Source organism: Microbacterium sp. UMB0228 (assembly GCF_002871415.1).
Taxonomy (GTDB): Bacteria; Actinomycetota; Actinomycetes; order Actinomycetales; family Microbacteriaceae; genus Microbacterium.
Window position 1 is genome coordinate 416,560 of record NZ_PNFU01000002.1, and the last position, 56,602, is coordinate 473,161.

Here is a 56,602-nt window from a genome sequence, read left to right on the forward strand (position 1 = left end):
CATCGGGCCGATGGCGAGGCCGCGGTACCAGGCGAAGAATCCGAGGAACATGCTGACCGCGGCCAGGTAGGCGAATGCGAGCCACGCGGTCGGGCTGGCGACGGGCGGGGCGGCGACCCCGGCGGCCACGGCCACCGCGAGCATGACCGGAGCTGCGAGCACCAGGGCCCAGGAGATCGTCTGCCAGGCCCCGAGTTCGCGGGCGAGCAGGCCACCCTCCGCGTAGCCGACGGCCGCCGCGATCACGGCGCCGAACAGCTGGAGGTCGGCGGGGCGGAGGGCGCCGGGCGTGCCGTTCTGCACCGTCGCGAAGACGAGGGCCGCCGCGGACCCGAGAAGCGCGAACACCCAGAACGAGGCGGACGGGCGCTCGCGGGTGCGCAGCACGACGGCCACGGCGGTCGCGGCGGGGAGGAGGCCGATCACGACCGCGCCGTGACTCGCCGGCGTCGTGGTCATCGCGAACGACGTCAGCAGCGGGAAGCCGGCGACCACTCCGAGGGCGACGATCGCGAGTCGTGCCCACTGGACCGGGCTCGGCGGCTGCTGACGGGTGGCGAGGAGGACGACCGCGGCGAGCACGGCGGCGACGACCGCGCGCGCGGAGCCGATGAACAGCGCCGAGAGTCCGCCGCCGAGGGCGATCCGCGTGAACGGGAGCGTGAACGAGAAGGCGACGACGCCCAGCAGCCCCCAACCGGGACCGGCGGCGCGGGATAGCAGTGTTCCGTTCGGACGGATAACGCTACTGTGTTCTTTCATGAGTCAGGATAGCACCGCGCGGATCGTGGCCGGCCTGCGGGCGTGGATCGCTACGGCCGCCCCCGGAGCCCGCCTCCCCTCCAACCGCGCGCTGACGGCCGAGTACGCCGCGAGCCCCGTGACCGTGCAGAAGGCTGTGCAGCAGCTCGTCCGCCTCGGGCTCGTGGACGCGCGACCCGGCGTCGGCACGTTCGTCCGCGCCGCGCGCACGGTCCTGCCGGCGGACTACGGCTGGCAGTCCGGAGCCCTGGGGGCCGCCGCCGTGCGCCTGGACGGCCTCTCCTCGGCGCAGCGCCCGACCTCGCCGGACGCGATCGGGCTGCACTCCGGGTATCCGGCTCCGGACCTCCTCCCCGAGCGGCTCGTCCGGCAGGCCCTCGTCCGCGCCTCCCGGACCGCGTCCGCCCTCACCCGCTCGCCCGCGGCCGGCGAGCCCGGGCTGCAGGAGTGGTTCGCGGCGGAGCTGGCCGCGGCGGCCCCGGCGGGGATCACGGTGCCGACCGCCCGCGACGCCGTCGTCATCTCCGGAAGCCAGAGCGGACTGAGCTCGATCTTCCGGGCGGTCGTCGGCGTCGGCCGGCCGCTGCTCATCGAGTCGCCGACCTACTGGGGCGCCCTGCTCGCGGCGGAGCAGGCGGGGGTCGTGCTCGTTCCCGTCCCCTCCGGGCCGCAGGGCCCGGATCCGGACGCGGTCGACAGGGCGCTCGCCGAGACCGGAGCCCGGGCGTTCTACGCGCAGCCCACGTTCGCGAACCCCACCGGCGCGCAGTGGCCGGCGGCGACCGGGGAGGCCGTGCTCGACGCGGTCCGTCGCCACGGTGCCTTCCTCATCGAGGACGACTGGGCGCACGACCTCGGCATCGACGCCGACCCGCGCCCCGTGGCCGCCTCCGACCACGACGGCCATGTGGTGTACCTGCGCTCGCTGACGAAGAGCGTGTCGCCGTCCCTGCGGGTGGCGGCGGTGATCGCGCGCGGTCCCGCCCGGGATCGCATCCTCGCCGATCGTGCGGCGGAGTCGATGTACGTCAGCGGCCTGCTGCAGGCCGCCGCCCTCGACGTGGTGACGCAGCCGGCCTGGCGCACACACCTCCGCGGCTTCCGGGAGCAGCTGCGCTCGCGGCGCGACCTCCTGCTGTCGTGCCTGACCGCCCAGGCGCCGACCGCGCTGGTGGAGGCCGTGCCGGTGGGCGGGCTGAACCTCTGGCTCCGGCTGCCCGACGGCACCGACGCCGCAGCCGTCGTCCGGGAGTGCGCGGCGCGCGGCCTCGTCATCGCGCCGGGGAGCGAGTGGTTCCCCGCGGAGCCCTCCGGTTCCTACGTGCGGCTCAACTACGCGAGCGCCGACCCGTCCCGCTTCCCCGAGGCCGCGACGATCCTCGGCGCGGTCCTCGCCGGCTCCTGAGCGCCGCCGTCAGGACTCGGACGGCGGCCCGGCGGGGCGGTGCGCCCGGCGTCCGGCCACCACGACCGGCCGCCCCGCCCGCTCCTGACCGGGCAGCGGACGGGAGCGCCGGCCGTAGATGAGTTCGGACGAGTCGAGCAGCCACGGCACCAGGGTGATCGACACCCCGTGCACGAGCATGAGCTGGTTCGCGAGGCGGCGGGCGCGCCGGTTGTGCAGGAAGCTCTCCCACCAGTGCCCCACGATGTACTGCGGCAGGTAGACCGTGACGACGGAGGAGCCGTGCTTCTCGCGGTACTGCCGGATGAACTGGGTCACGGGCTGCGCGAACGAGCGGTACGGCGACTCGACGATCACGAGCGGCACCGGCACGAGGTGGTCGGTCCACTCTTGCTGCAGGCGCGCGGCGTCGTCCTGAGACACGGCCACGTGCACGGCGAGGGTCTTGTCGTGCTTGGCGGCGATCGCGTAGTCGATGGCCTTCATCACCGGCTTCTGCAGGTGGTTCACGAGGACGATCGCCACGTCGCCGGAGGCGCCGAAGCGGGTGGTGTCGTCGATGGCGATCTCGTGCTCGACGTCCCGGTAGTACCGCTTGACGCCGATCATGAGGAACGCGAGCACCGGGATGGCGAAGAACACGAGGTAGGCGCCGTGCGTGAACTTCGTGATCGTCACGATGACCAGTACGAGCACGGTCAGCGTCGCCCCGGCGGAGTTGATGATCAGCCCCATGCGCGCGGAACGCCGATCCGCGGCGCCGTCGCCGCTCGGCGGGGCGGGTGCCCGGAGCAGCCGTCGCCAGTGCCGCACCATGCCGATCTGGCCGAGGGAGAACGACACGAACACGCCGATGATGTAGAGCTGGATCAGCGTCGTCAGCCGGGCCTGGAACACCACGAGCACCGCGATCGCGGCGATCCCGAGGAGGATCATGCCGTTGGAGAACACGAGCCGGTCGCCGCGGGTGTTCAGCGACTTCGGGGCGTAGCCGTCGCGGGCGAGCACGGCCCCGAGCAGGGGGAAGCCGTTGAAGGCGGTGTTCGCCGCGAGGAGCAGCACGCAGGCCGTGGCCGCCTGCACGATGAAGAACGGGATGCTGCCGCCGCCGAACGTCGCCGCGGCGATCTGCGCCATGAGGCTCGGCTGGGGGGTCGTGCAGTCGAAGCCGATGAGGTCGCAGGGGTTCTCGGCGTAGTGCACGCCGGCGATGAGGGCGAGGGCGGTGAGTCCGGAGAACAGGCAGATCGCGATGGTCCCCATGAGCACGAGGGTCGACTGGGCGTTGCGCACCTTCGGGGCCCGGAACGCGGGCACGCCGTTCGACACGGCCTCCACCCCGGTCAGCGCGGAGCAGCCGCTGGAGAACGCCCGGAGGATGAGCAGCAGCACGGCCGCCTGGCTGAGGCTCTCGGCCTGCACGGCGAACTCCGCGCTGGACGCGATCGGGGCGTCGCCGAGTGCCGTCCGGACGAGCCCGGTGACGATCATGATGCCGACCGAGCCGATGAACACGTACGTGGGGATCGCGAACACGAGCGACGCCTCGCGTACGCCGCGGAGGTTCACGATGATGATGAGCACGACGAAGCCGACCGCGAGCTCCACGCGGAGCGGGTCGAGCACCGGCAGCGCCGAGATGATGTTGTCCACCCCGGACGCGACCGACACGGCCACCGTGAGCACGTAGTCGACGAGGAGGGCCGCGGCCACGATCACCCCGGGGATCTCGCCGAGGTTCTTGGACGCGACCTCGTAGTCGCCGCCGCCGGAGGGGTACGCCTTGATGAGCTGCCGGTAGCTGAGCACCACCACGAGCAGCAGCACGACGACGGCCGCGGCGACGAGCGGGGTGAACGACAGGAACGTGAGGCCGCCGATGAGCAGGATCATCACGAGCTCCTGCGGGGCGTAGGCCACCGAGCTCAGCGCGTCCGAGGCGAAGATCGGCAGCGCCATGCGCTTGGGGAGGAGCTGCTCGTCGACCTGGGCGCTCGTCAGCGGGTCGCCGAGCAGGATGCGCTTGGCGCGCGGCGGCGCGTCCGGGGTCGGCCTCGTTTGTTCTGACACGTCCGGCGACACTACGCCGACCGGAGGCGCCCTCACGCGATCCTCACGGAATCCCTACGGCCCGGTGGCGCTCCCTCACGGAATCCTCACGGCCTCCCGGTATCCTTGCGTCAGTGGGGGATCAGGTCGTTCTGGGGGTCATCGCCGTGGCGATCGGCCTGGCCGCGGGCGTCGTCCTCTTCGTGCCCTTCGTCGCGATCAGCTACCGCCGCCGCGGACGCCTCTCGCTCGGCCGCACGCTGCTCTGGCTCGCGGCGCTCGTCTACTTCTGGGCCATCTGGACGTACACGCTGCTGCCGCTGCCCGATCCGGACGCCATCCGCTGCGTGGGGGCGATCACCGACCCGATGTCGGTCGTGCGCGACGTGCAGAAGGCGTTCGCGGCGCCGAGCAACCCGCTGCGCCAGCCCGCCCTGCTCCAGCTCGTGTTCAACGTGCTGCTGTTCGTCCCGCTCGGGGCGTTCCTCCGCGTGCTGGGCGGACGCGGCCTCCCGACCGCGCTCCTCGCCGGCTTCGGGCTCTCGCTGCTCGTGGAGACCACGCAGCTCACCGGTGTCTGGGGTCTGTACCCGTGCGCCTACCGCTTCTTCGACGTCGGCGACCTGATGACGAACACGACCGGAGCCGTGCTCGGCTCGGTGCTCGCTCTCGTGGTGCCCCGGTCGCTGCGCGGCCTGCAGGCGCGGGCGGATGCCGACGAGCCGCGCCCGGTCACCCGGGGTCGCCGCGCGCTGGCGATGCTGTGCGACGGACTCGCGAACGGGTTCGTCGTGCTCGCCGGGGGCGTCGCGGTGCAGCTCTGGCTCGAGTATGTCGTGCAGGACCGTCAGGCCGTGCTCGACGGCACCCTCGCCGGCACGGTGAGCACGGCGGCCGCCTGTGCGCTGTGGCTCGTGGTCATCCTCGTCACCGGCCGCTCGGTGGGAGACCTCGCCGTGCAGCTGCGCTACACCGGGTCGCCGCTGCCGGCCGCGCTCGCCCGGCTGCTGCGCTGGGCGGGCGGCATCGGCGGACTCACGGCTCTCGGGATGCTCGGCGGGGTGTTCGACGCGCTGTCCTCGGTGCTGATCCTCGTCGCGATCGTGCTGCTGTTCACCACCCGCCAGGGGCGCGGCCTCCCCGGTCTACTCTCCGGCCAGCACCTCGAGGACGCCCGCGTCGCGCTCTCGAATCCACAGGGGTTTCCGATCACGGATCGATAACGTCGTCCTCATGAGCGTGATCCCGGTCGACGAGCACCTGATCTCCGAGGCGAAAGAGCTCCGCGACCAGCTGCAGCGCTTCCTCCGCGAGTACGAGTTCGGGATGCGCGAGGTGGAGACGAAGATCTCGATCCTCCGCGACGAGTTCACCCACGATCACGCGTACAACCCCATCGAGCACGTGAAGAGCCGGCTGAAGTCGCCGGACAGCATCGTCGAGAAGATCGCCAGGAAGGGCATCGACGACCCCGACTTCGACCGCATCCGTGCCGAGATCACCGACATCGCCGGAGTGCGGGTGACGTGCAGCTTCGTCGCGGACGTCTACCGGCTGTTCGATCTGCTGACCGCGCAGGACGACGTGACCGTCCGCACGGTGAAGGACTACATCGCGAACCCGAAGCCGAACGGGTACAAGAGCCTGCACGCCATCATCGAGGTCCCCGTCTTCCTCTCGACGGGCGCGCTGTCCGTGCCGGTCGAGGTGCAGTTCCGCACCATCGCGATGGACTTCTGGGCGAGCCTGGAGCACAAGATCTACTACAAGTTCTCCAACCAGGTGCCCGCGCACCTCGTCGACAGCCTCAGCGACGCCGCCGACGCCGCTGCCGAACTCGACACCCGCATGGAGCGGCTGCACCGCGAGGCGCACGGTGTGCCGCAGCGGCAGCTCGCGCCGCCGCCTCCGCCCGCGCCGGGGATCGTCGAGGTCTGAGCAGCCCGACCCGCGTCAGGCGAGGAACTCGCGGGCGGCGGCGGACATCGCCGTGACCCCGACCTCGATCGTCGGATGGATCTCCGGCGCGAAGAACGGCGAGTGGTTCGTGGGGATGTCCTTCGCCACGGTGCCCGCGGCGACGGCCTCGGCGAACCGGGCGGGGTCGACGCCGCCCCAGAACCAGAACACGAGCGGGACCTCGGCGTCGCGGGCGAACCACGAGACGTCCTCGCTGCCGGTGAACATGCCGGGGTCGACGACGGCCGACTCCCCGAGCGCCCGACGCAGCGCCGCCGAGACCCGCGCCGTGGCCTCCTCGTCGTTGATCGTGGCGGGCAGGGTGTGCTGCGTGTGGATCTCGGGTTCGCGCTCCGCGCCGGAGGCCATCGCCTCGGCGCGCACGATCCGCTCGACGCTCGTCAGCACCTTCTCCCGCACGTCCTCGTTCGGGTAGCGGAGGCTGAGCTCCAGCTTCGCCTCCGCCGGGATGATGTTGTTCTTGAGTCCGGCGTGGATCGAGCCGACCGTCACCACGGCCACGCCCTGCGGGTCGATCTCGCGCGAGGCGATCGTCTGCAGGCGCATCACGGTCGCGGCCGCCATCACGACCGGGTCGATCGTGGCGTGCGGGCGGGAGCCGTGGCCGCCACGGCCGTGCAGGGTGACGGTGAGACCGTCCGACGCCGCCATCTGGGTGCCGCTGCGAACGCCGACGATCCCGGCGGGGAGCGGGGTGACGTGCTGACCGAGCACCACGTCGGGCTTCGGGTAGCGGGCGAGCAGGCCGTCGTCGAGCATCGCCCTGGCACCGGCGCCGTACTCCTCGGCAGGCTGGATGAGCACGACGAGGGTGCCCGACCACTCCGCGCGCGTGGCCACGAGCTTCTCGACCGCGCCGATCATCGCGGTGACGTGCATGTCGTGGCCGCACGCGTGCATCACCGGCACGGTCGTGCCGGCCGGGTCGACGCCCTTCGCGGTGCTCGCGTACGCCAGCCCCGTCTGCTCCTCGACCGGGAGGGCGTCCATGTCGGCACGCACCCACACCACCGGCCGCGGGAATTCCTCACCCACCTGGGTCCCTGAGCCTGTCGAAGGGCCGCCCTGGGTCCCTGTATCGCCGCCCTGGGTCCCTGCATCGCCGCCCTGGGTCCCTGAGCCTGTCGAAGGGCCTGAGCCCGTCGAAGGGTTCCGCAGCACCCCGACCACGCCGGTCACGCCGACCCCCTCCTCGACGTCGAGCCCGAGGTCGCGCAGGTGCTGGGCGGCGATGCCCGCCGTCCTGGTCTCCTGGAACGACAGCTCCGGGTGCTGGTGCAGATCGATGTAGAGCGCTTCGAGGTCGATGGCCATGCGCCCGAGCCTAGCCGGGAGGATTCTCGAACCGGGGGGAACGGCGTGCCCTCGACGGCGATCCCGCTCGGATCGGTGAGGATGTGAGACCCCCCACCCGCCCGACGGAAACGCGACATGACGACCACTGCACTGCCCTATCAGGACCCCGACCTCACCATCCCCGAACGCGTTGCCGACCTCCTTGCCCGGATGACCGTGGAGGAGAAGGTCGGACAGATGCTCCAGCTCGACGCCCGCGACGACATCGACGACCACGTGCTCCGGCGGCACGCGGGATCGATCCTGCACGCCTCGGACGAGCGTCTGCGTCGCGCTGCCGCCCTGGTCGCGCAGACCCGGCTCGGCATCCCGCTGCTCGTGGGCGAGGACTGCATCCACGGCCACTCGTTCTGGCCCGGTGCCACCATCTACCCGACGCAGCTCGGCATGGCGGCGTCCTGGGACCCGGCGCTCGTCGAGCGCGTGGCGCGGGCGACGGCCGAGGAGGTCGCCGTGACCGGCATCCACTGGACGTTCTCGCCCGTGCTGTGCATCGCCCGCGACCTGCGCTGGGGACGGGTGGGGGAGACGTTCGGAGAGGACCCGTTCCTCATCGGGGAGCTTGCGAGCGCGATGGTCCGCGGGTATCAGGGTGACGGGCTCGACGACCCCACGGCCATCCTCGCGACGGCCAAGCACTTCGCCGGCTACTCCGAGACGCAGGGCGGACGCGACGCCAGCGAGGCGGACATCTCCCCGCGCAAGCTGCGCTCCTGGTTCCTGCCGCCGTTCGAGCGGGTCGCCCGCGAGGGCTGCCGGACGTTCATGCTCGGGTACCAGACGACCGACGGCGTGCCGATCACGCTGAACGAGTGGCTGCTCAGCGACGTGCTCCGCGGCGAGTGGGGTTACACCGGCACCCTCATCACGGACTGGGACAACGTGGGCCGGATGGTGTGGGAGCAGCGGGTGCAGCCCGACCTCACCCTTGCCGCGGCCGCCGCCGTGCGCGCCGGGAACGACATGGTGATGACCACGCCGGGGTTCTTCGAGGGGGCGCTGGACGCGGTCGCCCGGGGGCTGCTGCCGGAGGACGCCTTCGACGACGCGGTCTCCCGCATCCTCACGCTGAAGTTCGAGCTCGGACTCTTCGAAGACCCGCGGCTGCCCCGCGACGACCTGTCCGCCGTGGTCGGCAGCGCCGCGCACGCGGACCTCAACCTCGAGATCGCGCGCCGTTCGCTCGTGCTCCTCGAGAACGACGGCGTGCTGCCGCTGGATGCCGCGGCTCCGCTGCGGGTGGCGGTGACCGGGCCGCTCGCGGACGACGCGCAGACGCAGCTCGGCGACTGGGCCGGCGGTTCGGGCCAGGCGGGCTGGCTCGACGGACAGCCCCGCGAGATGATCACGACCGTGCTCGACGGCCTCCGTGCCGTGGACGCGTGGACGGTCACGCATGCACGCGGCGCCGACATCCTCACGCTCGCCGACGACCCCCGCGGCACGCACTTCCCGGACAACCAGCCGCGTCCTCCCGTGGTGCAGCCGTGCCCGCCGGATCCTGCGCTCATCGCGGAGGCGGTGGCCGCTGCCGAGGCCGCCGACGTCGTGGTGGCGGTGGTCGGCGATCGCATCGAGCTCGTGGGCGAGGGGCGGTCCACGGCCACGCTGGAGCTCATCGGCGGCCAGAACGCCCTGCTCGACGCGCTCATCGAGACCGGGAAGCCCGTCGTCGTGGTGCTCCTCGCGTCCAAGCCGCTCGTGCTCCCGCCCTCGGTGCAGCGGGCGGCGGCGGTGGTCTGGGCCGCGAATCCGGGTATGCAGGGCGGACGGGCGCTCGCCGACATCGTCACGGGTGCCGTGGAGCCCTCGGGACGGCTGCCCATCTCGTTCGCGCGGCACGTCGGGCAGCAGCCGACCTACTACAACCAGATCCGTGGTCAGCACGGCGACCGCTACGCCGACCTGACCCAGGCGCCCGCGTGGGCCTTCGGCGAGGGCCGGTCGTACACGACCGTGGCGTACGCGGAGCTGGAGCTGGAGCAGACGGAGCTGCGCCTCGGCGACACCGTGGTGGGACACGTGACCGTGACCAACACGGGGGACCGGCCCGTCCGCGAGACCGTGCAGGCCTACGTGCGGGACGAGGTGACGAGCGTGAGCTGGACCGACCGCGAGCTCAAGGCCTTCCGGCAGGTCGACCTCGCGCCGGGGGAGAGTGCGCGCGTGCGGATCGAGGTCCCCGTCGCGGACTGCACGATCGTGACCGCCGCCGGCGTCCGGACCGTGGAGCCCGGCGCCTTCACCCTCCTCGTCGGCCCCAGCTCCCGTGAGGAGCACCTCCTCCCCGCCCCCTTCGAGATCTCCCCGTCCTGATTCCCCGAGACCCCGCTTTCGCGCCGAGACCCCGTCGTGTCCGCGCGGCGGAGGCGGGGTCTCGGCGGGAGGTCGGGGTCTCGGCGGCCTCGATTTGACCTCAAGTGCGCTTGAGGTTTTACGGTGGAGGGCGTGAGTGGGACAGAGAAGAAGTCGCGATGACGTATGTGATCGCACTGCCGTGCGTCGACCTCAAGGACAAGGCGTGCATCGACGAATGCCCCGTCGACTGCATCTATGAGGGGGAGCGGTCGCTCTACATCCACCCCGACGAGTGCGTCGACTGCGGAGCGTGCGAGCCGGTGTGCCCCGTCGAGGCGATCTACTACGAGGACGACCTCCCCGACGAGTGGCAGGACTACTACAAGGCCAACGTCGAGTTCTTCGACGAGATCGGCTCGCCCGGCGGCGCCGCCCGCACCGGACTCATCCGTCACGACCACCCGCTCATCGCCGCGCTCCCGCCGCAGGAGGTGCACGAGTGACGCCGCGCATCGCCATCGTCGGCGCGGGACCCGCGGGCATCTACGCCGCCGACCTCCTCCGGGCGGAGGTGCCGGAGGCGGCCATCGACCTGTACGAGAAGCTCCCCGCTCCGTACGGGCTCGTCCGCTACGGCGTCGCCCCCGACCACCCGCGCATCCGCAAGATCATCGACGCGCTGCACGACGTGCTCCTCCAGCCCGGCATCCGGCTGCGCGCCAACGTCGAGGTCGGCGTCGATGTGACGGTCGACGAGCTCCGCCGGGCGTACGATGGCGTCGTCATCGCGACCGGAGCCGACCGTGACGTGGCGTTCGACGTGCCGGGAGCCGAGCTTCCCGGATCGTTCGGCGCCGCGGATTTCGTGGCCTGGTACGACGCGCACCCCGACGTCGCGCGGGGCTGGGGCCTGGAGGCGGAGTCCGTGGCCGTGCTCGGGGCGGGCAACGTCGCCCTCGACGTCACGCGCATCCTCGCGAAGCACGCCGCGGCGCTGGAGTCGACCGACACCCCCGACCACATCCTCGACGCGCTCGCCGCGAGCCGGGTCCGCGACGTGCACCTCTTCGCCCGTCGCGGCCCGGCCGATGTGCGCTTCTCAGCCCTGGAGCTGCGCGAGCTCGGGGAGCAGCACGACGTGGAGGTGATCGTCGATCCCGCCGACCTCGAGCTCGACGACCATGCTGCCCGCATGCTGGAGCAGTTCTCGCAGCGCCGCATCATCGTGCGAACTCTCACGGAATGGGCGCAGCGTCCGTCCGCCGGGGCCTCCCGGCGCATCCACCTGCACTTCCGGCATCGCCCCGTCCGTGTCCTGGGCGCGGACCGTGTGGAGGGCATCGAGTTCGAGCGCACGGCCTCCGATCCGCTCGGCCGCATGGTCGGCACCGGCGAACTCCTGCGGTACGAGGTCGGCGCCGTCTACCGGGCGATCGGCTACCTCTCCTCGCCCGTGCCCGGTGTGCCGTTCGATGCGGCACGCGGCATCGTTCCGAACGCGGAGGGGCGGGTGCTCGATGCCGACGGCACGCCCGTCGCCGGCCTCTACGCGACCGGCTGGATCAAGCGCGGACCGATCGGCCTCATCGGCTCGACCAAGTCCGACGCCGCGCAGACCGTGCAGCATCTCGTGGAGGACCTCGCCGCGACGCCGTCCGCCCGCATCGACCGTGACCCGCCCCTGGACCTCCCCGACGTGGTGGACTGGGAGGGTTGGTTGCGCATCGACGAGGCCGAGCGCCGCGCCGGAGCCGTCCGCGGCCGGGAGCGCACGAAGCTCGTCGACCGCGCGGCCATGCGCGCCCACGCGACCCCCACCCCCATCCCTCTCGAGGAGAGCACCCGATGACCCCCGACCCGCACACCACCCCGCACCCCGCCGCTCCGGTGCCCACGCCGGTCGGGGAGGGGCTCAAGGCGGCGTTCCGCACCCACCCCGCCGGTGTCGCCATCATCACGGCGCAGGGTCCGGACGGCCCCGTCGGCCTCACGGCGTCGAGCGTGTCGTCGGTCGCGGTCGACCCGGCGGCGATCGTGTTCTCGGTGACCAGGGCGACCGGGAGCGCCGGGGCCATCCTCGGCGCCGACACCTTCGTCGTGCACCTCATCGACGACGAGCACTCCGCGCTCGCCCAGAGCTTCGCGGTGAGCGGCTCCGAGCGCTTCACGCCCGAGCAGGGCTGGACGACGCTGCCGACCGGCGAGCCGCACCTGGCGGAGGCCCGTGTCGCGCTGCGCTGCCGGGCGATCCAGACCGTGCCCGTCGGCTCGTCGACCGTGGTGATCGCCGAGGTGCTCGAGGTGCTCACCGGCCGCCCCGCCCGCCCGCTCGTCTACATCGACCGCCGATTCCACGCCCTGTCCCACGACACCGCCCTCTGACCCCGTCACGAAAGGAACCCTCATGTCCACTCCGTACACGCTCCCCGAGCTGCCCTACGACTACTCGGCACTGGAGCCCCACATCTCCGGCAAGATCATGGAGCTGCACCACTCCAAGCACCACCAGGCCTACGTGACCGGCGCGAACACGGCGCTGGAGCAGCTCGCGGCGGCCCGCGACAGCGGCGACCTCGGAGCGGTGAACAAGCTCGAGAAAGACCTCGCGTTCAACCTCGGCGGCCACATCAACCACTCCGTGTTCTGGCAGAACCTCTCGCCCGAGGGCGGCGGGGCTCCGGAGGGCGAGCTCTCGGCGGCGCTCGCGGACTCATTCGGGTCGATCGACGGTTTCCGCGCGCACTTCACCGCGACGGCCCTCGGTGTGCAGGGCTCCGGCTGGGCCGTGCTCGCCTGGGACTCGGTGGGCGCTCGTCCCGTGATCTTCCAGCTCTTCGATCAGCAGGGCAACGCGCCGCTCGGCGTCATCCCGCTGCTGCAGCTCGACGTGTGGGAGCACGCCTACTACCTCGACTACCTCAACGTGCGGGCGGACTACGTCAAGGCGTTCTGGAACCTCGTGAACTGGCCCGACGTGCAGCGCCGCTTCGAGACGGCGCGCACCGCGACCACCGGTCTCCTCGTCCCCTGACCCCACCCTTCGTCGACCCGGCCCCTTGCGTGCGCCCCGGCCCGTTGCGATCGTCCGCAACGGGCCGGGGTGGCCGCAAGGGGCCGGGTCGTGTTCAGGCGAGGGTGAGGAAGAGCTTCTCCAGGTCGGGGAGGGGGACGGCGTCGTCCTGCGCGGGGTCCTCCAGGCAGGTCTTCATGGCGGAGGCGATGATCTGGAACCCGGCCTTGTCCAGCGCCGAGGTCACCGCGGCCAGCTGCGTGACGACGGCCCGGCAGTCGCCGCCGCTCTCGACCGCGGCGATCACGGCGCCGAGCTGTCCCTGTGCGCGCTTGAGGCGGTTGGCGATCTTGCGCTGCGTGTCGGTGTCGACGGTGGTCATGGTCTCTCCCTGAAGGCCGGCTGTACGCTCCACTATACCCCCGGGGGTATAGTATCTGGATACCCACCGGGGTATCGAGTGAGGAGAGAACACATGTGTCGAGCAGTCCGTTGCCGTACCTGCGGGAAGACCACCTGGGCGGGGTGCGGCCAGCACGTCGACGCCGTCCGCCGCACCGTGCCGGCGTCGGACTGGTGCACGGGCCACCCGAAGGACGAGGCCAAGGGCGGTCTCCTGTCCCGGCTGTTCGGCCGATGAGCGCGCCGCTCCGCGTCGTCATCGTCGGTGGCGTCGCCGGCGGCATGTCGGCGGCGACCCGGCTCCGGCGGCTCGAGGAGTCCGCGGACATCGTCGTCTTCGAGCGCGGGCCCGAGGTCTCGTATGCCAACTGCGGCCTGCCCTACTACGTGGGCGGCGTGATCGAGGAGCGCGATGCCCTCCTCCTGCAGACCCCGGAGTCGCTGCACCGCCGCTTCCGGATCGACGTCCGCGTCCGTCACGACGTGGTCGGCATCGACACCGCGAGCAAGACGGTCGAGGTCGTCGATCTCGACAGCGGCCGCCGGAGCACTCACCCGTACGACCGCCTCGTGCTCGCCACCGGTGCCCGGCCCCGCGGCGACGAGCCGACCGGAGCCCTCCCCGCGCGGAGCCTGCGGACCGTGGCGGATGCCGATGCGATCGATGCCGCCCTCCGTCCCGGGCTGCCGGTGGTCGTCGTGGGCGGCGGGTACACGGGACTCGAGGCCGTGGAGAACCTCGTCGCCCGAGGCGCCGCGGTCACCCTGGTGCAACGCGGTGCCCAGCTGCTCGCCCCGCTGGATCCGGAGATGGCCAGCCCTCTGGCGGCCGAGGTCCGGCGTCGCGGCGTCGACGTGCGGCTCGGCGTCGAGGTCGTGGCCACCGCCGCGGATTCCGTGACCCTGAGCGACGGTGCCACCCTCCCTGCGGAGTTCCTCGTCGATGCCTCCGGGGTCGTGCCCGAGGCCGGACTCGCCCGTGCCGCGGGGATCCGTCTCGGCGAGACCGGCGGCATCGCGGTCGACGAGGCCTGCCGCACCAGTGCCCCGGACGTCTTCGCGGTGGGCGACGGCGTCGAGAAGGCCGACCTCATCGGCGGCGGTGTGGCGCTGGTGACCATGGCGGGTCTCGCCAACCGCCACGGCCGCATGGTGGCCGACGTCATCGCGGGTCGGGAGGAGTCGGCGCGCCCCGCGCTCGGCACCGGCATCGTGCAGGTGTTCGGCCTGGCCGCCGCGAAGACCGGCTGGAGCGAGAAGCAGCTCCGTGCCGCGGGCCGCGAGTTCTTCGCCGTGCACGTGCACCCCGGATCGCACGCCGGCTACTACCCGGGCGCGGAGACCCTGTCGATGAAGCTCCTCGCCGACCCCGCCACCGACCGCATCCTCGGGGCGCAGATCGTGGGTCGTGACGGCGTGGACAAGCGGATCGACGTCATCGCGACGGCGCTGCAGGCGGGCGTCACCGCCTCCGGGCTCGCGCACCTGGAGCTCGCGTACGCCCCGCAGTTCGGTTCCGCGAAGGATGCCGTGAACATCCTCGGATACGTGGCCGAGAACACCCGCAACGGCACCACGCCGACCCTCCAGTGGCACGAGCTCGACGACGCCCTGCATGCGGGAGCCGCCCTCATCGACGTCCGCTCCGAGGCCGAGCATGCGAACGGCGCCATCCCCGGCGCCAGGAACATCCCGCTCGACGAGCTGCGCGACCGCCTCGACGAGCTGCCGGAGGGGCCTCTCGTGGTGCACTGCCAGGTCGGCCTTCGGGGGCACATCGCCACCCGGCTGCTGCGGCAGGACGGGCGCGCGGTGCGCAATCTCGACGGCGGCTACCGGACTTGGAAGGACGCGACCGCGGCCTGACCCCCGGTCGGCTCAGACCAGTCGCGCCGTCGTGCCTCGGACGTTGAGCTCGTACGGCAGGGCTGCGGGCGGCCGCACGGCATCGGGGTCGGTGAGCTTCGCGAGGACCGCATCGGCCGCCCGCTCGCCCTGCCCGAGCGGGAACTGGTCGACCGTGGTGAGACGGAAGAACTCGCCGAGCTCATGGCCGTCGATGCCCACGATGGACAGGTCGCCCGGCACCGCGAAGCCGAGGTCGCGGGCGGCGAGGAGCGCCCCGATCGCCATCTCGTCCGAGGCGGCGAACACCGCGGTGGGGCGAGGCCCCGGGCGCCCGAGGAGCTGCTTCGCGGCGCGGTAGCCGCCCTCGACCGTGAAGTCGGCGGGCTCCAGGAACGCGGGGTTCAGGGGGACGTCGGCCTTCGCCAGCGCCCTCTCGAAGCCGAGCCGGCGATTCGTGGGGATGTGGAAGTCGATGTCGAACTCGGGGTTCGCGCCGATGTGCGCGATCTCCGTGTGCCCGAGCCCGAGCAGGTGCTCCGTCGCGAGCTGGGCCACGGCGACGTCGTCGACCGTGAGGGTGTCGAGCTTCGGGTTCGGGCCCCCGATCGCGATCACGGGGAGCCCGAGGTCGAGGAGCTGCTGGGTCTCGTCCTCGTCCAGCTCGATGGACACGGCGATCACGGCGTCCACGCGCTGGCGGCGCAGGAACGTGTCGAAGACGTGGCGGCGCACGTCCTTGTCGGCGGTGATGTTGTAGAGCGTGATGTCGTAGCCCGCACGCATGAGTGCGGCGGACACCCCCGACAGCACGGTGCTGAAGAACCAGCGGTCGAGGAACGGCACGACGACCCCGATGTTGCGCGTGCGCCCCGACGCGAGACTCGAGGCGCGGGAGGACACGACGTACCCGAGGGAGGTGGCAGCCGCCTGCACGCGCTCGCGCGCCGACTCGGACACGTGCCCGCGGCCGCTCAGCGCGCGGGAGACCGTCGCGGTGGAGACGCCGGCGAGCCGGGCGACCTCGTCGATGCTCGCCATCATCTGTCCTTCGGATCGGAGACGCCCGTGACACGCCCCGGGTGGAGCGCGCCACGGGCGCAGCGGGTGTCAGCCCTTGGTGTACCAGACGGCGGTGTCGACGGGGACCTCGGGGCCGTCGAACGGCTGGCTGCGGAGCAGGACGACCGCGCCCTCCGGGAGCTCGAGCGGAGCGGTTCCGAGGTTCGCCAGTACGTGCACCTCATCGCGGCGGAAGGCGACGGCATCGGGACCGGCGTCCTCCCACACCAGCGACCCGGTGCCGAATCCGAACTCGCGGCGGCCGGCGAGCAGGCGCTTGTACAGGGCGAGGGTCGACGCCGGGTCGACCTCCTCGACGTCCCGGGCGTAGGCCGCCCAGTCCGCGGGCTGCGGGAGCCACGAGAGGCCGGTGTCGTTGAAGCCGAAGGCGGGAGCCTCCGCCTCCCACGGCAGCGGCACGCGGCAGCCGTCGCGGCCGTAGCGCTCGCCTTTCGTGCGGAACCACGTCGGGTCCTGACGGTACTCGTCCGGGATCTCCATGGCCTCGGGCAGCCCGAGCTCCTCGCCCTGGTACAGGTAGGCCGAGCCGGGGAGCGCGAGCATCAGCGTGGTGGCCGCGCGGGCGCGGGCGAGGCCGATGGCGGTGTCGGGCTTGTCCGGGGTGTTCGGGCCGATGCCCTCGCCCTGCGGGTTGTCGATCGTGAGGGCGAGGCGCGTGGCGTGCCGGACGACATCGTGGTTGGACAGCACCCAGGTGCTGGGGGCGCCGACCGCGCCGAACGCGTCCAGCGACTCGCGGATCACGTCGCCGAGTGCCTTCGCGTCCCACGCCGTCATCAGGTACGGGAAGTTGAAGGTCTGGTGCATCTCGTCCGGACGCACCCAGAGGGCGGTCTCCTTCAGCGTCGGCATCCAGGCCTCGCCGCACAGGGCGCGGTCGCCGTCGTACTCGGCGAGCACCTTGTGCCAATCGCGGTAGATCTCGTGCACGCCGTCCTGGCCCCAGTACGGCACGTTCGACTCGCCGCCGCCCATGGAGTCGGCGTCGGTCGGGGGCGTGTAGTCCGGCAGGCCGTCGGTCTTGATCATGCCGTGGGCCACGTCGACCCGGAAGCCGTCGACGCCGCGGTCGAGCCAGAAGCGCAGGATCGAGCGGAACTCCTCCTGCACCTCCTCGTTGTTCCAGTCGAAGTCCGGCTGCGTGGCGTCGAAGATGTGCAGATACCACTGGCCGGGCGTGCCGTCGGCCTCCGTGACGCGCTGCCACATGCCGCCGCCGAACACCGACTCCCAGTTGTTCGGAGGCAGCTCGCCGTTCTCGCCGCGGCCGTCGCGGAAGATGTAGCGCGCGCGCTCCGGGCTACCAGGCGCCGCCTTGAGCGCCTCCTGGAACCAGGGGTGCTGGTCGGAGGAGTGGTTGGGGACGAGGTCGACGATCACCCGGATGCCGCGGGCGTGCGCGGATTCCAGCATCGCGTCGAAGTCGGCCAGCGTGCCGAACAGCGGGTCGACGTCGCGGTAGTCGGCCACGTCGTAGCCGGCGTCGCGCTGCGGGCTCGTCATGAACGGGCTGAGCCAGATCGCGTCGACGCCGAGCTCCTGCAGGGCGTCGAGGCGGCTCGTGATGCCCGGCAGGTCGCCGATGCCGTCGCCCGACGCGTCCGCGAAGGAGCGGGGGTAGATCTGGTAGATGACGGCGCTGCGCCACCACTCGGAACCGGGGGCTGCGATCTGTTCGAGCTGTGCCATGCGATCAGGCTACTGCAAACGCTTACAGTCCCGCCCCTCCCGCCGACCCACCCCTTTCCGTCCGACCCACCCCCTTGCGGACGGCCGGAAGGGGCCGGCAGGAACGGAAGGGGGTGGGTCGACGGGGGATGAGGGTCAGGGCGTGGGCATGCCGCCGTTGACGTTCAGGGTCTCGCCGAGCACGTAGCTCGACTCGGGCGAGGCGAGGAAGACGTAGGCGGGGGCGAGCTCGGCGGGCTGACCCATCCGGCCGAGCGGAGTGTCCTGGCCGAACTGTGCGATCTTCTCCTGCGGCTGCCCGTCGCTCGGCTGCAGCGGGGTCCAGATCGGTCCCGGAGCCACGGCGTTCACGCGGATGCCCTTCGGCGCGAGCTGCTGGGCGAGGCCCTTGGTGAACGCATTGATGGTCGACTTCGTCGAGGCGTAGTCGACGAGGATGTCCGACGGCGAGTAGGCCTGGATCGAGGTCGTGTTGATGATCGTCGAGCCCGCGGGGAGGTGCGGGAGGGCGGCCTTCGTGATCCAGAACATCGCGTACACGTTGGTCTTGAACGTGTCGTCGAACTGCTCGTCCGTCACATCGGTGAGGGACTCCTGGAAGACCTGCTTGCCGCCGTTGTTGACGAGGATGTCGAGCCCGCCGAGCGCCGCGACGGCCTCGGCCACCAGGGTGCGGCAGTACTCCGGGTCGCGCAGGTCGCCGGGGATCGTGGCGACGGTGGCTCCCGCCTCGCGGAGGATGCCGGCGATGCGGCTCGCGTCCTCCTCCTCTTCCGGCAGGTAGGAGATTGCGACGTCGGCGCCCTCGCGGGCGAACGCGATCGCGGTGGCCGCGCCGATGCCCGAGTCGCCGCCGGTGATGAGTGCCTTGCGCCCGGTCAGCCGTCCGGTGCCGCGGTACGACTCCTCGCCGAGGTCGGCCTTCGGGGTGAGATCGGCGTCGAGACCGGGCTCGCGCATGTGCTGCTTCTGCGGCTGGATGTCGGCGTAGAGCTCGACCGGGTTGGTGAAGGTGTACTGGTCGCGGGACATGGGGTGTCCTTTCCGGGAGGTCGGGGACGGGAGGACCATCGTGCGCGCCGTGCTCCGGACGCGGCAAACGCCTTGCACGCATCCGGTCGCTTTGGTACACGCGCATGTGGCCGAAAGACACTTCCCCCGGTGCCTCCTGTCATGACAGGGTTGCGAGCATCCCCCCGTGTCGCTCGCGGCATGTCCCCCGGGGATCCTGCCGTCGAGAGGTCGTGATGTCCGCTTCCGCCCGCCGATCCGCGCCCTGGGCGGTCGTCGCCGCGCTCGTCGTCGGTGCCGTGCTCGTCGGCGCCGCCCCCGCCGTGTCCGACGCATTCGGTGCCCGCGCGCAGCCCCCGGCGGACCCGGTGAACGACCCCGCGGCTTCGGTGGCGCTCGCGTACGAGTTCCTCGACGCGCGGGTCGACGAGTTCTGCGACGGCGAGGGCCGCTGCCTGCCCCGCAGCTACGAGGGCGGGTTCTTCACCACGCCGTCCTGGGACTTCACGCCCTCCTTCGTCTACGACGACGCCCTGGTCGTGATCGCCTACACGGCCCGCGGTCTGCCGGACGACCTGCGCCGTGCGCGGGCTGTCGCGGACACCCTCCTCTTCGTGCAGGAGAACGACCCCATCGGCGACGGCCGCGTCCGCACCTCGTACGAGCCGCACGGCATCCGTCAGGGCCGGATGGAGATCACCGGGCCCGGCACCTTCACTGGCAACCAGGCCTGGGTGGGCATGGCGCTCACCCGCCTCTTCCATGCCACCGGGGAGACACGGTATCTCGACGGCGCGGTGCGCATCGCGGAGTGGATCCAGGACAACACCGCCGACATGACGCGGGCACCCTACGGCTACACCGGCGGGCAGACCGATGCCGGGGTGCCGCTGGAGTGGAAGTCCACCGAGCACAACAGCGACATCGCCGGCTTCTTCACGCAGCTCGGCCAGCTCACGGACGACGGGGTGTGGGCGGAGCGCGCGGCGGTGGCCGCCGGATTCGTCGCGGCGATGCAGAGCGCCGACGGGCACGTGGACACTGGGACGCTGCTCGACGGCAGCACGATCAACACCCGTCCCATCCCGCTCGACGCCCAGACGTGGAGCCTGCTCGGCATCGGGGGCGCCCGATACGGCTCGGCCGTGGACTGGACGCTCGCGCACCTCGTGGCCCAGGACGGTCCGTACCGCGGTCCGTCGATCAGCGACGCGGACGTGTCGAAGGTCTGGTTCGAGGGCAGCGGGCACCTCGCACTCGCGCTGCAGGAGCGGGGGGCCGCCGGCGACCAGGATCGCGCGGAGGAGCTGCTGGCCGACATCCGGCTGGTGCAGCGCGACGCGGCGAACGGCGACGGCAAGGGCATCGTGGCGACGTCGACCGACGGGCTCGACTCCGGCTTCGGCGACCTCTACTACGCGAGCCTGCACACCGGCACGACGGCCTGGTACCTGCTCGCGGCCGTGGGCGACAACCCGTTCCGTCTCCCCTGACCCGCCTGTCGACCCGGCCTCTTGCGGTCGACCCGGCCCTTTCCGCGCGCCCGCAACGGGGTGGCACGCGCGCAGAGGGGTGGGTCGAGGGAGGTATCAGGCGGCGACGCGGGCGACGGCGGCGATCGCGCTCGTGAAGAAGTCGAGGCCGTCCACGCCGCTGCGCATCGCGACGGCGGTGTCCGGACCGAAACCGGGCTCCGTGGCGTGCTCGGGGTGCGGCATCAGGCCCACGACGTTGCCGGCCTCGTTCGTCAGCCCCGCGATGTCGCGCAGCGAGCCGTTCGGGTTCACGCCGGCGTAGCGGAACGCCACGAGACCCTCGCCCTCGATGCGGTCGAGCGTCTGCTCGTCGGCGATGTAGCCGCCGTCCGCGTTCTTCAGCGGGATGACGATCTCCTGGCCGGTGCGGAAGGCGTTGGTCCAGGCGGTGTCGGCGTTCTCGACCGTGAGCTTCTGGTCGCGGCGCACGAAGTGCTGGTGGTTGTTGCGGATCAGGCCGCCGGGCAGCAGATGTGCCTCGACGAGCATCTGGAAGCCGTTGCAGATGCCGAGGACGGGCATGCCCTTCGCGGCGGCGTCCTTGACCTCGTTCATGATGGGCGAGAGGGCGGCGATGGCACCGGCACGGAGGTAGTCGCCGTAGCTGAACCCGCCGGGGAGGACGAGCGCGTCGACACCCTCGAGGTCGTGTGAGCCGTGCCACAGGGCGACCGGCTCGGCTCCCGCGATGCGGACGGCGCGCTGCGCGTCGACGTCGTCCAGCGAGCCGGGGAAGGTGACGACGCCGATGCGGACGGTCACTCCGCCACCTCGACGCCCACGACGTCTTCGATCACGGCGTTCGAGAGCACCTCGTCGGCGATACGGCGGGCCTCGGCGAGGACCTCGTCGGTGACCTCGCCCTCGACGGTGAGCTCGAAGCGCTTGCCGATGCGGACGTCGGTGAAGCCCTCGACGCCCAGGCGGGCGAAGGCGCCGGAGACGGCCTTCCCCTGCGGGTCGAGCAGTTCGGGCTTGGGCATGACGTCGACGACGATGGTGGGCATGACGGCTCCAAGAGTCGCGGGCGGACGGGCGGGTTCAGTCTACCGCTCGCCGATGCTCCGCTGAGACCCCGGGCTCTCGCCCACACCCCGCCCTGCGCGCGGCGCTCCGACGGGGTGTCGGCGAGAGACCGGGGTCTCGGGGTCAGGAGTGGAAGACGGTGTGGAGGTCGCCGATCGTGTCGCGGCCGCCGAGGCCGTCGATCTCGAAGAGCACCGAGATGCCGGCGACGTGACTGCCGAGACGCTCCACGAGCTGCCGACCGGCGGCCAGCGTCCCTCCGGTGGCGAGCACGTCGTCGATGAGGAGGACGCGGGATCCCGCGGGGAGGTCGTCGTGCATCTCGATGGTCGCCGTGCCGTACTCGAGGGCATAGTCGACGGAGGCCGCGGGGCGGGGGAGCTTGCCGGCCTTGCGGATCGGGATCAGCCCGACCCCCGCGGCGATGGCGGCGGCCCCGGCCAAGATGAAGCCCCGCGCCTCGATGCCGGCCACCACGTCGAACTGCCCCGCGAAGGGCTCGATGATCGCCTCGGTCGTCACGCGGAGGGCCTCCGCGTCGGCGAGGAGCGGCGTGATGTCGCGGAAGATGATGCCGGGCTCCGGATAGTCCGGGATGCTGCGGATCAGGGATTCGGCGCGGGCGAGGGCAGGAGAGAGGGTGGCTTCGGGCACCGGACAAGGGTACGCCGGTTGCGCGGGAGGGACCTGCAGACGGCGCTCTTGACATCGTGGGAGCGCTCCCATAGAGTTCACGACAACCTTGTGGGAGCGCTCCCACAGGCCCCCACGCACCACCACCCGCACGAACCCACAAAGGAGTGAACCGTGAACTCACGTGCCCGCACCCGGATCCTGGTGACAGCCGCCGTGGCATCCGTCTCCGCTCTCGCCCTGGCCGGCTGCTCCGGCAGCACCGGCGGCGACGGCGACTCCGGCGCCAGCGCCGACGAGAAGGTCACACTGACCGTGACCACCTTCGGCACCTTCGGCTACGACGACCTCTACAAGGAGTACGAGAAGGCGCACCCGAACGTGACGATCGAGGCGACCAACATCGACACCGGCGGCAACGCCCGCACCGACGCCTTCACCAAGATCGCCGCCGGCTCCGGACTCAGCGACATCGTCGCGATCGAGGAGGGCTGGCTCGGCGCCATCATGGACGTCTCGGACACCTTCGTCGACCTGCGCGACTACGGCATCGAGGACCGCAAGGACGACTGGGTCGACTGGAAGTACGGCCAGGCGACCGACGCCGAGGGCCGCGTCATCGGCTACGGCACCGACATCGGCCCGAGCGGCATCTGCTACAACGGGGCCGCGTTCGAGGCCGCCGGCCTGCCCAGCGACCGCGAGTCCGTCGCCGAGCTGCTCAACGGCGACTGGGAGAACTACTTCCAGGTCGGCGCCGACTACACGGCCAAGACCGGCAAGGCCTGGTACGACCACTCCGGCTTCGTCTGGAACGCCATGGTGAACCAGCTCGACGAGGGCTACTACACCGCCGACGGCGAGCTGAACGTCGAGGGCAACGACGAGCTCCAGGAGCGCTTCGAGCTCCTCGGCGCCGCGACCGAGGGCGGCCAGTCCGCGGCGCAGACCGCATGGGACTGGAACGGCGGCAAGTCGTTCGTCGACGGTACCTTCGCCACCTTCGTCTGCCCCGGCTGGATGCTCGGCGTCGTGCAGGGCCAGGTCGAGGCCGGCGGCGGAGACGCGTCGACGGGCTGGGACTTCGCCGACGTCTTCCCCGGCGGCGCGGCCAACTGGGGCGGCGCGTTCCTCTCCATCCCGGAGTCGTCGGAGCACAAGGAGGCCGCGGCCGAGCTCGCCGACTGGCTGACGCAGCCCGAGCAGCAGGTGAAGCAGTCCGCCGCCGCGGGCAACTTCCCGTCGACCATCAAGGCGCAGGAGTCCCTCGCCGAGGAGGCCACGCCCAACGAGTTCTTCAACGACGCGCCGACCGGTGCCATCCTCGCCGAGCGCGCCAAGGGCGTCGTCGCGCAGTTCAAGGGCGCCGATGACTCGGTGATCCAGGAGAACGTCTTCGGGCCGGCGCTGAGCGCGCTCGACCGCGGCGAGACCGACACGCAGGGCGCCTGGGACCAGGCGATCGGCCTCCTGAACGACCTCGTCGGCTGATGATCACGCTTCGACAGGCTCAGCGACCCACGGTGGTTGCTCAGCGACCCACGGTGGTTGCTCCGCGACCCACGGTGGTTGCTCAGCGACCCGGATGGGTGGCTGAGCCTGTCGAAGCCCGGCTAAGGACACGCCCATGACCCTCACCGCCCCGCCGGCGGAGCCGCAGGCCGCCGCTCCCGCCGCGGCGGACGCTCCGCCGCGACGCTCCTGGCGCACCCGCGTCTCGCGTTTCGACCACCGCGCCTCGCCGTACTTCTACATCTCCCCGTTCTTCCTCCTCTTCGGGCTCATCGGCCTCTTCCCGCTGCTGTACACGGTGTGGGTCGCGGTCCACGAGTGGGATCTGCTGAAGGGCGAGGGGCCGTTCGTCGGCTTCGGCAACTTCGCGGCGATCCTCGGCGACGGCATGTTCTGGAACTCCATCCGGAACACGCTGAGCATCTTCCTGCTCTCCGCCATCCCGCAGCTCGCCGTCGCGCTGGTGATCGCCTACCTGCTGGACCGCGGACTGCGGACGCCGACGTTCTGGCGGATGAGCGTCCTCATCCCGTTCGTGGTCACCCCGGTGGCCGTGGCGATCATCTTCTCCAGCATCTTCAACGAGGCGGACGGTCTGGCCAACAACCTCCTCAACCTCGTCGGCATCGCCGATCAGCAGTGGAAGCACGACACGGTCCTGTCGCACATCGCGATCGCCGTCATGGTGAACTTCCGCTGGACCGGCTACAACGCCCTCATCCTCCTCGCCGCGATGCAGGCCGTGCCCCGCGACCTCTACGAATCGGCCGCACTCGACGGTGCCGGGGCGGTGCGGCGGTTCTTCGCCATCACGATCCCCACCATCCGTCCCACGCTGATCTTCGTCATCATCACGGCGACCATCGGCGGCCTGCAGATTTTCGCCGAACCGCGGCTGTTCGACGTCTCCACCGCGGGCGGCATCGGCGGCAGCGACCGGCAGTTCCAGACCACCGTGCTGTTCCTCTGGGAGCTGGCGTTCTTCCGCCGGAACCTGGGTGAGGCCTCGGCCGTCGCGATCCTGCTCTTCCTGCTGATCGTCGCGATCGGCCTCATCAACTTCCTGATCTCCCGGCGCATCGCCACCGGAGACGCCCCGAAGAACCGCGCGGCCCGACGCCGCATCCGCCCGACCGGGAAGGAGGAGGCGCGATGACCGCCACCCAGGCCCTCAGCGTGCCGGAGCGGATCCGCCGCCGGCGCGGCACCGCGAGCGGGAGCGCCGGCCTCGGCAGCCGCCCGGGCTTCCTCACCTACGGGCTCCTCGCGGCCTTCGTCATCGGCGGTGCCTACCCGCTGTGGTGGTCGTTCGTCGTCGCGAGCGGGACGAACGCGACCCGCGGCGAGACCCTGCCCCTCATCCCCGGCGGCAACTTCCTTGCGAACGCGGCGAAGGTGTTCGAAGCGATCCCGTTCTGGCTCGCCCTCGGCAACTCGTTCCTCATCTCGACGATCATCACGATCTCCGTCGTCACGTTCTCGACCCTTGCCGGCTACGCGTTCGCGAAGCTCCGGTTCCGCGGGCGGGACGGCCTCATGGTGTTCGTGATCGCGACCATGGCCATCCCCACGCAGCTCGGCATCATCCCGCTGTTCATGCTGATGCGCGAACTCGGCTGGACGGGGACGATCGGTGCGGTGATCGTGCCGACACTCGTCACGGCGTTCGGGGTGTTCTTCATGCGGCAGTACCTCGTGGACGTGATCCCGGACGAGCTCATCGAGGCCGCCAGGGTCGACGGCGCGAACCAGTTCCGCACCTTCCTCACCGTCGGGGTGCCCGCGGCGCGGCCGGCCATGGCGATCCTCGGACTGTTCACGTTCATGACCGCCTGGACCGACTACCTCTGGCCCCTGATCGTGCTCTCCCCCCAGAACCCGACGCTGCAGACGGCGCTCAGCCAGCTGCAGTCCGGCTATTACATCGACTACTCGATCGTGCTCACCGGCGCGGTGCTCGCGACGCTTCCGCTCCTCGTGCTCTTCGTGATCGCGGGGCGGCAGCTGGTCAGTGGCATCATGGCGGGCGCGGTGAAAGGATGACCCCTATGACGCGTGCCTTCCCCTCGGACTTCCTCTTCGGCGCGGCGACCGCGGCCTACCAGATCGAGGGCGCCGCCTTCGAGGACGGACGGACGGCCTCCATCTGGGACGCCTTCTGCCGGGTGCCGGGGGCCGTGGTCGGCGGCGACGACGGGGATGTGGCGTGCGACCACTACCACCGGTATCCGCAGGACGTGGCGCTGATGAAGGAGCTCGGCCTCCAGACGTACCGCTTCTCCACCTCGTGGTCGCGCGTGCGCCCGGACGGCGGCGCAGTCAACCAGGCGGGGGTGGACTTCTACAGCCGCCTCGTCGACGAGCTCCTCGCGGCCGACATCCTGCCCTGGCTCACGCTGTACCACTGGGACATGCCGCAGGCCCTGCAGGAGGCCGGCGGCTGGACGAACCGCGACTCCGTCGAGCGCTTCCTGGAGTACGCGGGCACCATGCACGACGCCCTCGGCGACCGCGTGAACGTGTGGACGACCCTGAACGAGCCGTGGTGCTCGTCCTTCCTCTCCTACACCGGAGGCGAGCACGCGCCAGGGCACACGAGCGTCGCCGAGGGGCTGCTGGCCTCGCACCACCTGCTGCTCGCGCACGGTGCGACGGTGCGGGAGCTCCGCGGCCGCGACGCGTCCCTCAACCTGGGCATCACGCTGAACCACACGGTGGCCGACCCCGCCGATCCGCAGAACCCCGCGGATGTCGACGCCGCCCGGCGGCTGGACGGCCAGTTCAACCGGTGGTTCCTCGACCCGATCTACCGCGGCGTCTACCCCGCCGACACCGTGGAGGACATCCGCGCGGTGGACCCCGAGGCCGTGGCGCGATTCGAGGCGGCGGTGCACGAGGGCGACCTCGACACGATCGCCCAGCGCATCGACACCCAGGGCGTGAACTACTACCACGGCGACCTCGTGTCCGGCACGGGGCCCGACGACGCCCCGGTCTCCAGCGGCCCGGAGACGGCGCACGTGACGCGGAGCCCGTATCCCTCGCACGAGGGCATCCACGCGGTCGAGCGCGGACTGCCCCGGACCGCCCAGGGCTGGGAGGTCCAGCCGGAGGGGCTGACGCGACTGCTGCAGCGGCTCTGGACCGAGTACGCCGAGCCCGCGGGCGTGGTGCTCTCGGTGACGGAGAACGGCGCGGCCTACGACGACACGGTCGTGGTGGAGGACGGGGAGACCCGGGTGCCCGACGCCGACCGTACCGCGTTCCTGCGCGCGCACCTCGACGCCGTGCTGGACGCCAGGGACAGCGGTGTGGACGTGCGCGGCTACTTCTACTGGTCCCTGTTCGACAACTTCGAGTGGGCGTGGGGGTACGACAAGCGCTTCGGGATCGTCCGCGTGGACTACGACACCCAGGAGCGGACGGTCAAGGACTCCGGCCGCGAGTACGCCCGGATCATCGCCGCCCGGTCCCTCTGACCCGTTCGAATCGCCCGATTAGTCCCATCTGCGGCCGAAATGGGACCAATCGGGCGATTCGAAGCGGGGATTTTCACGGCCTGGCTCCGGGTGGATGAGAATGGGGCGATGGAAGAGAGCAAGCGATGATGTCGCCCCGCGCGACCATCGAGGAGGTCGCGGCGGCCGCCGGCGTGTCCCGGTCGACCGTGTCGCGGGTGGTGAACGGGTCGACCGCGGTCAGCCCGGAAGCGCTCGCCGCCGTGCGCGCCGCGATCGACGAGCTCAACTACGTCCCGAACCGGGCCGCGCGCTCGCTCGCCTCCCGGCAGACGCACGCGATCGCCCTCATCGTCCCTGAGGACACGACCCGCTTCTTCGGCGACCCGTTCTTCGCGGCGATCGTGGCCGGCATCACCGGCGCGCTCCGCAGCTCCGACTACCTCCTGAACCTCCTGATCGCGAGCGACGACCCCGGCGACAAGATGACGAGCTTCGTGCGCAACGGCGGCGTCGACGGCGCGCTCATCGTGTCGCACCACACGAGTGACGCGTTCGTCGACCGGATCGCCGACGCGGTCCCCGTGGTCTACGGCGGCCGTCCGGTGCGGCGGGCCGAGGGCGACTACGTGGTCGACGTCGACAACGTCGCCGGGGCACGGGCGGCCACGCAGCGCCTCGTCGACATCGGACGCACCCGCATCGCCACGATCTCCGGTCCGCTCACGATGCCGTCGTCGACCGACCGCGTGCAGGGGTTCCGCGCCGCGCTCGCCGCCGCGGGGCTGACGCCCTTCGCGGAGGAGGAGGGCGACTACAGTGAGGCGAGCGGAGCCGATGCCGCCCGCCGTCTGCTCGCGGAAGGACGACCGGACGCGATCTTCGTCGCCAGCGACCTCATGGCCCGCGGGGCGCTCATGGCCCTCCGCGGCGCCGGGGTGCGGGTACCTGAGGACATCGCGCTCGTCGGCTTCGACGACTCCTCGGTGGCCCTCACGACCGATCCGCCCCTGACGACGATGCGCCAGCCGATGTACGCCCAGGGCGAGGCGATGACGCAGGTGCTGCTCTCCCGGCTTGCCGGCGAGGACCCGCCTCGGACGACCATCCTGCCGACCGAGCTCGTCGTCCGCGGCTCCGCCTGAGCCGCACCGACCGCGGACACCGGTGAGGCCCGGTCGCGGACGACCGGGCCTCGAGGATGACGCACCTCTGGGACGAGAGTGTCAGTTCCCGTACAGCGAGACGACGCCGCTGCGGTCGACGCTGGTCATGGAGAGATCCGCGGAGCTGCCGTTGCACTGCGGGTAGTGCATGATCGACGACGAGTCGTACGGCGTGAGCGGACGCCAGTTGTTGTCCTCGAAGCATGTGCCGGCCTCCGGGCGGGTGTGCTCGTGGCGGAAGCCGAGGACGTGACCGAGTTCATGGCCGATGACGTTGGTCGGCGTCCAGGCTCCGGCGCTCCAGATCGAGTCGTCGATGAGGACGTTCTGCTGTTGGGCCGGCGTGCTGGGGAAGAAGGCGCGGGCGATGTACTGCGTCGTGGCCACCGGCTCGACGGAGAAGACGACGGCGTTGTTCCGCGTGGTGCAGTTGGCGTCGGCGCTGCTCACGTAGCGGAAGTCGATCTTCGACGACGCGGACTCCCAGAGTGCCGCGCCGCTCTCCATCGCTCGGACGACATCGGCGTGACGATTGCCGAACTTCGTGCTCACGCAGTAGGTGAGGTTGGCGACCTGCGCGGGCGACCACTTGTCGACGACGTTGTTGACCGTGTTGACGATGAGGCCGTCGGTGCGGGTCTCGGGGCCGATCAGCCGGTCGTAGAACGCGCGCAGCTCCTTCTTGTTCGAGATCACCTCGTCGCCGTTGACGACGTAGGCGCCGTCGATGTCCCGATAGGTCGACGCCGCGAACTCCTGGTATGAGGGCGCGGAATCGTCGGGGGACGCGGCCGTGGCGGGGATGACCGCGCTGAGGCTGAGCGCGGCCGCCGCGGTGGCGGCGAGCGCGAGTTTTCTGGTGAATCGCATGGAAGATCCTCTTCGATCTGAGCGGTGCCGCGCGCCCGGTGAGCGAGCGGACTCCGGCCGGAACGGTGAGCATCGCTGCCACCGAGGGGCCGAAGCCCGCTCACGCTAACCGCGCGATTTCGACGGGGTCAAGGCGCGACACGGCCCGTCGCCCGCTTTCTGCACTCAGGTCAGGAATCGGCCGCATCCGTCGCCGTCGAAGGTGCCGCCGTGGCTCGGCCGGACGTCGGCACCGGCGGTCGACGCCCGGGCCTGGTCGTCGGTCCCTCGTCGTAGGCCGGAGGTCGAGGATGACCACGGACGCGTCTCCGCCACCCCCTCGATCGGCGGAAGACGCGTCCGTGGCCCGCTGCGGCGAACCCCCGCGCCGCGAGTGCTCGCACCCTCCATAGGTTGAACGAGCATTCAGTGATTAATCTATCCCGAGACGGCCCGTGAGGGAATTCCGCCGGAGGACCCGGGAGGTGGACACCGCATGGCGCGATCGGATGCGCAGAACCGTGCGGCGCGGGAGCGCGCACGCGAGAACATCCTCCAGGCGGCGATCGAGGTCTTCAGCGAACGCGGCGTCGCCGGGGCGGGCATCGCCGAGATCACGCGTCGCGCCGGCGTCGCCCAGGGGTTGGTGAACTACCACTTCGGCGGCAAGGACCAGCTCGTCGCCGCGGTGATCGACCGGTGGTTCGAGACGGTGCTGGGGTTCGCGCAGGTCGAGGGCACGCCCGACGAGATGCTCGCCGCGATCATCGACGGGGCGATCGGCGCGACGGCCTTCGCGATGCCTCTGCAGCGTGCGGTGCTCGCCATGCAGCAGCAGCCGCTGACGCATCGGCTGTTCGCGGAGTCGGAGCAGCGCTATGCGGACGGCGCGACGGCCGCCGAGGATGCCGTGCGCGCGGTGTTCCGTGCCCGAGGCGCCGAGGATCCGGCGCTGGAGGAGGTCATGCTCCGCAGCACCCTGGAGGGGGTGTTCGTGAAGTACTGCGTCTTCGGCGACACGTATCCGCTCGAGGACGCGCGGCGCTGGCTGCACCGCCGGTATGGTCTCCCAGAGCCGACCGCCGCGCTGCCTGGGCTGCCGGCCTCGCCCCCGGGCGAACCCCGACCCCGCGCGACGGCGGCGCTGCGGACCGACGCGTCCTGAGCCGCAGCCCCCGCTCAGTCGAGCTGCATCCGCGCGAAAGCGCCGAGCACGACCCGCTCCGACTGCACGAGGTACCGCTCCAACTCGGCGGCCCCGGCCTCGGCGCCCCGGGTCAGGAACGTGTCGAGGACGGCGCGGTTCTTCCGGACGAACGGCTCGTGCAGCGCGCGGGGGTCGTCGATCTTCAGGAACGCGAGGCGCAGCTCCGCCGCGACGTTCCGGTAGGTGCGGGCGAGACGCGGGCTGTCGGCGAGATCGACCAGCGCGACGTGGAACGCCATGTTCGCGCTGCCGACCGCGCGCCAGGCGGACGCGTCGTCGGCCGAGACCCCGGCCACGGCGGCCTCGGCCGCGGCGACCGCGTCGGTCATGCGCTGGACGGCGGGATGCTCGGGCTCGGACTGCCGCAGAGCCGTGCACTCGATGACGCGGCGGGCGCGGTAGATGTCGATGACGTCGGCGATCGTGGGAGAGGCGACCGAGACGCCGCGGTGCGGGATGTGCGCGACGAGCCCCTGTTCCGCGAGCACCCGGAACGCCTCGCGCAGGGTGTTGCGCGACACGTCGAAGCTCTCGGCCAGAGACGACTCCGACAGCCGGGAGCCCGGGGCGACGTCGCCGTCGATGATGCGCTGACGGAGCACGTCGGCGAGCGGGCCCTGCTGGTTCATGCCTTCATCGTAGGCGCGGTCGGTGCGGGAGATCGTGCCGATGATCACACGAAAGCAACCGCGCTGTAGCACGACGGAAACATGATTGTTGAACAATCAGGTTCTGTCCGTTCTACACTGGGGGTCACCCGACACCCACCAACGACGATGGGACCCCCCTATGTCCGAGCAGTCCGCCCCCGCCCTCACCCCCGAGGACGAAGCCCGCGCCACCCACGCGAAGAAGCGCGCCGGCCGCAGTGCCGTCATCGGCGCCATCTTCCTCATGGCGACGAGCGCCATCGGTCCGGGCTTCATCACCCAGACCGCGACGTTCACCGCCCAGATGGGAGCCGCGTTCGCGTTCGCCATCCTCGTGTCGATCCTCGTCGACATCGCGGTGCAGCTGAACATCTGGCGCATGATCACCTCGTCCGGCAAGCGGGCCGGCGAGCTCGCCAACAGCGCCATCCCGTTCTCCGGCCACGTCATCGCCGTCCTCGTCGTCATCGGCGGGCTCGCGTTCAACATCGGCAACATCGCCGGCGGCGGTCTCGGACTGAACGCCCTCCTGGGCATCGACCCGAAGCTCGGCGGCGCGCTCACGGCGGCCCTCGCGATCATCATCTTCCTCGTGAAGAAGGCCGGCAAGGTGATGGACGTCGTCCTCATCATCCTCGGCGTCGGCATGATCGTGATGACCCTCGTCGTCGCCCTCATCGCCCAGCCGCCCATCGGCGACGCGCTGCGGCAGACCTTCGTGCCCGACCAGCTCAACTTCGCCACCATCACGACGATCGTCGGCGGCACGGTCGGCGGCTACATCACCTACTCCGGCGCCCACCGCTACCTTGACTCCGGCCACGTGGGCCCGCAGTACGCGAAGCCCGTCATGCGCGCCGCCGCCAACGGCATCCTCGTGACCGGCATCATGCGCTACGTGCTGTTCCTCGCGATCCTCGGCGTGGTGGCCTCCGGCGTGGCGCTCGACCTCTCCTCGCAGGCCGCCAACCCGGCAGGGCAGGCATTCGGTGCGGTGCTCGGCGACGCCGGTCTGCGGATCTTCGGCGCAATCTTCTGGGCCGCCGCGATCAGCTCGGTCATCGGCGCCGCGTACACCTCGGCGACCTTCCTCTCGACCTTCACCGCCAAGCTCCGCGGGGGCTGGCCGCTGCAGCTCGCCACCGTCGCGTTCATCGTCGTGTCGCTGGGGGTCTACCTGGCGATCGGCACGGCCCCGGCCGCGATCCTCGTCTTCGTCGGCGGTTTCAACGGCCTGATCCTCCCCATCGGGCTGACGGTGTTCATGTACATCGGCTGGTTCCGCCGCGACCTGCTCGGCGACCGGAAGTACCCGATGTGGCTGCTCATCGCGGGCACCGTCGTGACCGCGCTCACCTGGTACATGGGCGCCGTCTCGATCGGCCCCATCTTCGCCTTCCTCGGAATCGGAGCGTGACATGGCGACCATCGACCTGAACTCGGACCTCGGCGAGAACGTCCCCGACCGGATCGTCAGCGACGACGCGAGCATGCTCGAGATCGTCACGAGCGCGAACGTCTCGTGCGGGTTCCATGCGGGCAGCCCGGAGGGGATCCGCGAGACCCTGGCCGCGGCCGTCGCCGGCGGCGTCGTGATCGGCGCCCACCCCGGGTACCGCGACTACGAGAACTTCGGGCGCACGAAGGTCGACATCGACTCGGCCACGCTGCAGGCGCACGTGGAGTACCAGCTCGGTGCGCTCCTCGGGCTCACCGCGGCGGTAGGCGGGCGGGTCTCCTACGTCAAGCCGCACGGGGCGCTCTACAACACCATCGCCCGCGACGAGCGGCAGTCGAAGGACGTCGTGGCGGCCATCAAGGCGATCGACCCCTCGCTCGTGCTGCTCGGTCTCGCCGGCGGCGTCGTGCTCGACGTCGCCGAACGAGCAGGGCTCGCGGTCGCCGCGGAGGCCTTCGCCGATCGCGCCTACCAGCCGGACGGTCAGCTCGTCTCCCGCACCGAGGAGGGGGCCGTGCTGCACGACCCCACCGGGGTGGCCGAGCGGATGGTGCGCCTGGCCGCGGACGGCGTGATCCGGGCGATCGACGGCACCGACGTGGCCGTGTCCGCGCAGTCGATCTGCGTGCACGGCGACAGCCCGGGCTCGGTGGCGATGGCGGCGGAGACGAAGCGCCTGCTGCAGGCGGAGGGCATCACCATCGCCCCGTTCGCCGGAGTCTGACATGGCCGTGCTCGCGACTCCCGCCCAGCTCGCCGACGCCCGCGCCGCTCGTGCGGCGCACCGCGCCGGCCACTCCGTCCCGACCAGCGGCGTCGCGCCGGGGCTGACCCAGGCGAACCTCATCGCGGTGCCCGCGGACTGGGCCTTCGAGACCCTCCTCTACGCGCAGCGCAACCCGAAGCCCTGCCCCGTCCTCGAGGTGATCGAGCAGGGGGAGGTCGAGTCGCGGCTCGCGCCGGGCAGCGACATCCGGACCGACATCGGGCGGTACCGCATCTGGCGGGACGGCGAGCTCGTGGAGGAGGTGTCCGACGCGACGGCGGCGTGGGACGAGCATCCCGACCTCGTCGCCTTCCTCATCGGCTGCAGCTTCACGTTCGAGACGGGGCTCGTCGAGGCCGGGATCCCGATCCGTCATCAGGAGCTCGGACGCAACGTGCCGATGTACCGCACGGCGGTGGACTGCACCCCGGCCGGACGGCTGCGCGGCGAGATGGTGGTCTCGATGCGTCCGATCCCCGCGGATCGCGTGGCGGATGCCGTGCAGATCTCCGGGCGCACCCCGGCGGTGCACGGTGCGCCCGTGCACATCGGCGACCCGGCGTCGCTCGGTATCGCTGATGTGATGGCGCCGGACTTCGGGGACGCCCCCGAGATCCGCCCTGGCGAGATCCCCGTGTTCTGGGCGTGCGGCGTGACCCCGCAGGCGGCGATCATGGCGTCGAAGCCGCCGTTCGCCGTCACCCATGCCCCGGGCTACATGTTCGTCACCGATGTGCCGGATGCGGAGTACCGGGTCTGATGCGCATCCTCACGGCCTCCGACAGCGCGCTGCTCGTCGAGGCGGACGACCTCGAGCAGGCCATGCGGCTGAACCTCGCATGGAGCGACGTGCCTGGTGTCCGGGAGCGCATCCCCGGAGCCCGTACCGTGCTCGTGCGCTTCGACCCGCACCGCACCTCGGCTGCTGCGCTCGCCGAGGTGCTCGCCGCGACCGAGGTCGACGCCGCGGCGCTGCCCGACGCGGGCGAGGTCACCATCCCGGTCCGCTACGACGGGGAGGATCTGGACGAGGCGGCCGCGCTCCTCGACGTCTCGGCGGAGGAACTGGTGGCCCGTCACCTCGCCGCCGACTGGCGCGTGGCCTTCTCCGGCTTCGCTCCCGGCTTCGGCTATGCCGTGAGCGGCGACCCCCTCTTCGACGTGCCGCGGCGGTCGTCGCCCCGCACCCGGGTGCCCGCCGGTTCCGTCGCCCTCGCCGGGGCGTTCAGTGGCGTGTATCCGCGGGAGAGCCCCGGCGGCTGGCAGCTCATCGGCCGGACCCCCCTGGAGATGTGGGACATCGACCGCGACCCGCCGGCTCTGCTCGCACCGGGCCGCCGCGTGCGCTTCGTGCGTGCGGAGCGGGAGTCGGTCGCGGCGTCGCCGGCATCGGCCGACGCGACGCGGGTCGCCCGTCGCGGGGACGGTCCGGCGGTCGAGGTCGTGCGACCGTCGCTGCAGCTCCTCGTGCAGGACGCGGGACGCCCCGGTTTCGCGGCGCTGGGCGTCTCGGCCTCCGGCGTCGCCGATCGGGTCGCGATGCACGCGGCGAACCGGGCCGTGGGCAACACGCCGGCGGCGGCTGTGCTGGAGAGCGTCGGTGGGGCCGTGCTGCGCTTCCACGGCGCAGGTGTGGCCGCCGTCACCGGGGCCACGGGCTCGCTCACGCTCACCGACGCCGACGGCATCGAGCGCACGCTCCTCCCCGGCGTGCCGTTCGCGACCGTCGACGGCGACGAGCTCACGCTGGGCCCTCCCGAGCGCGGTCTCCGGTCCGTGATCGCCGTCCGCGGCGGCTTCGCTCCGGCGGCGGCGCTCGACAGCCGCGCGACCGACACGCTCGCCGGGCTGGGTCCCGCGCCGTTGGCCGCCGGCGATCTCCTTCCGATCGGGGCTGCCGCCGTGGCCGCCGTGGAGCCGGATCCGGTGCCGCGCCCCCTTCCCGCAGCCGGGGAGCTGGTCACGCTGGAGATCACGCTCGGGCCCCGCGACGACTGGTTCACCGCTGCCGGCATCGACGCGCTCACCGGGCAGGAGTGGACGGTCACGCCGCGCTCCGACCGTGTGGGCATCCGGCTGCACGGCGACGTGCCCCTGGAACGCGCGGTCGGCGGCGAGCTGCCGAGCGAAGGCGCCGTGACCGGGGCCATCCAGGTGCCGCCGGACGGCCAGCCCGTGCTCTTCCTCCCCGATCATCCGCTCACCGGCGGCTATCCCATCATCGGTGCCCTCACCGACCGCAGCCTCGACCTCGCCGCTCAGCTTCCGCCGGGCGTGCGGGTGCGCTTCACCGTCAAGGAGACCTCATGACCTCTGTGCTGATCGCCAACCGCGGCGAGATCGCGGTCCGCGTGATCCGCGCGTGCGCCGAGGCCGGCTACACGTCGGTCGCCGTCTACGCCGATCAGGACGCGGATGCCCTGCACGTGCGGCTCGCGGACGAGGCGATCGGCCTGGGCGGCGACACCGCGGCGACGACGTACCTGTCCATCGAGGCGCTGATCGACGCGGCTCGCCGCAGCGGCGCCGACGCCGTGCACCCCGGCTACGGCTTCCTGTCCGAGAGTGCCGCCTTCGCGCGGGCCGTCGAAGACGCCGGACTCGTCTGGATCGGGCCGTCGCCGGAGAGCATCGACGCGCTCGGCGACAAGATGACCGCGCGCCGGATCGCGCAGCGCGTCGGCGCCCCGCTCGCCGCGGGCACGGATCATCCGCTGTCCGGGCCGCAGGAGGCGGTGGCGTTCGCCGAGGAGCACGGTCTGCCCATCGCGATCAAGGCCGCGTTCGGCGGCGGAGGCCGAGGGCTCAAGGTCGTCCGCAAGCTGTCGGAGGTCGCCGACGCGTTCGACGCGGCCACCCGCGAGGCGACCGCCGCGTTCGGCCGCGGGGAGTGCTTCGTGGAGCGCTTCCTGGAGAGCCCGCGGCACATCGAGGTGCAGGTGCTCGGCGACGGGCGCGGCGGCGTGGTCGTCGTGGGCGACCGCGACTGCTCGATGCAGCGCCGCAACCAGAAGCTCATCGAGGAGGCTCCTGCGCCCGGTCTCACGGCGGCGCAGCGGACGGCGTTCCATGACGCGGCCCGGGCGATCTGCGCCGAGGTGCAGTACCGCGGCGCCGGCACGGTCGAGTTCCTCCTCGCCGCGGACGGCACGATCTCGTTCCTCGAGGTGAACACCCGGCTGCAGGTGGAGCACCCCGTGACCGAGGAGGTGACCGGGACCGACCTCGTCCGCGAGCAGTTCCGCATCGCGTTCGGCGAGGGGCCGTCGTTCACCGAGACCCCGGCGCCGACCGGGCATGCGTTCGAGTTCCGCATCAACGCCGAAGACCCCGGCCGCGGGTTCCTGCCCAGCCCCGGACGGGTGGACGGCCTGCGCATCCCCGGTGGACCCGGCGTGCGGTGGGACAGCGGCATCGAGGCCGGAGACACCGTGCAGCCCGCGTTCGACTCGATGATCGCGAAGCTCATCGTGCACGCGGACACCCGGGACGCGGCTCTCGTCCGTGCGCGTCGGGCCCTGCGGGAGCTCGCCGTCGAGGGTCCGGCGACCGTGATCCCGTTCGACCTCCGCGCCATCGACGACCCCGCGTTCGCGACCGCGACCTTCGCCGTGCACACCCAGTGGATCGAGACCGTGCTGCTCCCGGCACTGGAGGCGCAGCCACGCCCCGCAGTCGCCCCGGTCTCCGGACTGCAGCGGTTCCCGGTGGAGATCGACGGCCGCCGCGTGATGCTCGGTCTGCCCGCGGAGCTGCTGGCGGGCATGGGCCGTCCGGCGGGAGAGGTCACGGCACCCGTGCCGTCGGCGGACCCCTCCGAGCTCCGGGCCCCCGCGCCGGGCACGCTCGTACGGTGGCTCGTCGATGACGGGGCCGTGGTGGCCGAGGGAGACCCGGTGGCCGTGCTCGACGCGATGAAGATGGAGACCACGGTCACCGCACACCGCGCCGGCACCCTCACCCCGCGCGCCGACACCGGCGCGACCCTCGCCGCCGACGCCCTCCTCGCCACGATCGCCTGACCCGTCCCGTCCCCTCCCGTCCCGTCCCCCTCCCGTCCCCTCCCGTCCCGTCCCGCCCCTCCGCGTGCGGAGTGCAAAAACGCCCCTCCCGCACCCCTCAGACGCCCCTTTCCGATCCCACACGCTCTGATCCCGGCAGCGCCCCCGCGTGCGAGTGCGATGACGTTCCTTCCCCGCGCCGGGCACGCCCCTTTCTGATCCCGTACCCTCTGACCCCGGCAGCGTCCTTGCGTGCGAGTGCGAATACGTTCCTCCCATGTACCGGGCACGCCCGTTTCTGATCCCGCTGTACCGGGCACGCCCGTTTCTGATCCCGCGCCCTCTGACCCCGGAACGTCTCCCGCGTGCGAGCGCGAACACGCCCCTCCCGCTCGCTAGGGAGGAGCCTTTTCGACCCCGCACCGTGGGGCCGGACTCGCGCGCGCCGCGTGGGCCGGATGTTCCTGTCTGGAGAGTGCAAAACTGGCCCTCCCGCAGCCCGGGAGGGCCCCATTTCGATCTCCACGCGACTCGGCCGGCCAAGGCCGAGCGAGTGCGAAAACGCCCCCTCCTCGTGAGAGGAAGGGGCGTTTTCCATCCGGACCGTGATGTCCCGGGCTCGCGCACCCCTCCGGCACCCGGAGCGAGTGCGAAAACGGGCCTCCGCGGGGTGCGGGAGGGGCGAAAACCGTCCCGCACGCTTCAGGGGGCGGGGCGGAACCTACGCGGGGTCGCCGCCGAGGGGGCCGACGGGCTCGAGAGGCTTCGGGTCGTCGGCACCGGTCTTCCGCGCGCGGGCGATGAGGTTGCCCAGGTGGTAGATGAGCAGCGCCGCGACCGTCCCCAGCACGATCCCGCCGAAGGCGAAGTCGCCGAGCTGCATCGTGAACCCGGCGATGCCGATCACGAGGGACACCGCCGCGGTGTATTGGTTGACCGGACGCGAGAAGTCGACGCGGCTGTCGACCCAGATCTTGATGCCGATGATGCCGATGAGGCCGTAGAGCGCCGTCGTCGCCCCGCCGAGCACACCCGCGGGGATCGAGTTGAACACCTCGCCGACCTTGGGCGAGAACGCCAGGAGGATCGCGAACAGACCCGCCACCCAGTACACGGCGGTGGAGTACACGCGGGTCGCGGCCATGACGCCGATGTTCTCGCCGTAGGTCGTGGTGCCCGAGCCGCCGAAGCCGCCGGCGATGGTCGTGGCGACACCGTCGGCGATGAGGGCGCGACCGGTGTGGCGGTTGATCGCGGGGTCTTCCGTCATGGTCGCGACGCCGCGCACGTGACCGACGTTCTCCGCGATGAGCACGAGCACGACGGGCAGGAACATCGCGATGGTCGACCAGGTGCCGGGCTCCACGAAGTCCGGGAACTGGAAGTGCGGGAGACCGATCCAGGGGGCGTCCGCGATGAGCTCGGCGGGGGTCTTGTCGCCACGGAGCGGGTTGGGCACCTCGAACGAGCCGTTGAAGGCGGCCCAGATGAAGCCGACGGCGACGCCGAGGAAGATCGAGATGCGGCCGAGGAAGCCGCGGAAGAGCACGGCGAAGAGGATGATCGCGACGAGGGTGATGGTGGCGGTCGCGGGGTCGAGCGCGAAGTTGCTCCAGGCGGTGGGCGCGAGGTTGAAGCCGATGAGCGCGACGATGGCGCCGGCGACGACCGGGGGCATCAGGGCATCGACCCAGCGGAGGCCGACGAACTGCACGACGAGTCCGACGACCGCGAGGAGCACGCCCACGGCGACCACGCCCGCGAGGGCCGAGCCGGTTCCGCCCGCAGCGACGGCCGCGGTGATGGGGGCGATGAAGGCGAACGAGGAGCCGAGGTAGCTCGGCAGCTGGTTCTTCGTGATGAGGAGGAAGAGCAGCGTGCCGATGCCGCTGAAGAGCAGGGTCGTCGACACCGGGAAGCCGGTGAGCGTCGGCACGAGGAACGTGGCGCCGAACATCGCGACGACGTGCTGCGCGCCGATCGCGATGGTCGCGGGCCAGGACAGACGTTCCTTGGGGGTGACGACAGCGCCGGGCTCGACGGTGCGGCCGTTTCCGTGCAGCTTCCACAAAGCCATGCGGGCTCCTCAGGGTTCGGGATCGGGGGCGGAGTGCTGGAGCAACACTACCGATTCCTGAGTTTTCCCTGTGCGCCCGGAGGCGGCGGGGAGCGCGGCGTCAGGCGCCGAGGCGGTCGATGAGCTCTCGGTAGCGGGCGGCCGTCCGCGCCACGACCTCCTCGGGCAGCACGGGAGGCTCGCCCTGCTTGTCCCAGTTCGCCGCGAGCCAGTCGCGCACGATCTGCTTGTCGAAGCTCGCCATCCGCTCCGCCGGGGTCGACCCCGTGCGCCAGGCCTCGGCGTCCCAGTACCGGGAGGAGTCGCTCGTGAGGACCTCGTCGGCGAGGCGGAGGGTGCCGTCGGCGTCGGTCCCGAACTCGAACTTCGTGTCGGCGAGGATGAGGCCCTTCTCCTCGGCGATGGCCGCGGCCCGACGGTAGGTCGCGAGCGAGGCGTCGCGGAGCTCGGCCGCCCGGTCCGCCCCGACGAGCTCGACGACGCGGTCGAACGTGATGTTCTCGTCGTGTTCGCCCATCGGCGCCTTGTAGGCCGGGGTGAACAGCGGCTCGGGCAGGCGGTCGCCGTTCTGCAAACCTGCCGGCAGGGCGATGCCGCATACGGTGCCGTGTTCCTGGTACTCGGCCCAGCCGGAGCCGGTGATGTACCCGCGCACGACGCATTCGATCGGCAGCATCTCGAGCGACTGGGCGAGCATGGCGCGATCGGCCACCTCCTCCGGCAAGTCGCCGTCCGTGAGGTGGTTCGGCACGTCGAGCTGGGCGAACCACCAGCGGCTGAGGCGCGTCAGCAGGGCGCCCTTGTCGGTGATGCCGGGGGAGAGCACGACGTCGAAGGCGCTGACCCGGTCGGATGCGACGACGAGGATGCGGGTGTCGGCCGGGTCCTCCGAGGCGTAGAGGTCGCGGACCTTTCCGGAGTAGAGGTGTCGCCACCCGGGGATGGCCTGCGCGTTTCCTGCGGACGGTGTGCTCACCCGCCCATTATCCCGGTGATGCGTGTTCTTCCGCGCCGAGACCCCGCGTTCACGTCGAGACCCCGGGGTGTGCGCGTCGCGACCCCGGGGTCTCGGCGGAAAACCGGGGTCTCGGCGGAGGAAGGGCGGGTGTATAGTCCATGTGGACTATACGTGCGGGGCGACAGAGCAGGGGACGGGGGAGGGGCGTGGGGAAGAGCAGGGATGTGGTGGCGGGACTCACGCCGCTCGGGGTGATGGTGCTCGCGCTGCTCCGCGAGAGTGACATGCACCCGTATGAGATGGTGCGCCTGCTCCGCGCGCGTCACGACGACCGGCTCATCACCGTCACCAACGGCACGCTGTACCACACGGTCGCCCGGCTCCAGCGGGCCGGTCTGCTCGACGAGGTCGGCACGGATCGTGAGGGCAACCGACCGGAACGCACGACCTATACCCTCACCGACGCCGGCCGGGAGGCGGTGGTCGCGTGGGTGCGTCGCTCCCTCCCGCGCATCGACCGCGAGACCGACGCCCGCGTCGCGCTCGCCGAGTCGCACAACCTCGACCGCGACGACGCCGTCGCGCTGCTGCAGGAGCGCCGGGAGGCCCTCGTCGCCTCGTACGCGCTTCACCACGACGGCCTCGCCGCCGCCCGTACCAAGGGCGTCCCGCCGCAGGTCCTCGTGGAGATCGAACGGCAGGAGGCGCTGCTCGACGCGGAGCTCCGCTGGCTCGACTCCCTCCTCACCCGCCTCGACGGCGACGAGCTCCGCTGGGGCCCGGACGCCTTCGACGACACCGACCGCTACCGCGCCCAGCGAAAGGCTGCACAGCAATGACCGATTCCCGCCAGACCTCGGGGCCCGAGACGGGGCCCTTCGCCGCCGGTCACGCGCCGAAGAGCCCGTGGCCCGCGCTGTGGGCGCTCGTCATCGGGTTCTTCATGATCCTCGTCGACACCACGATCGTGTCCGTCGCGAACCCGGCGATCAAGGCCGCCCTCGACCCCGACACGAACAACCTCGACAACGTCGTGTGGGTCACCAGCGCCTACCTCCTCGCCTACGCCGTGCCGCTGCTCATCACGGGACGACTCGGCGACCGCTTCGGTCCGAAGAACATCTACCTCATCGGGCTCGCGGTCTTCACCCTCGCCTCGCTCTGGTGCGGACTGTCGACGACGCTCGAGGGCCTGATCGCGGCCCGGGCGGTGCAGGGGCTCGGCGCCGCGTTCATGACGCCGCAGACCATGGCCGTCATCACCCGCACCTTCCCGCCGAACCGCCGCGGCGCGGCGATGGGCCTCTGGGGCGCCACGGCCGGCGTCGCCACTCTCGTCGGCCCCCTCGCGGGCGGTCTGCTCGTCGACGGCTTCGGGTGGGAGTGGATCTTCTTCGTCAACCTCCCGGTCGGCGTCGTCGCCTTCGTGCTCGCCTGGATCCTCGTGCCGAAGCTGAAGACCCACCCGCACCGGTTCGACCTCGTCGGCGTCGTCCTCAGCGCCGTCGCGCTGTTCCTCATCGTCTTCGGGCTGCAGGAGGGCGAGAAGTACGACTGGGGGACCATCGCGGGACCGATCTCGGTCTGGGGCCTCATCATCGCCGGCGTCGTGGTGCTCGCGCTCTTCATCGTGCAGCAGGCGCGCACCCGCAGCGAACCCCTCGTGCCCCTCGCCCTCTTCCGCGACCGGAACTTCTCCGGCGCGAACGTGGCGATCGCGGCGGTCGGCTTCACGGTCACGAGCATGTCGCTGCCGATGATGTTCTTCCTGCAGACCGCGCGCGGGCTCACCCCGACCGAGGCCGCGATGCTGCTCATCCCGATGGCGGTGCTGTCGGGGGTGCTCGCCCCGGTCGCCGGGAAGATCCTGGACCGCGTCGACCCGCGCATCATCCTCGTCCCCGGTCTGCTCTGCGTCGCGGGTGCCCTGGTCTGGTACTCCGCCCTGACCACGATGGACACCCCGATCCTGATGTTCCTGCTGCCGTCCGCGCTCATGGGCATCGGCAACGCGGGCATGTGGGGGCCGCTGGCGACCACGGCCACGCGCAAGCTGCCGCCGCGACAGGCCGGTGCCGGCGCGGGCATCTACAACACCACCCGCACCATCGGCTCGGTCATCGGCTCCGCCTCGATCGCCGCGTTCATGCAGTCGCGGCTGGAGGCGAACCTCCCCGGTCTGGCCGACGCTCCGGCCGGCACGGGCGACGGCGCGCTGCCGCCGCAGATCGCCGAGGGCTTCGCGGCCGGCATGTCCCAGACCCTGCTGCTGCCCGCCGGTGTGATCCTCGTCGCGCTGGTCGCCTCGCTGTTCATCCGTGGGCAGGATCGGAAGGACGAGGCCGTCGCCGCGACCCCTCCGTCGTGACCGCGATGACCCCGACACGCCGGTATCCACGCGGGATCCGGCGGCGTTCGGGGTCGCGCCGAGATTCCGGTGCGCGGGAGGAGCGGGGTTAGGGTGGATGGTCGGCGGCCGCCGGGCCGCCCTTCCGAACCCCGAGGAGCACTCGACGTGAGCCGCTATCCATCCTCTCCGCCGAGCCGTCTGCGGCGGTTCGGCCGCACCGCCGGCGCGACTGCTCTCGCCGCGCTCGTCGCCGCCGGGGCGCTGCTCGCCGGAGCCGCGCCCGCCACTGCGGCCGACGACGGCGAGACCTACGTCATCGGCACCGACACGACCTTCGCGCCGTTCGAGTTCACGAACGAGTCCGGCGACCTGGTCGGCATCGACATGGACCTCCTGCGTGCGATCGCGGAAGACCAGGGCTTCGACGTGGAGATCCGCCAGCTCGGCTTCGACGCCGCGGTGCAGGCGCTGCAGTCGAACCAGGTCGACGCCGTCATGGCCGGCATGTCGATCACCGAGGAGCGCCAGCAGACCTTCGACTTCAGCGACCCGTACTTCACCAGCGGGGTGCAGCTCGGGGTGCTCGAGTCCAGCGACATCGAGTCGCTCGACGACCTCGACGGCAAGACCGTCGCGGTGAAGACCGGCACCCAGGGGCAGACCTTCGCCGAGGAGAACGCCGACGAGTACGGCTTCCGGATCACGCCCTACCAGGACACGACCGACATGGTCGATGCGGTGAAGGCCGGACAGGCCGTCGGCTACTTCGAAGACTTCCCCGTGCTCGCCTACGGCATCCAGCAGGGGTCGGGCTTCCGTCTCGTCGGCGAGCCCGCGCTCGGCGGCGAGTACGGCTTCGCGGTGAACAAGGGCGAGAACGCCGAGCTTCTGGAGATGTTCAACGCCGGCCTCGCCAACCTGCAGGACTCCGGCGCGTACGACGAGATCGTGGACACCTACCTCGCGACGGGTGACGACGCGCAGGAGGCGCAGCCCACCGACATCATCTCGGTCGCGGTGAAGTACTGGCCGGCCCTCATGCAGGGGCTTTGGCTCACGATCCTCGCCACGATCGTCGCGGTGATCGCGGCCTTCATCCTCGGCGTCATCTTCGGGTTCGGGCGCCTGTCGAAGTTCGCGCCGTTCCGCTGGATCGCGACGGCCTACGTCTACGTCTTCCGCGGGACCCCGATCCTGATCCAGGCGTTCTTCGTGTTCTTCGCCATCCCGCAGCTCATCCCCGACCTGAAGTTCGACCCGTTCGTGGCCGGTGCGATCACCCTGTCGCTGAACACCGGTGCGTATATGACGGAGATCATCCGCGGCGGCATCCAGGCCGTCGACCCCGGTCAGGCGGAGGCGTCGCGCTCGCTCGGCCTCAGCCACTGGAAGACCATGCGCAAGGTCGTGCTGCCGCAGGCGTTCCGGATCATGATCCCGTCGTTCGTGAACCAGGGCATCATCACGCTGAAGGACACCTCGCTCATCAGCGTCATCGGTCTCGCCGAGCTGACGTTCGTCTCGCGTCAGATCATCGCCTCGACGTATCTCTCGGCGCAGGTGCTGACGATCGTCGCCATCATCTACTTCGTCGTGATCACGCTGCTGACGCTGCTCGCGAACCGCCTGGAGAGGAAGGCCAACGCATGAGCAAGATCGAGGTCAGGGACCTGCACAAGTCGTTCGGCGACAACGAGGTGCTCAAGGGCATCGACCTCACGGTCGAGGACGGTGAGGTCATCGCCGTGATCGGCCCCTCCGGCTCCGGCAAGTCGACGCTGCTGCGCTGCCTCAACAAGCTCGAGGAGCCGACGTCGGGGCACGTGATCATCGACGGGGTCGACCTCACCGACAAGAGCGTGAAGCTGGACGAGGTGCGCCAGCGCATCGGCATGGTGTTCCAGCACTTCAACCTGTTCCCGCACATGACCGTGCTGGAGAACATCACGCTCGCCCCGGTCGAGCTCGGCCGCATGACGAAGGTCGAGGCCCGCGACCGCGCCCGGTCGCTGCTCGAGCGCGTCGGCCTGTCGGAGAAGGCGGACGCGAAGCCCGCGTCGCTCTCCGGCGGTCAGAAGCAGCGCGTGGCCATCGCCCGTGCGCTCGCGATGGACCCGGAGATCATGCTGTTCGACGAGGCCACCAGCGCCCTCGACCCGGAGATGGTCGGCGAGGTGCTGCAGGTCATCCGCGACCTCGCCGAGGGCGGCATGACCATGGTGCTCGTGACCCACGAGATGGGCTTCGCACGCGAGGTGTCCGACCGCACGGTCTTCATGGACGGCGGCGTCGTGGTCGAGGAGGGCACTCCCGCCGACCTGTTCGGCGCCCCCAAGAACGAGCGCCTCCAGGACTTCCTGTCCAAGGTTCTCTGACCCCGTTCGAGTCGCTCAAATGGCTGCATCCCCGGTCGGGATGCAGCCATTTGCGCTACTTCAACGGGGACGGTCGCCGACGGTCCCGGGCTTCGAGTCGCTTGAATGGCTGCATTTCCGGTCGGGATGCAGCCATTTGCGCTACTCGAAGTGGGTCAGTCAGCGACGCGGGCAGCGATGTCGGTGCGGTGGTGGGAGCCCTCGAGGCGGATGCGGCCGAGGGCGTCGTAGGCGCGGTCGCGGGCGGTGCGGAAGTCCGGGGCCACGGCGACGACGTTCAGCACACGGCCACCCGTCGCGATGAGCGAACCCCCCGGGGCGTCGGGGCTCGCGGTCGCGGCGTGCACCAGGCGGACGCCCTCCACGGCGGCGGCCTCGTCCAGACCCTCGATCGGGCGCCCGGTCTGCGGCGCCTCCGGGTATCCCTCGCTCGCCAGGACCACGGTGATCGCGACCTCATCGCGGAACACGGGCTCCGGCTGGTCCTCGAGCGTGCCGGAGGCGGCGGCGAAGAGGAGCTGGGACAGCGGGGTCTCCAGTCGCGGCAGCACCACCTGGGTCTCCGGGTCGCCGAAGCGCGCGTTGAACTCGATCACGCGCACGCCCTGCGGGGTGAGGATGAGCCCGGCGTAGAGGAGGCCGATGAACGGGGTCCCCTCCGCGTCGAGCTGCCGGACGACCGGGAGGGCGACGTCGCGGGTGACCTCTTCCACGAACGCCTGCTCGCTGCCGAACCGCTCCGCGAGCCAGGGCAGCGGGGAGTACGCCCCCATGCCGCCGGTGTTGGGGCCGGCATCGCCGTCGAGGGCCCGCTTGAAGTCCTGTGCCGGGCTGAGTGCGCGCACGGTGTCGCCGTCGCTGAGGAAGAACAGCGAGACCTCGGGGCCGGACAGGAACTCCTCGACGAGGACGGGGCCGGCCGGGAGGTACTGCTCCGCGTGGGCCATGGCCTCGGCGCGGTCGGAGGTGACGATAACGCCCTTGCCGGCGGCGAGCCCATCGGCCTTGACGACGTAGGGGGCGCCGAGGTCGTCGAACGCGGCCTCGACCTCGGCGACCGTGGCGGCGCGGACCGCGCGGCCCGTCGGCACACCGGCGGCGTCCATGACTCGCTTGGCGAAGGCCTTGGAGCCCTCGAGCTGCGCGGCGGCCTTGCCCGGCCCGAAGACGGGGATGCCGCGGCCGCGGAGCTCGTCCGCGACGCCCGCCACGAGAGGGGCCTCCGGGCCGATGACGACGAGGTCGACCGCGTGCTCGTTCGCGAAGGCCGTCACCGCGGCGCCGTCGAGCGGGTCGAGGGCGACGGGTGTCGCGTCCTGCGCGATGCCGGCGTTGCCGGGGGCGACGAGGATCTCGTGCGCGGGGGACTCGGCGCGCAGCGCCAGGATGATCGCGTGCTCACGGGCACCGGAACCGAGGACGAGGATCTTCACCCGTCCAGCCTATCGAGGCCCGTGCGCGGGGTTTCGGTGGGTCCCCGTCAGAGCTCGATGGGACGCTCGTCCGCCGTATCCCAGGGCACGGTCCACCCGGTGGCGTCGAACAGGGCGTCGAGCACCATGGCGGTGAAGCCCCACACGATCGTGCCGTCGACGTCGAACGCGGGTCCGCGGAACGTGCGGCCGGCACGGGACAGGGTCGAGGTGAAGCGGGTCGCCGGGTCGAGGAGCTGCGCGACGGGGACGCGGAACACCTCGACGGTCTCCGCGTGGTCGACGGCGACGACGCGCGACGGCGACTGCCACCAGGCGAGGACGGGCGTGACGAGGTGGTTGCTCGCGGCGAGGGGGATCACGGGGAGCGTGGCGAGCACCTCGACTCCCGCGGGATCGAGGCCGGTCTCCTCCTCGGCCTCGCGCAGCGCCGTGGCGACCGCGTCGGCATCGGCCGCTTCGGCGCGCCCGCCGGGGAAGGAGACCTGGCCCGGATGCGAGGAGAGGGTCGGGGCGCGACGCTGCAGCAGGACGTCGAGGTCGCGCGCGACGGCCGCATCGACGGTCGGTGCGGGGATGCGGTCGAGGACGCCGAAGAGGATGAGCACCGAGGCGTCGTGGGCGCGGCCCGGATCCGCGAGCGGAGGGATCGGCACGCTCCAGGAGTGGTCGGCGGCGGCGGCGAGCAGCTCGGCGCGGGCGCCCTGGGGATGCATGCTCATGCCATCGAGCTTATGACCGGGGCCGCCGCGGCGGATCTAGGGTGGGGGGATGGCCAGGAAGATCGACATCGTCGACGGACGCGCGGCGCTCGGTGCCGTGCGCGACGCGGAGGCCGCGGGGACGAAGCCGACGCGGCCGGAGCTCGCCACCGCGGTGCGCTACCTGCTGCAGTTGCTCGACGAGAAGGCGCCGGGCAACAGCGTCGAGGTGCGCGTCCCGCCGTTCGGAGCCGTGCAGGTGATCCAGGGGCCGCGGCACACCCGTGGGACTCCGCCGAACGTGGTGGAGATGGACGCCGCCACCTGGATCGCGGTCGCGACCGGCACGGAGGCATGGGCGGACGCCGCGACGGCGGGGCGCATCCACGCCTCGGGCACGCGTGCGGATCTCACCGGAGTCCTCCCGCTGCGCCCCTAGCGGCGGGCCACGACGAGCGGCACCCCGGTATGCGGGTGCGGGAACACATCGACGGGCTGCCCGTAGACCTCCTCGATCCGTGCGGCCGTGAGGACCTCGGCCGGCGTGCCGGTGGCGGAGACCCGACCGCCCGCGAGCAGAGTGACGCGGTCGGCGTGCGCGAGCGCGGCGTTGAGGTCGTGCAGCACGACCGCGACCGCGACCCCGGCCTCCGCCCGCCTGCGAATCACCCGCATGACGTCTTCGTGATGCTTGAGGTCCAGGGCCGCCGTCGGCTCGTCGAGCAACAGGATCCCGGTGTCCTGGGCGAGCACGCGGGCCAGCGCCACCCGCGCGCGCTCACCGCCGGAGAGGGAGGGGACGGAGCGCTCCCGCAGCGCCGTGACCTCGGTCGTCGCCATCGCTGCCGCCACGGCGCTGTCGTCCTCCTCGGCGGCCGGGCTCCGCCCCCACGGCGTGCGTCCCATCCGCACGACCTGCTCGACCGTGAAGGGGAAGGTGACGGCGTTCTCCTGCAGCAGCACGGCGCGTTGCCGGGCGAGGTCGCGGGGACGGACACCCGCGACCGGACGGCCGTCGAGGAGGACGGTGCCGGACACCGGAGCGACGTCCCCCGCGAGCACGCCGAACAGGGTGGACTTGCCCGCGCCGTTCGGCCCGACGAGGGCGTGCACCTCGCCGGCGTGGATGGAGATGGCCGCGTCGTCGAGGATGGTGCGTCCGTCCCCGACGCGCACCGTGAGCCCCTGGCCCCTCAGGCGCGGGCTCACGCCCATCCTCCCGACCGCCGCCGCGTCCGCACGAGGAGCCAGAGGAAGAACGGGCCGCCCACGAGGGACGTGATCATGCCGATGGGGAGGTCCGCGAGCGGCACCGCCGTGCGCGCCACGAGGTCGGCGGCCGCGATGAGGAGCGCGCCGCCGAGGGCGGAGGCGATCACGAGCGGGAGGTGTGCGGGGCCGATCAGCATGCGCATGAGGTGGGGCACGACGAGACCCGCGAACCCGATGATCCCCGCGAAGGCCACCGCGGCGCAGACGAGCAGTGCCACCGTGACGATCACGACCATCCGCAGCAGCTCGACCGGCACGCCCAGGTGCCGGGCGGTGCGCTCGCCGAGGGCGAAGAGATCCAGACTCGGCGCCACGATCAGGGCGACGACGATCCCGATCGCAACGAGCGGCGCGACGAGCTGGATGTTCGACCAGAGGGCGCCGTTCAGCGAGCCGAGCTGCCAGAACACGATCTGCTCGCGCGTCGAGGTCGTGCCGAGGAACGTGAGGAAGGCCATGCCGGCGCCGGCGATGGCGTTGATCGCGATGCCGGTGAGCAGCAGCGTGACCACTTCGGTGCGACCGCCGGAGCGGCTCAGGAGGTAGACGGAGAAGACGGCCGCGAGACCCCCGATGAAGGCGAAGGCAGGCGTGGTCCACATGCCGAAGGTGGCCAGGCCGAACGTGATGCTGGCCGCCGCTCCGAGCGCCGCGCCGGAGGAGACGCCGACGACGCCGGCGTCCGCGAGAGGGTTGCCGAAGATGGCCTGCATGAGCACGCCGGAGACCGCGAGCGCGGCGCCGACGAGCAGGCCGAGGACCAGTCGGGGGAGACGGAGGTTGTAGATCACGCCGTCGTCGGTCGCCGCGGCCGGAGTCCCGGCGGTGTCGATGCCGAGGCCGCGCAACAGGACGTCCAGGAGCGCGGTCGGCGACAGGTCGTACTGCCCGCTCGTGATCGACGCGACGCCCGTGACGAGAAGGCCGATGACGAGGGCGATGACGACCGTCGCGAAGCGTAGTCCCCGATGCCGGGTCGGCGTCGGGGTGACGACCTCGCCGGTCACGAGGCGGGTTCCGGCGCGTACAGGGCCCGCGCGAGGGCGCTGATCACATCGGCCGACCGGGGGCCGAAGCTGAGGATCTCGGCGTCCGCCATGTCGATCACCCGCCGGTGTGCTCCTGCGGGGGTCTCGGCGATGGCGGGGATGCGTTCGATGAGCCCGTCGACGCCACCCACCGATTCCAACCCGTCCGTCATCATCACGAGCACGTCGGGCTGCGCGGCGACGAGTGCTTCCGCGGTCATCGGCTTCATGCCCTCCCAGCCGATCTCCTCCGCGACGTCGACACCGCCGACCGCATCGATGAGGGAGTCCGCCCCGGAGTCCTCACCGAAGATGTAGTACACGTTGGCGCTCCCGCGTACGTACAGGAAGAGCATGCGTGCGCGGTCCGCCGCGGCGGACGGGGTGACGTCGGCGATCTCCGCGATGGCGGCGTCGAGCTCGGCGTCGAGGCGGGCGCTGAGCGCCGTGCCGCGCGTCGGGACGCCGAGGGCCGTGGCGATCTCCGTCACGAGCGCGTCGGTGGTGTCGATCCGGCGGTCGCTGGAGATGACGACGACCGCGATGCCCGCATCCCGCAGCTGCTGGCGGACCTCCTTCGGGCCGATCGTGGTGTCGGTGAGCACGACGGTCGGGGCCAGTTCGAGGATGGCCTCCGGGTTGAGCGTGTGCCCGGTCTTGGTGACGACCGGGAGATCCTCGGTGCCGGGGAACTGCGTGGACGCGTCACGTCCGACGACCTGATCGCCGAGCCCGAGCGCGAACACCGTGGCGGCGATCGTGCCGGAGATGTCGATCGGGAGGATGCGACCGACGTCCGTGATCTCGACCTCGCGGCCTTCGCTGTCGGTCACGGTGACCGGGAGTGCCGGGGCGGTGTCGTCATCGACGGGCGCGACCGCGTGACTCGCGAGGCACGCGGTCGAGGGTCCCGTCGCTGTGCGCACGTCGGCGACCAGGTCCAGATCGGCGAGAGGAGTCGAGGCCTGCGGGCAGGCGTCGTCGGCAGGGGGTGCTGCCGACCCGGGGCTGGAGTCCGACCCGGCGCACGCGGCCAGTCCGAGGGCCAGCGCGGCGGCGAGAAGCAGGGCAGGAGCGCGTCGCATTAGGCAAGGCTATCCTAAAACTTGACGCCCTCACTGGCGCCCCTCTACGCTCGGGATCGGCGGCTTGCTTAGCCAAGCCTAACCAAAGTCCACCTTCGCCCGACTGCCGTGCGGCGCCGCAGGGCGCGCGATCGATCGCGCCCCGCGCGCCGCGGAGAACCGTGAACGCCACAGCACACACCCCCTCAGCGAGCACACGCCTGCGTGTCCTGCTCGCCGCCCTCGTCTCCTTCGTCCTCGTCGCCGCCGGGGCGATGGTCAGCCCGCCGGCCCACGCGGCCGCGGCGACCGTCACCGCGGCGGTGTCGTCCGCCGACACCAGCGGCCTCACCGTGCAGGTGCGGGCCGAGGGTCTGCCCGACGTGACGGGCGTCTATGCCGCACTGATCGTGTCGGGCACCGAGAGCGGCATCTCCGCCGGCGGTGGCTACGCCGCGTTCGCGCTGCCCTTCCCGAGCGTGCAGCAGGGGGGTTCGTCCTTCACGCTGCAGGCGCCCGTGGCGTCCCTGGACCGGACGAAGACGTACGAGGTGCTCGTCTGGCAGCAGCACACCGCGCCCATAGCCGCCACGATCTACGGCCGCGGCGACGTCACGGTGACACCTGCGCAGTGGGACACGGTCTTCGGAACGACGCCCGTCGAGCCGGGTGAGACGGAGCCGGGTGAGACGGAGCCGGGTGAGACGGAGCCCGGGGAGACCGAGCCCGGGGAGACCGAGCCCGGGGAGACCGAGCCCGGGGAGACCGAGCCCGGGGAGACCGAGCCCGGGGAGACGGCCCCGGGCGAGACCGAGCCGACGCCCGCCGAAGCCGCCATCGAGGTGTTCCTCGCCGACGGCACGACGCCCGCTGCGGGCGCTCGCCTCCAGGCGGGTGACGAGATCGTCGTCAAGGGCACCGGATACGACCCGACCGCGAACGTCGGCGGACGCGGCGTCCCGATCCCGTCGAACCTGCCCCAGGGCGCCTATGTGGTCTTCGGCAACTTCGCCGCGACGTGGCAGCCCTCGCAGGGGGCGCCGTCCTCGGCGCGTTCGGTCGGTGCTCAGGCCTGGGCGCTCGCCGAGGATGTGCTGACCCAGGTCCCGACGCAGTACCAGGGTGCGATCCGCGCACAGTGGGTGGACATCTCGCCCGACGGCTCGTTCCAGGTCACGCTCACGCTCAAGGACACCCCGGCGACGCCCGGTTCCTACGGGGTGTACACCTACCCGGCAGGCGGTGTCGTCAACGCCGACCAGGAGCGCAGCGTCGCTCTGGATTACCGCATCGCCTCGGGGCTGACGACCACCGTGACCGCGGCGACGGCCGAGGACGGCCTCACGGTCACGGCCGCCGCGACGAAGCTGGGTACCGTCTCCGGTGCCTACGCCGCGCTGATCGAGAAGGGTACGGAGGCCGACGTCACCGCCGGAGGCGGCTTCCTCGCGATGCAGTACGTGCGCGGCATCACGGGCGGCAGCTTCAGCGTCGACCTGACCGCGGCGGCGAGCGCTCTCGATGGGTCGAAGGCCTACGAGGTGATCGTCTGGCAGCAGCACACGATGCCGACCGCGGACACCATCTACGCACGGTCCACCGTCACCGTCACCGACGCGCAGTGGAACGCCCTGCTGCCGTCCCCCGGGCCGTCGGTCACGACCGCCGTCACCGGCGCCACCGCGGCAGACGGGCTGACGGTGAAGGTCACCGCCGCCGACCTCGGCGCGGTCACCGGCGCCTACGTGGCGCTCATCGAGACGGGGACGGAGGCCGACGTGACCGCCGGTGGCGGTTTCCTCGCCATGCAGTACGTTCGGAACATCGGCTTCGGAGCCTTCGCCGTCGACCTGAACGCGGCGGGGAAGAACCTCGACCGGACGAAGACGTACGAGGCGATCGTGTGGCAGCAGCACACGATGCCGACCGCCGACACCATCTACGCGCGCGCAGCGGTCACGATCACCGACGCGCAGTGGCGCACACTGCTCGGCGAGAAGCCGACCGAGCCGCAGCCCCCGGTCACTCCGGTCACGCCGACGAAGCCGGCCGCGACCGTCCCCGGCGGGTCGCTGCGCTGGGCCATCTCGTCCTCGTTCACGAACTACATCACCGGCCCGATCGCCCAGGGCGCGATCGCCGTGTCCGGTGGGGCCACGCGCTCCGGCGGCCAGTTCCAGTTCGGGCAGACCGTGGGCGGCGACTTCGACGCGGCTTCCGGACGCGGCAGTGTCGTCTACCGCGGTGCCGTGCGCTTCACCGGCCACCACGGGCTGCTCGACGTCACGGTCGCCGATCCGATGATCCGGATCACCTCGGCGTCCTCCGCCACGCTGTTCGTGACGAGCGGGGGTGCGCAGGTGCCGTTCGCGACCCTCGACCTCTCCCGCGCCGTCCGCACGGCGGCCGGTGGCGCCGTCACCTACACGGCGGCACCCGCCGCCCTCACGGACGCCGGACGCGACCGCGTCCTCTCGGGGTACGGCACCACGCTCAACCCCGTCTCGTTCACGATCGGCTCCGTCGCCGCCGCTCCGTCGGGCACGACGGGAACGGTCGCGGCGGCCGCGGTCGTCCCGAAGGCCGCGCTCCCGACGACCGCGCCGACGGCGGCCGGTATCGAGGTCGACGAGGAGAACCTCGCGGCGCTCGCCGCCGGGAAGACGGCCACGGTCTCCGCCTCCGGCTTCCGTGCGAACGAGGAGGACATCAAGGTGGTCGTGTACTCGACCCCGGTGCTGCTCGGCACGGTGACGGCCGACGCGGCGGGGGTCGCGACGTGGTCGGGTGCCCTCCCGGCGACACTCGCGGACGGCGAGCACACGCTCACCTTCCAGGGGTCGGTCGATCGCGGTCTCGCGTTCACGCTCGCCAGAGCGACCGCGGAGGTCGGCGTGTGCACGGTCGAGGGGGCGACCCTGCACTGGGGCTACAAGGAGTCGTTCCGCACGTACATCGAGGGCATCGCGCGAGGCGGCTGGACGCTCACCGACGTGGCCTACGAGTACCCCGCCTTCGTGTGGTCGAACGGCACCGGTTCGCTGGACGACGCGGCGGCCTCGGGTCTGGTCACCTACGGCGGCAGCATCACCTTCACGGGCCACGACGGGGCGCTGAACACGACGCTGGCGAACGCGCGCGTCGAGCTCACGGGCGACACCGGCTACCTCGTGTTCGACGTGACCGGGACCACGCAGGCCGGAGAAGCCGTGGCGCAAGAGGGCGTGCGTCTCGCCGAGTTCGCCCTCGCGGACGCCGCCGTCGCCGACGGCGCGCTGACCCTCGATGCGGTTCCCACGACGCTGACCGCGGCCGGTGCCTCCGCGTTCGGCACGTATGAGGTGGGCGAGGAGCTCGACCCGATGTCCGCCGTGATCCCGGTCGACGGCGCCTGCGGCACTCCCGCCGAGGAGGAGTCCGAGCCGGAGGCCGAGGCGGACGCGGCGGTGACCGCGATCAGCGCGCCGGTCGCCACCGAGGAGGCTCCGGTGTGGCCCTGGATCGTGGGCGGTCTGGCGGTCGTGGCGCTGGCCGCGACGGGCGGGGTGCTGATCGTGCGTCGCACCCGGAGGGGGGAGCCGGCCGAGACGACGACCGAGGTCTGAGTCCGGCCGCCGTCGGAACCGCCCTCCCCGGTGATCGGGGAGGGCGGTTCCGTGTGCGGCTGCGCAGGCGCGCAGAGGGTGGGACAATGGAGGCATGCCCTCCCACGACACCCACCAGACCGTCGAAGCGACCGTGCGCCGCGTACCGCGGTACGGCGTGCTCATGGGCATCGGGGTCGTGCTGGGCATCATCGCCGCCGGCATCCTGACCATGGTCGGCAGTTTCGAGCAGTCGCAGGCGCTCGACGTCGTCTACCCGCCTGGTCAGGTCTTCGGCTTCCTGCTGCTGTGGACCGTGCCGATCGGGCTGGCGCTGGGTGGCGTCGCCGGTCTCGTTCTCGAGCGGATCGCCCGCCGCCATGACCGCGTCGTGAGGGTCGACCGGGAGACCGTCATCGACGAGGACTGAACTCGACGCTAGTCGGGCTTGACTGTTCGCGCATGCCGCCCGACTTCGCGCTCCGGCGCACCCGGAATGCCGTGAAACCCGCGAAAGCGGTGAAGACGCCAACGTAGCCAAGGACGAGGATCCACAGGCCGAGCCCGTTCTGGTACATCCAGCTCAGGTAGAGCAGATAGGCCAGGCTGCCGACGGATCCACCGAGCCCGCCACCGATGGCCATGTTCGTCGTGGGGAGAGGGCTCGTCGAAGTTCGCTTGCCGATGTGGGCGCCCAGGGCGGCGGTGAGTCCCGACACGATCCCGGCGACGATCGTCGGGATGACGATGAGGACGGTGAGCCATCCGAGGCCTGCCCGCGAGTCGGGAAGGTTGGCGATGTAGATCGGCACTTGCACGGCAGCCATGACGACCGCGAAAACCACGATGCCGAACAGGGCGAGGGAGACGGTGAGACGGCCCATGGTCAGCGGTCCCCGTGCTTGTTGATGATGTCTCTGAGGTTGTCGGCCTGGACGTTCCACGTCTGCTCCGCTGCCCACTCGGCGCCGAGAGCGGCGGCCTGGTTGGCGCCGACGGCCGTGGCGGTCTTCCGCAGAACCCACTCGCCGTCGACCTCGACGACTGAGAATTCGATGGTCGAGCCGGGACCGTCGAAGTACTGGTCGGAGATGACGGTGAACTTCACGCTGGTTCCCGTGGTGGTCACGACCACGTCGCCGGTCTCATAGGGCTCAGCCGAACCGTTGCCGATGATCGTGTCGGACAGCGTGAAGACGGCGCCGTCTGTGAATGTGCTGGACGAAACCGACACATCGAACGGGAAGATCTCGCCGGGGTACCTCTTGAAGAGATCCATGATCTCCTCCGCGGTGTAGTCGTCGGCCGAGTAGCCGAGTGCGTCGTCGATTTCGTACTGGTAGCCGGCCTGGTCGTACCAGGCGCGGTCGGACGGATAGTTCTCGGGATCGACCTCCCACGTCGTCGCGACAGCGGCGCGGATGTCACCGAGTACCGCGCTGTCCGCGCTCTGTCGACGCACCGAAAGACGGTACAGCGCGGCGAGTGCGTCTTCCAGCTGCTGGTTCGCTGAGCTGCCGCGTTGCGGGTCGAAGGCGCCGGGGTCGTCGACGAGCTGATCCTGCAGGATCTGCTGAGCGGCGTTGCGCTTTTCGATCTGCACCGCGGCAAGCTCTTTGATCTCAGCGACTTCGGATGCATAGTCGACGAGGGTTCTGCGCACTCTGCCGATCGCTGTCTCCACTGCTCTCGTGGTCGCGACCAGGTTCTTCAGTCGCTTCCTGGCGCCGGCGGCCGACTCGCCCACCCAGTTGTCGTGGAAGACATCGTCGGCCTTGCGGAGGTCGGTGCGGTCAGCTCGATGTTCTTTGCTAGTTTTTCGGAGGTCTTCTCCGCCTCCGTAAGCTCTTCCTCGAGCAGATCGAGGAAGAAGTCGACCGTCTCTGCGACGAGCGCGCTTCCCCAGTCGTCGACGCGGGTGTACCCGCGTTTCTTCACACCGCTGAGTGCCGAGCGGGTCTGTACCGCCGAAGCATGCATCGCTGACGCGTTGAACGCGAAGATATCCCCCATGCCCCTGGATACTACCGAGTCTGGGAGATGAGCGGCTCTCGACGACGGCACTCCTCCTGGGCAGGAGCGGGGAGTGCCGTCGGGCGTCGCGGTTCAGGCGAGCTCCGCGATCACCGGGCGGATGGCGGAGTCGAACGCCACGACGTCCCGGCGGAGCCCGTCCGTCACCGCGACCGTGAGGTCGCCGATCCACCAGATCCCGCGCTGCGACAGCGGCAGCACCTGCACGTTCAGCTCGAACGAGTGCGCGCGGCGTCCGATGTCACGCTCGAACTCCGCGATCGCGCTCGCGTACGCCCGGTAGGCGTCCCCGCCGGTGTGGCTCTTCATCGACCCGACGTACCGGTCGTGTGCGGCGGTGGCATACCGGAGCGCGGTGCCGGCATGCGGACGGATCGCGGTCGAGAGCGCTTCGGCGCCGGTCGCCGGGAGGGCCACCAGGGTGTCGAAACCGTCGATCAGCTCGAGTGGGACGCCGGAGTGGTGGGCCCGCGGCTCCACGGTCATGTCCCAGTAGCCCTGCCACTGCGTCTCGACCTCGGGGGAGGCGTCCGGCGCATCGGGTGCGCGCACGGACAGGTCGCGGAGGGAAGGC

The 56,602-nt window shown here is 71.3% G+C and carries 52 protein-coding genes (1 of these 52 cut by a window edge); 29 read left to right on the top strand and 23 right to left on the bottom strand.

Annotated features, from left to right (window positions below; genetic code table 11):
• The coding region (locus CJ226_RS06135; RefSeq protein WP_102208646.1) for a DMT family transporter at positions 1-762 on the bottom strand (762 nt) is incomplete at its 3' end.
• On the opposite strand from CJ226_RS06135, the gene CJ226_RS06140 reads away from it, so the two are divergent.
• Positions 761-2,167, top strand: coding sequence for a PLP-dependent aminotransferase family protein (locus tag CJ226_RS06140; protein ID WP_102208647.1), 1,407 nt, complete (start codon positions 761-763; stop codon positions 2,165-2,167). The two genes, CJ226_RS06135 and CJ226_RS06140, sit on opposite strands and share 2 nt — an antisense overlap.
• Before the next feature lie 9 nt (positions 2,168-2,176).
• On the opposite strand, the gene CJ226_RS06145 is transcribed toward CJ226_RS06140, so the two are convergent.
• Entirely contained in the window at positions 2,177-4,126 is a 1,950-nt protein-coding gene (locus tag CJ226_RS06145; RefSeq protein WP_374754524.1) for an APC family permease, read from the bottom strand.
• A 224-nt stretch (positions 4,127-4,350) separates the two neighbouring features.
• Here CJ226_RS06145 and CJ226_RS06150 point away from each other — a divergent pair, with 224 nt between their 5' ends.
• Together CJ226_RS06150 and CJ226_RS06155 are read left to right on the top strand one after the other, a co-directional pair.
• Positions 4,351-5,439: a VanZ family protein gene (locus CJ226_RS06150; RefSeq protein ID WP_102208649.1), complete on the top strand. Its 1,089-nt coding sequence runs from the start codon at positions 4,351-4,353 to the stop codon at positions 5,437-5,439.
• Between the two features lie 10 nt (positions 5,440-5,449).
• A complete protein-coding gene (locus tag CJ226_RS06155) occupies positions 5,450-6,154 on the top strand; it encodes a GTP pyrophosphokinase family protein (RefSeq protein WP_025104005.1) in 705 nt (234 codons plus the stop codon).
• Between the two features lie 15 nt (positions 6,155-6,169).
• Here CJ226_RS06155 and CJ226_RS06160 read toward each other — a convergent pair whose 3' ends face one another.
• Entirely contained in the window at positions 6,170-7,510 is a 1,341-nt protein-coding gene (locus CJ226_RS06160) for an amidohydrolase (RefSeq protein WP_102208650.1), read from the bottom strand.
• Positions 7,511-7,627: 117 nt separating this feature from the next.
• Here CJ226_RS06160 and CJ226_RS06165 point away from each other — a divergent pair, with 117 nt between their 5' ends.
• The 5 genes from CJ226_RS06165 to CJ226_RS06185 all read left to right on the top strand — a co-directional run bounded on the left by CJ226_RS06165 (position 7,628) and on the right by CJ226_RS06185 (position 12,881).
• Positions 7,628-9,868 carry a glycoside hydrolase family 3 N-terminal domain-containing protein gene (locus CJ226_RS06165; RefSeq protein ID WP_102208651.1) on the top strand — a complete coding sequence of 747 codons (2,241 nt, stop codon included), beginning with the start codon at positions 7,628-7,630 and terminating at the stop codon, positions 9,866-9,868.
• A gap of 158 nt (positions 9,869-10,026) precedes the next feature.
• Entirely contained in the window at positions 10,027-10,353 is a 327-nt protein-coding gene (fdxA, locus tag CJ226_RS06170) for a ferredoxin (RefSeq protein WP_025103996.1), read from the top strand.
• On the top strand, positions 10,350-11,699 hold the full coding sequence (locus tag CJ226_RS06175; RefSeq protein ID WP_219719865.1) for an FAD-dependent oxidoreductase: 1,350 nt from the start codon (positions 10,350-10,352) through the stop codon (positions 11,697-11,699). Before fdxA ends, CJ226_RS06175 begins: the two co-directional genes overlap by 4 nt.
• Positions 11,696-12,232, top strand: a complete 537-nt coding sequence (locus tag CJ226_RS06180; protein WP_025103994.1) for a flavin reductase family protein — start codon at positions 11,696-11,698, stop codon at positions 12,230-12,232. The genes CJ226_RS06175 and CJ226_RS06180 overlap by 4 nt, the downstream gene beginning before the upstream one ends.
• Before the next feature lie 22 nt (positions 12,233-12,254).
• Complete coding sequence (locus CJ226_RS06185) at positions 12,255-12,881, top strand: superoxide dismutase (RefSeq protein WP_062633094.1); 627 nt, start codon at positions 12,255-12,257, stop codon at positions 12,879-12,881.
• Between the two features lie 94 nt (positions 12,882-12,975).
• Here the strand turns inward: CJ226_RS06185 and CJ226_RS06190 are convergent, their stop codons facing one another.
• Entirely contained in the window at positions 12,976-13,242 is a 267-nt protein-coding gene (locus CJ226_RS06190) for a metal-sensitive transcriptional regulator (RefSeq protein ID WP_025103992.1), read from the bottom strand.
• 93 nt (positions 13,243-13,335) lie between these two features.
• On the opposite strand from CJ226_RS06190, the gene CJ226_RS18030 reads away from it, so the two are divergent.
• Positions 13,336-13,500 (top strand): hypothetical protein, encoded by a 165-nt coding sequence (locus CJ226_RS18030; RefSeq protein WP_167627850.1) that lies wholly within the window; start codon positions 13,336-13,338, stop codon positions 13,498-13,500.
• Positions 13,497-15,128 (top strand): FAD-dependent oxidoreductase, encoded by a 1,632-nt coding sequence (locus CJ226_RS06195; RefSeq protein WP_102208652.1) that lies wholly within the window; start codon positions 13,497-13,499, stop codon positions 15,126-15,128. The genes CJ226_RS18030 and CJ226_RS06195 overlap by 4 nt, the downstream gene beginning before the upstream one ends.
• Positions 15,129-15,140: 12 nt before the next feature.
• On the opposite strand, the gene CJ226_RS06200 is transcribed toward CJ226_RS06195, so the two are convergent.
• The 3 genes from CJ226_RS06200 to CJ226_RS06210 all read right to left on the bottom strand — a co-directional run bounded on the left by CJ226_RS06200 (position 15,141) and on the right by CJ226_RS06210 (position 18,911).
• A complete protein-coding gene (locus tag CJ226_RS06200; RefSeq protein ID WP_062633090.1) occupies positions 15,141-16,148 on the bottom strand; it encodes a LacI family DNA-binding transcriptional regulator in 1,008 nt (335 codons plus the stop codon).
• Between the two features lie 69 nt (positions 16,149-16,217).
• Entirely contained in the window at positions 16,218-17,879 is a 1,662-nt protein-coding gene (locus tag CJ226_RS06205; RefSeq protein ID WP_102208653.1) for a glycoside hydrolase family 13 protein, read from the bottom strand.
• Positions 17,880-18,014: 135 nt separating this feature from the next.
• On the bottom strand, positions 18,015-18,911 hold the full coding sequence (locus CJ226_RS06210) for an SDR family oxidoreductase (RefSeq protein ID WP_060923499.1): 897 nt from the start codon (positions 18,909-18,911) through the stop codon (positions 18,015-18,017).
• Between the two features lie 215 nt (positions 18,912-19,126).
• Between CJ226_RS06210 and CJ226_RS06215 the strand changes: the two genes are divergently transcribed.
• Positions 19,127-20,383, top strand: a complete 1,257-nt coding sequence (locus tag CJ226_RS06215) for a hypothetical protein (RefSeq protein ID WP_062633086.1) — start codon at positions 19,127-19,129, stop codon at positions 20,381-20,383.
• Positions 20,384-20,479: 96 nt separating this feature from the next.
• Here CJ226_RS06215 and purQ read toward each other — a convergent pair whose 3' ends face one another.
• From purQ to CJ226_RS06230, 3 genes are all read right to left on the bottom strand, one after another.
• Positions 20,480-21,187: a phosphoribosylformylglycinamidine synthase subunit PurQ gene (gene purQ, locus CJ226_RS06220; protein ID WP_102208654.1), complete on the bottom strand. Its 708-nt coding sequence runs from the start codon at positions 21,185-21,187 to the stop codon at positions 20,480-20,482.
• Positions 21,184-21,432: a phosphoribosylformylglycinamidine synthase subunit PurS gene (purS, locus tag CJ226_RS06225; protein ID WP_025103985.1), complete on the bottom strand. Its 249-nt coding sequence runs from the start codon at positions 21,430-21,432 to the stop codon at positions 21,184-21,186. Before purS ends, purQ begins: the two co-directional genes overlap by 4 nt.
• A 142-nt stretch (positions 21,433-21,574) precedes the next feature.
• Entirely contained in the window at positions 21,575-22,105 is a 531-nt protein-coding gene (locus CJ226_RS06230; protein ID WP_025103984.1) for an adenine phosphoribosyltransferase, read from the bottom strand.
• A gap of 153 nt (positions 22,106-22,258) precedes the next feature.
• On the opposite strand from CJ226_RS06230, the gene CJ226_RS06235 reads away from it, so the two are divergent.
• The 5 genes from CJ226_RS06235 to CJ226_RS06255 all read left to right on the top strand — a co-directional run bounded on the left by CJ226_RS06235 (position 22,259) and on the right by CJ226_RS06255 (position 28,199).
• Positions 22,259-23,575: an ABC transporter substrate-binding protein gene (locus tag CJ226_RS06235; RefSeq protein ID WP_102208655.1), complete on the top strand. Its 1,317-nt coding sequence runs from the start codon at positions 22,259-22,261 to the stop codon at positions 23,573-23,575.
• Between the two features lie 136 nt (positions 23,576-23,711).
• Positions 23,712-24,752, top strand: coding sequence for a carbohydrate ABC transporter permease (locus tag CJ226_RS06240; protein WP_025103982.1), 1,041 nt, complete (start codon positions 23,712-23,714; stop codon positions 24,750-24,752).
• Positions 24,749-25,639, top strand: a complete 891-nt coding sequence (locus CJ226_RS06245; RefSeq protein WP_102208656.1) for a carbohydrate ABC transporter permease — start codon at positions 24,749-24,751, stop codon at positions 25,637-25,639. The genes CJ226_RS06240 and CJ226_RS06245 overlap by 4 nt, the downstream gene beginning before the upstream one ends.
• A 5-nt stretch (positions 25,640-25,644) precedes the next feature.
• Positions 25,645-27,075 carry a GH1 family beta-glucosidase gene (locus CJ226_RS06250; protein ID WP_180964546.1) on the top strand — a complete coding sequence of 477 codons (1,431 nt, stop codon included), beginning with the start codon at positions 25,645-25,647 and terminating at the stop codon, positions 27,073-27,075.
• A 128-nt stretch (positions 27,076-27,203) separates the two neighbouring features.
• Positions 27,204-28,199, top strand: coding sequence for a LacI family DNA-binding transcriptional regulator (locus tag CJ226_RS06255; protein ID WP_102208766.1), 996 nt, complete (start codon positions 27,204-27,206; stop codon positions 28,197-28,199).
• A gap of 81 nt (positions 28,200-28,280) precedes the next feature.
• Here CJ226_RS06255 and CJ226_RS06260 read toward each other — a convergent pair whose 3' ends face one another.
• Complete coding sequence (locus CJ226_RS06260; RefSeq protein ID WP_102208658.1) at positions 28,281-29,090, bottom strand: M57 family metalloprotease; 810 nt, start codon at positions 29,088-29,090, stop codon at positions 28,281-28,283.
• A 475-nt stretch (positions 29,091-29,565) separates the two neighbouring features.
• On the opposite strand from CJ226_RS06260, the gene CJ226_RS06265 reads away from it, so the two are divergent.
• On the top strand, positions 29,566-30,234 hold the full coding sequence (locus CJ226_RS06265) for a TetR/AcrR family transcriptional regulator (protein ID WP_102208659.1): 669 nt from the start codon (positions 29,566-29,568) through the stop codon (positions 30,232-30,234).
• A gap of 14 nt (positions 30,235-30,248) precedes the next feature.
• Here the strand turns inward: CJ226_RS06265 and CJ226_RS06270 are convergent, their stop codons facing one another.
• The gene (locus CJ226_RS06270; protein ID WP_102208767.1) at positions 30,249-30,905 is read right to left on the bottom strand and encodes a GntR family transcriptional regulator; all 657 of its coding nucleotides are present in this window, start codon (positions 30,903-30,905) and stop codon (positions 30,249-30,251) included.
• 160 nt (positions 30,906-31,065) lie between these two features.
• Here CJ226_RS06270 and CJ226_RS06275 point away from each other — a divergent pair, with 160 nt between their 5' ends.
• From CJ226_RS06275 to CJ226_RS06295, 5 genes are read left to right on the top strand one after another with little or no spacing between them, the layout of a single operon-like run.
• A complete protein-coding gene (locus CJ226_RS06275; protein ID WP_062633055.1) occupies positions 31,066-32,343 on the top strand; it encodes an NRAMP family divalent metal transporter in 1,278 nt (425 codons plus the stop codon).
• Position 32,344: 1 nt separating this feature from the next.
• Entirely contained in the window at positions 32,345-33,109 is a 765-nt protein-coding gene (locus tag CJ226_RS06280; RefSeq protein WP_062633053.1) for a LamB/YcsF family protein, read from the top strand.
• 1 nt (position 33,110) lies between these two features.
• Entirely contained in the window at positions 33,111-33,911 is an 801-nt protein-coding gene (locus CJ226_RS06285) for a putative hydro-lyase (protein WP_062633051.1), read from the top strand.
• Positions 33,911-35,461 carry an urea amidolyase family protein gene (locus CJ226_RS06290; protein ID WP_062633049.1) on the top strand — a complete coding sequence of 517 codons (1,551 nt, stop codon included), beginning with the start codon at positions 33,911-33,913 and terminating at the stop codon, positions 35,459-35,461. Before CJ226_RS06285 ends, CJ226_RS06290 begins: the two co-directional genes overlap by 1 nt.
• Positions 35,458-37,173 (top strand): biotin carboxylase N-terminal domain-containing protein, encoded by a 1,716-nt coding sequence (locus tag CJ226_RS06295; protein ID WP_102208660.1) that lies wholly within the window; start codon positions 35,458-35,460, stop codon positions 37,171-37,173. Before CJ226_RS06290 ends, CJ226_RS06295 begins: the two co-directional genes overlap by 4 nt.
• Before the next feature lie 700 nt (positions 37,174-37,873).
• Here the strand turns inward: CJ226_RS06295 and CJ226_RS06300 are convergent.
• A complete protein-coding gene (locus tag CJ226_RS06300) occupies positions 37,874-39,229 on the bottom strand; it encodes a uracil-xanthine permease family protein (RefSeq protein WP_102208661.1) in 1,356 nt (451 codons plus the stop codon).
• Positions 39,230-39,329: 100 nt separating this feature from the next.
• On the bottom strand, positions 39,330-40,205 hold the full coding sequence (locus CJ226_RS06305; RefSeq protein ID WP_102208662.1) for a phosphoribosylaminoimidazolesuccinocarboxamide synthase: 876 nt from the start codon (positions 40,203-40,205) through the stop codon (positions 39,330-39,332).
• Between the two features lie 188 nt (positions 40,206-40,393).
• On the opposite strand from CJ226_RS06305, the gene CJ226_RS06310 reads away from it, so the two are divergent.
• The 4 genes from CJ226_RS06310 to CJ226_RS06325 all read left to right on the top strand — a co-directional run bounded on the left by CJ226_RS06310 (position 40,394) and on the right by CJ226_RS06325 (position 44,912).
• Positions 40,394-41,026, top strand: a complete 633-nt coding sequence (locus tag CJ226_RS06310) for a PadR family transcriptional regulator (protein ID WP_308409680.1) — start codon at positions 40,394-40,396, stop codon at positions 41,024-41,026.
• The gene (locus CJ226_RS06315) at positions 41,023-42,555 is read left to right on the top strand and encodes a DHA2 family efflux MFS transporter permease subunit (RefSeq protein WP_102208664.1); all 1,533 of its coding nucleotides are present in this window, start codon (positions 41,023-41,025) and stop codon (positions 42,553-42,555) included. The genes CJ226_RS06310 and CJ226_RS06315 overlap by 4 nt, the downstream gene beginning before the upstream one ends.
• Before the next feature lie 147 nt (positions 42,556-42,702).
• On the top strand, positions 42,703-44,187 hold the full coding sequence (locus tag CJ226_RS06320) for an amino acid ABC transporter substrate-binding protein/permease (protein ID WP_102208665.1): 1,485 nt from the start codon (positions 42,703-42,705) through the stop codon (positions 44,185-44,187).
• Entirely contained in the window at positions 44,184-44,912 is a 729-nt protein-coding gene (locus tag CJ226_RS06325; RefSeq protein ID WP_062766131.1) for an amino acid ABC transporter ATP-binding protein, read from the top strand. The genes CJ226_RS06320 and CJ226_RS06325 overlap by 4 nt, the downstream gene beginning before the upstream one ends.
• Positions 44,913-45,067: 155 nt before the next feature.
• On the opposite strand, the gene purD is transcribed toward CJ226_RS06325, so the two are convergent.
• A complete protein-coding gene (gene purD, locus CJ226_RS06330) occupies positions 45,068-46,345 on the bottom strand; it encodes a phosphoribosylamine--glycine ligase (RefSeq protein WP_102208666.1) in 1,278 nt (425 codons plus the stop codon).
• A 47-nt stretch (positions 46,346-46,392) separates the two neighbouring features.
• Positions 46,393-47,067 carry a CoA pyrophosphatase gene (locus CJ226_RS06335; RefSeq protein WP_062766139.1) on the bottom strand — a complete coding sequence of 225 codons (675 nt, stop codon included), beginning with the start codon at positions 47,065-47,067 and terminating at the stop codon, positions 46,393-46,395.
• Positions 47,068-47,116: 49 nt separating this feature from the next.
• Between CJ226_RS06335 and CJ226_RS06340 the strand changes: the two genes are divergently transcribed.
• Entirely contained in the window at positions 47,117-47,485 is a 369-nt protein-coding gene (locus CJ226_RS06340; RefSeq protein WP_062637418.1) for a sterol carrier family protein, read from the top strand.
• Here CJ226_RS06340 and CJ226_RS06345 read toward each other — a convergent pair.
• The 3 genes from CJ226_RS06345 to CJ226_RS06355 are packed head-to-tail and all read right to left on the bottom strand — an operon-like array spanning position 47,482 to position 50,431.
• Positions 47,482-48,255, bottom strand: a complete 774-nt coding sequence (locus tag CJ226_RS06345) for a heme ABC transporter ATP-binding protein (RefSeq protein WP_257996542.1) — start codon at positions 48,253-48,255, stop codon at positions 47,482-47,484. The genes CJ226_RS06340 and CJ226_RS06345 overlap by 4 nt on opposite strands.
• Entirely contained in the window at positions 48,252-49,325 is a 1,074-nt protein-coding gene (locus tag CJ226_RS06350; RefSeq protein ID WP_102208668.1) for an iron ABC transporter permease, read from the bottom strand. Before CJ226_RS06350 ends, CJ226_RS06345 begins: the two co-directional genes overlap by 4 nt.
• Positions 49,322-50,431: a hemin ABC transporter substrate-binding protein gene (locus CJ226_RS06355; RefSeq protein ID WP_102208669.1), complete on the bottom strand. Its 1,110-nt coding sequence runs from the start codon at positions 50,429-50,431 to the stop codon at positions 49,322-49,324. The genes CJ226_RS06350 and CJ226_RS06355 overlap by 4 nt, the downstream gene beginning before the upstream one ends.
• A gap of 161 nt (positions 50,432-50,592) precedes the next feature.
• On the opposite strand from CJ226_RS06355, the gene CJ226_RS06360 reads away from it, so the two are divergent.
• Both CJ226_RS06360 and CJ226_RS06365 read left to right on the top strand, forming a co-directional pair.
• Entirely contained in the window at positions 50,593-54,015 is a 3,423-nt protein-coding gene (locus CJ226_RS06360; protein ID WP_102208670.1) for an HtaA domain-containing protein, read from the top strand.
• A gap of 94 nt (positions 54,016-54,109) precedes the next feature.
• Complete coding sequence (locus tag CJ226_RS06365) at positions 54,110-54,424, top strand: potassium transporter Trk (protein WP_102208671.1); 315 nt, start codon at positions 54,110-54,112, stop codon at positions 54,422-54,424.
• On the opposite strand, the gene CJ226_RS06370 is transcribed toward CJ226_RS06365, so the two are convergent.
• The 4 genes from CJ226_RS06370 to CJ226_RS06385 all read right to left on the bottom strand — a co-directional run.
• Entirely contained in the window at positions 54,408-54,878 is a 471-nt protein-coding gene (locus CJ226_RS06370; protein ID WP_062637404.1) for a hypothetical protein, read from the bottom strand. The two genes, CJ226_RS06365 and CJ226_RS06370, sit on opposite strands and share 17 nt — an antisense overlap.
• A gap of 2 nt (positions 54,879-54,880) precedes the next feature.
• Positions 54,881-55,597 (bottom strand): hypothetical protein, encoded by a 717-nt coding sequence (locus CJ226_RS06375; protein WP_146008209.1) that lies wholly within the window; start codon positions 55,595-55,597, stop codon positions 54,881-54,883.
• Between the two features lie 107 nt (positions 55,598-55,704).
• A complete protein-coding gene (locus tag CJ226_RS06380; protein ID WP_102208673.1) occupies positions 55,705-56,007 on the bottom strand; it encodes a hypothetical protein in 303 nt (100 codons plus the stop codon).
• Positions 56,008-56,100: 93 nt separating this feature from the next.
• Positions 56,101-56,602 carry the 3' portion of a zinc-binding alcohol dehydrogenase gene (locus CJ226_RS06385; RefSeq protein WP_082802994.1) on the bottom strand. Its footprint extends 104 nt past the window's final position, so the window shows 502 of its 606 coding nt (coding positions 105-606); the start codon falls outside the window, past its right edge — the gene reads right to left on this strand; its stop codon occupies positions 56,101-56,103.

Bases quoted from the DNA above. Each gene is read 5' to 3' on its own strand.
- CJ226_RS06140 (WP_102208647.1), top strand. From the start codon at position 761: ATGAGTCAGGATAGCACCGCGCGGATCGTGGCCGGCCTGCGGGCGTGG.
- CJ226_RS06145 (WP_374754524.1), bottom strand. From the start codon at position 4,126: ATGGCGCTGCCGATCTTCGCCTCGGACGCGCTGAGCTCGGTGGCCTAC.
- CJ226_RS06155 (WP_025104005.1), top strand. From the start codon at position 5,450: ATGAGCGTGATCCCGGTCGACGAGCACCTGATCTCCGAGGCGAAAGAG.
- CJ226_RS06160 (WP_102208650.1), bottom strand. From the start codon at position 7,510: ATGGCCATCGACCTCGAAGCGCTCTACATCGATCTGCACCAGCACCCG.
- CJ226_RS06165 (WP_102208651.1), top strand. From the start codon at position 7,628: ATGACGACCACTGCACTGCCCTATCAGGACCCCGACCTCACCATCCCC.
- fdxA (WP_025103996.1), top strand. From the start codon at position 10,027: ATGACGTATGTGATCGCACTGCCGTGCGTCGACCTCAAGGACAAGGCG.
- CJ226_RS06180 (WP_025103994.1), top strand. From the start codon at position 11,696: ATGACCCCCGACCCGCACACCACCCCGCACCCCGCCGCTCCGGTGCCC.
- CJ226_RS06185 (WP_062633094.1), top strand. From the start codon at position 12,255: ATGTCCACTCCGTACACGCTCCCCGAGCTGCCCTACGACTACTCGGCA.
- CJ226_RS06190 (WP_025103992.1), bottom strand. From the start codon at position 13,242: ATGACCACCGTCGACACCGACACGCAGCGCAAGATCGCCAACCGCCTC.
- CJ226_RS18030 (WP_167627850.1), top strand. From the start codon at position 13,336: ATGTGTCGAGCAGTCCGTTGCCGTACCTGCGGGAAGACCACCTGGGCG.
- CJ226_RS06195 (WP_102208652.1), top strand. From the start codon at position 13,497: ATGAGCGCGCCGCTCCGCGTCGTCATCGTCGGTGGCGTCGCCGGCGGC.
- CJ226_RS06200 (WP_062633090.1), bottom strand. From the start codon at position 16,148: ATGGCGAGCATCGACGAGGTCGCCCGGCTCGCCGGCGTCTCCACCGCG.
- CJ226_RS06205 (WP_102208653.1), bottom strand. From the start codon at position 17,879: ATGGCACAGCTCGAACAGATCGCAGCCCCCGGTTCCGAGTGGTGGCGC.
- CJ226_RS06210 (WP_060923499.1), bottom strand. From the start codon at position 18,911: ATGTCCCGCGACCAGTACACCTTCACCAACCCGGTCGAGCTCTACGCC.
- CJ226_RS06215 (WP_062633086.1), top strand. From the start codon at position 19,127: ATGTCCGCTTCCGCCCGCCGATCCGCGCCCTGGGCGGTCGTCGCCGCG.
- purS (WP_025103985.1), bottom strand. From the start codon at position 21,432: ATGCCCACCATCGTCGTCGACGTCATGCCCAAGCCCGAACTGCTCGAC.
- CJ226_RS06240 (WP_025103982.1), top strand. From the start codon at position 23,712: ATGACCCTCACCGCCCCGCCGGCGGAGCCGCAGGCCGCCGCTCCCGCC.
- CJ226_RS06245 (WP_102208656.1), top strand. From the start codon at position 24,749: ATGACCGCCACCCAGGCCCTCAGCGTGCCGGAGCGGATCCGCCGCCGG.
- CJ226_RS06250 (WP_180964546.1), top strand. From the start codon at position 25,645: ATGACGCGTGCCTTCCCCTCGGACTTCCTCTTCGGCGCGGCGACCGCG.
- CJ226_RS06255 (WP_102208766.1), top strand. From the start codon at position 27,204: ATGTCGCCCCGCGCGACCATCGAGGAGGTCGCGGCGGCCGCCGGCGTG.
- CJ226_RS06260 (WP_102208658.1), bottom strand. From the start codon at position 29,090: ATGCGATTCACCAGAAAACTCGCGCTCGCCGCCACCGCGGCGGCCGCG.
- CJ226_RS06265 (WP_102208659.1), top strand. From the start codon at position 29,566: ATGGCGCGATCGGATGCGCAGAACCGTGCGGCGCGGGAGCGCGCACGC.
- CJ226_RS06270 (WP_102208767.1), bottom strand. From the start codon at position 30,905: ATGAACCAGCAGGGCCCGCTCGCCGACGTGCTCCGTCAGCGCATCATC.
- CJ226_RS06275 (WP_062633055.1), top strand. From the start codon at position 31,066: ATGTCCGAGCAGTCCGCCCCCGCCCTCACCCCCGAGGACGAAGCCCGC.
- CJ226_RS06280 (WP_062633053.1), top strand. From the start codon at position 32,345: ATGGCGACCATCGACCTGAACTCGGACCTCGGCGAGAACGTCCCCGAC.
- CJ226_RS06285 (WP_062633051.1), top strand. From the start codon at position 33,111: ATGGCCGTGCTCGCGACTCCCGCCCAGCTCGCCGACGCCCGCGCCGCT.
- CJ226_RS06290 (WP_062633049.1), top strand. From the start codon at position 33,911: ATGCGCATCCTCACGGCCTCCGACAGCGCGCTGCTCGTCGAGGCGGAC.
- CJ226_RS06295 (WP_102208660.1), top strand. From the start codon at position 35,458: ATGACCTCTGTGCTGATCGCCAACCGCGGCGAGATCGCGGTCCGCGTG.
- CJ226_RS06300 (WP_102208661.1), bottom strand. From the start codon at position 39,229: ATGGCTTTGTGGAAGCTGCACGGAAACGGCCGCACCGTCGAGCCCGGC.
- CJ226_RS06315 (WP_102208664.1), top strand. From the start codon at position 41,023: ATGACCGATTCCCGCCAGACCTCGGGGCCCGAGACGGGGCCCTTCGCC.
- CJ226_RS06325 (WP_062766131.1), top strand. From the start codon at position 44,184: ATGAGCAAGATCGAGGTCAGGGACCTGCACAAGTCGTTCGGCGACAAC.
- CJ226_RS06335 (WP_062766139.1), bottom strand. From the start codon at position 47,067: ATGAGCATGCATCCCCAGGGCGCCCGCGCCGAGCTGCTCGCCGCCGCC.
- CJ226_RS06340 (WP_062637418.1), top strand. From the start codon at position 47,117: ATGGCCAGGAAGATCGACATCGTCGACGGACGCGCGGCGCTCGGTGCC.
- CJ226_RS06355 (WP_102208669.1), bottom strand. From the start codon at position 50,431: ATGCGACGCGCTCCTGCCCTGCTTCTCGCCGCCGCGCTGGCCCTCGGA.
- CJ226_RS06365 (WP_102208671.1), top strand. From the start codon at position 54,110: ATGCCCTCCCACGACACCCACCAGACCGTCGAAGCGACCGTGCGCCGC.
- CJ226_RS06370 (WP_062637404.1), bottom strand. From the start codon at position 54,878: ATGGGCCGTCTCACCGTCTCCCTCGCCCTGTTCGGCATCGTGGTTTTC.
- CJ226_RS06380 (WP_102208673.1), bottom strand. From the start codon at position 56,007: ATGGGGGATATCTTCGCGTTCAACGCGTCAGCGATGCATGCTTCGGCG.